Origin of the sequence: Rhodococcus zopfii NBRC 100606 = JCM 9919, from assembly GCF_001895025.1 — a bacterium.
In the GTDB taxonomy this organism is placed as follows: domain Bacteria; phylum Actinomycetota; class Actinomycetes; order Mycobacteriales; family Mycobacteriaceae; genus Rhodococcus; species Rhodococcus zopfii.
In genome coordinates this window covers 1-53,386 of sequence record NZ_BCXI01000044.1, presented here as the reverse complement: position 1 = coordinate 53,386, position 53,386 = coordinate 1, and the positions used below count along the sequence as shown (strand labels likewise).

52 protein-coding genes and 1 pseudogene are annotated in these 53,386 nt (G+C 67.6%); 25 read left to right on the top strand and 28 right to left on the bottom strand.

Annotation, left to right across the window (positions count from 1 at the left end; genetic code table 11):
- The first annotated feature begins 151 nt into the window (after positions 1-151).
- The 4 genes from RZ1_RS24250 to RZ1_RS24235 all read left to right on the top strand — a co-directional run bounded on the left by RZ1_RS24250 (position 152) and on the right by RZ1_RS24235 (position 2,993).
- Positions 152-451 carry a hypothetical protein gene (locus RZ1_RS24250; protein WP_238071854.1) on the top strand — a complete coding sequence of 100 codons (300 nt, stop codon included), beginning with the start codon at positions 152-154 and terminating at the stop codon, positions 449-451.
- On the top strand, positions 448-1,443 hold the full coding sequence (locus tag RZ1_RS24245) for a hypothetical protein (RefSeq protein ID WP_072815061.1): 996 nt from the start codon (positions 448-450) through the stop codon (positions 1,441-1,443). Before RZ1_RS24250 ends, RZ1_RS24245 begins: the two co-directional genes overlap by 4 nt.
- Before the next feature lie 156 nt (positions 1,444-1,599).
- The gene (locus tag RZ1_RS24240; RefSeq protein WP_139281961.1) at positions 1,600-2,436 is read left to right on the top strand and encodes a hypothetical protein; all 837 of its coding nucleotides are present in this window, start codon (positions 1,600-1,602) and stop codon (positions 2,434-2,436) included.
- The gene (locus RZ1_RS24235; protein ID WP_072815059.1) at positions 2,433-2,993 is read left to right on the top strand and encodes an LpqN/LpqT family lipoprotein; all 561 of its coding nucleotides are present in this window, start codon (positions 2,433-2,435) and stop codon (positions 2,991-2,993) included. Before RZ1_RS24240 ends, RZ1_RS24235 begins: the two co-directional genes overlap by 4 nt.
- Before the next feature lie 88 nt (positions 2,994-3,081).
- Here RZ1_RS24235 and RZ1_RS24230 read toward each other — a convergent pair whose 3' ends face one another.
- The 4 genes from RZ1_RS24230 to RZ1_RS24215 all read right to left on the bottom strand — a co-directional run bounded on the left by RZ1_RS24230 (position 3,082) and on the right by RZ1_RS24215 (position 7,791).
- Positions 3,082-3,657, bottom strand: a complete 576-nt coding sequence (locus tag RZ1_RS24230; protein WP_083583890.1) for a GTP pyrophosphokinase — start codon at positions 3,655-3,657, stop codon at positions 3,082-3,084.
- A gap of 134 nt (positions 3,658-3,791) precedes the next feature.
- Positions 3,792-5,114: an MFS transporter gene (locus RZ1_RS24225; RefSeq protein ID WP_072815058.1), complete on the bottom strand. Its 1,323-nt coding sequence runs from the start codon at positions 5,112-5,114 to the stop codon at positions 3,792-3,794.
- 163 nt (positions 5,115-5,277) lie between these two features.
- On the bottom strand, positions 5,278-6,510 hold the full coding sequence (locus tag RZ1_RS24220) for a hypothetical protein (protein ID WP_139281960.1): 1,233 nt from the start codon (positions 6,508-6,510) through the stop codon (positions 5,278-5,280).
- Positions 6,511-6,777: 267 nt separating this feature from the next.
- The gene (locus RZ1_RS24215) at positions 6,778-7,791 is read right to left on the bottom strand and encodes an aldo/keto reductase (protein ID WP_072815057.1); all 1,014 of its coding nucleotides are present in this window, start codon (positions 7,789-7,791) and stop codon (positions 6,778-6,780) included.
- Between the two features lie 141 nt (positions 7,792-7,932).
- Between RZ1_RS24215 and RZ1_RS24210 the strand changes: the two genes are divergently transcribed.
- Complete coding sequence (locus RZ1_RS24210) at positions 7,933-8,505, top strand: TIGR03086 family metal-binding protein (protein ID WP_072815056.1); 573 nt, start codon at positions 7,933-7,935, stop codon at positions 8,503-8,505.
- Positions 8,502-10,202: a dihydroxy-acid dehydratase gene (gene ilvD / locus RZ1_RS24205; RefSeq protein WP_072815055.1), complete on the top strand. Its 1,701-nt coding sequence runs from the start codon at positions 8,502-8,504 to the stop codon at positions 10,200-10,202. The genes RZ1_RS24210 and ilvD overlap by 4 nt, the downstream gene beginning before the upstream one ends.
- A gap of 57 nt (positions 10,203-10,259) precedes the next feature.
- On the opposite strand, the gene RZ1_RS24200 is transcribed toward ilvD, so the two are convergent.
- Positions 10,260-10,925, bottom strand: a complete 666-nt coding sequence (locus tag RZ1_RS24200) for a chymotrypsin family serine protease (RefSeq protein ID WP_072815054.1) — start codon at positions 10,923-10,925, stop codon at positions 10,260-10,262.
- 41 nt (positions 10,926-10,966) lie between these two features.
- The gene (locus tag RZ1_RS24195; protein ID WP_072815069.1) at positions 10,967-11,731 is read right to left on the bottom strand and encodes a DUF6319 family protein; all 765 of its coding nucleotides are present in this window, start codon (positions 11,729-11,731) and stop codon (positions 10,967-10,969) included.
- A 183-nt stretch (positions 11,732-11,914) separates the two neighbouring features.
- Here RZ1_RS24195 and RZ1_RS24190 point away from each other — a divergent pair, with 183 nt between their 5' ends.
- The gene (locus RZ1_RS24190; protein WP_238072053.1) at positions 11,915-12,988 is read left to right on the top strand and encodes an adenylate/guanylate cyclase domain-containing protein; all 1,074 of its coding nucleotides are present in this window, start codon (positions 11,915-11,917) and stop codon (positions 12,986-12,988) included.
- On the opposite strand, the gene RZ1_RS24185 is transcribed toward RZ1_RS24190, so the two are convergent.
- Positions 12,936-13,553, bottom strand: coding sequence for a TetR/AcrR family transcriptional regulator (locus RZ1_RS24185; protein WP_072815068.1), 618 nt, complete (start codon positions 13,551-13,553; stop codon positions 12,936-12,938). The two genes, RZ1_RS24190 and RZ1_RS24185, sit on opposite strands and share 53 nt — an antisense overlap.
- A gap of 305 nt (positions 13,554-13,858) precedes the next feature.
- On the opposite strand from RZ1_RS24185, the gene RZ1_RS24180 reads away from it, so the two are divergent.
- Positions 13,859-15,367 carry an MFS transporter gene (locus tag RZ1_RS24180; RefSeq protein WP_072815066.1) on the top strand — a complete coding sequence of 503 codons (1,509 nt, stop codon included), beginning with the start codon at positions 13,859-13,861 and terminating at the stop codon, positions 15,365-15,367.
- Positions 15,368-15,388: 21 nt separating this feature from the next.
- Here RZ1_RS24180 and RZ1_RS31695 read toward each other — a convergent pair whose 3' ends face one another.
- Entirely contained in the window at positions 15,389-15,520 is a 132-nt protein-coding gene (locus tag RZ1_RS31695; protein ID WP_274595871.1) for a DUF8730 family Cys-rich protein, read from the bottom strand.
- A 155-nt stretch (positions 15,521-15,675) separates the two neighbouring features.
- On the opposite strand from RZ1_RS31695, the gene RZ1_RS24175 reads away from it, so the two are divergent.
- The 4 genes from RZ1_RS24175 (at position 15,676) to RZ1_RS24160 (ending at position 19,441) form a co-directional block, all read left to right on the top strand.
- Positions 15,676-15,945, top strand: coding sequence for a metal-sensitive transcriptional regulator (locus tag RZ1_RS24175; RefSeq protein ID WP_072815053.1), 270 nt, complete (start codon positions 15,676-15,678; stop codon positions 15,943-15,945).
- Positions 15,946-16,093: 148 nt separating this feature from the next.
- A complete protein-coding gene (locus RZ1_RS24170; RefSeq protein ID WP_072815052.1) occupies positions 16,094-17,047 on the top strand; it encodes an AurF N-oxygenase family protein in 954 nt (317 codons plus the stop codon).
- A gap of 232 nt (positions 17,048-17,279) precedes the next feature.
- Complete coding sequence (locus RZ1_RS24165) at positions 17,280-17,795, top strand: OsmC family protein (protein ID WP_072815051.1); 516 nt, start codon at positions 17,280-17,282, stop codon at positions 17,793-17,795.
- Between the two features lie 332 nt (positions 17,796-18,127).
- Positions 18,128-19,441, top strand: a complete 1,314-nt coding sequence (locus RZ1_RS24160) for a bifunctional o-acetylhomoserine/o-acetylserine sulfhydrylase (protein WP_072815050.1) — start codon at positions 18,128-18,130, stop codon at positions 19,439-19,441.
- A 74-nt stretch (positions 19,442-19,515) separates the two neighbouring features.
- On the opposite strand, the gene RZ1_RS24155 is transcribed toward RZ1_RS24160, so the two are convergent.
- The 6 genes from RZ1_RS24155 to RZ1_RS31690 all read right to left on the bottom strand — a co-directional run bounded on the left by RZ1_RS24155 (position 19,516) and on the right by RZ1_RS31690 (position 25,245).
- On the bottom strand, positions 19,516-19,878 hold the full coding sequence (locus tag RZ1_RS24155) for a hypothetical protein (RefSeq protein WP_072815049.1): 363 nt from the start codon (positions 19,876-19,878) through the stop codon (positions 19,516-19,518).
- A 1-nt stretch (position 19,879) separates the two neighbouring features.
- The gene (locus tag RZ1_RS24150; protein WP_072815048.1) at positions 19,880-20,584 is read right to left on the bottom strand and encodes an ABC transporter ATP-binding protein; all 705 of its coding nucleotides are present in this window, start codon (positions 20,582-20,584) and stop codon (positions 19,880-19,882) included.
- Positions 20,581-21,324, bottom strand: coding sequence for an ABC transporter ATP-binding protein (locus RZ1_RS24145; protein WP_072815047.1), 744 nt, complete (start codon positions 21,322-21,324; stop codon positions 20,581-20,583). Before RZ1_RS24145 ends, RZ1_RS24150 begins: the two co-directional genes overlap by 4 nt.
- Entirely contained in the window at positions 21,317-23,584 is a 2,268-nt protein-coding gene (locus RZ1_RS24140; protein WP_072815046.1) for an ABC transporter permease, read from the bottom strand. Before RZ1_RS24140 ends, RZ1_RS24145 begins: the two co-directional genes overlap by 8 nt.
- 62 nt (positions 23,585-23,646) lie before the next feature.
- Positions 23,647-25,065: an ABC transporter substrate-binding protein gene (locus RZ1_RS24135; RefSeq protein WP_072815045.1), complete on the bottom strand. Its 1,419-nt coding sequence runs from the start codon at positions 25,063-25,065 to the stop codon at positions 23,647-23,649.
- Positions 25,066-25,119: 54 nt separating this feature from the next.
- Entirely contained in the window at positions 25,120-25,245 is a 126-nt protein-coding gene (locus tag RZ1_RS31690) for a hypothetical protein (RefSeq protein WP_274595870.1), read from the bottom strand.
- Positions 25,246-25,322: 77 nt separating this feature from the next.
- Here RZ1_RS31690 and casG point away from each other — a divergent pair, with 77 nt between their 5' ends.
- Complete coding sequence (casG, locus tag RZ1_RS24130; RefSeq protein ID WP_072815044.1) at positions 25,323-26,987, top strand: steroid-24-oyl-CoA synthetase; 1,665 nt, start codon at positions 25,323-25,325, stop codon at positions 26,985-26,987.
- 45 nt (positions 26,988-27,032) lie between these two features.
- On the opposite strand, the gene RZ1_RS24125 is transcribed toward casG, so the two are convergent.
- A complete protein-coding gene (locus RZ1_RS24125; RefSeq protein ID WP_083583887.1) occupies positions 27,033-27,848 on the bottom strand; it encodes an IclR family transcriptional regulator in 816 nt (271 codons plus the stop codon).
- Between the two features lie 92 nt (positions 27,849-27,940).
- On the bottom strand, positions 27,941-28,816 hold the full coding sequence (locus RZ1_RS24120) for an amidohydrolase family protein (protein WP_072815042.1): 876 nt from the start codon (positions 28,814-28,816) through the stop codon (positions 27,941-27,943).
- A 221-nt stretch (positions 28,817-29,037) separates the two neighbouring features.
- Between RZ1_RS24120 and RZ1_RS24115 the strand changes: the two genes are divergently transcribed.
- From RZ1_RS24115 to RZ1_RS24100, 4 genes are all read left to right on the top strand, one after another.
- Entirely contained in the window at positions 29,038-30,018 is a 981-nt protein-coding gene (locus tag RZ1_RS24115) for an ABC transporter substrate-binding protein (protein WP_072815041.1), read from the top strand.
- A 98-nt stretch (positions 30,019-30,116) separates the two neighbouring features.
- Positions 30,117-31,085, top strand: a complete 969-nt coding sequence (locus RZ1_RS24110) for an ABC transporter permease (RefSeq protein ID WP_072815040.1) — start codon at positions 30,117-30,119, stop codon at positions 31,083-31,085.
- Positions 31,072-32,085 (top strand): iron chelate uptake ABC transporter family permease subunit, encoded by a 1,014-nt coding sequence (locus tag RZ1_RS24105; protein ID WP_238071861.1) that lies wholly within the window; start codon positions 31,072-31,074, stop codon positions 32,083-32,085. Before RZ1_RS24110 ends, RZ1_RS24105 begins: the two co-directional genes overlap by 14 nt.
- Entirely contained in the window at positions 32,082-32,840 is a 759-nt protein-coding gene (locus RZ1_RS24100) for an iron ABC transporter ATP-binding protein (RefSeq protein ID WP_072815039.1), read from the top strand. The genes RZ1_RS24105 and RZ1_RS24100 overlap by 4 nt, the downstream gene beginning before the upstream one ends.
- A 19-nt stretch (positions 32,841-32,859) precedes the next feature.
- Here the strand turns inward: RZ1_RS24100 and RZ1_RS24095 are convergent, their stop codons facing one another.
- Positions 32,860-33,384: a ribonuclease H family protein gene (locus RZ1_RS24095; protein WP_072815064.1), complete on the bottom strand. Its 525-nt coding sequence runs from the start codon at positions 33,382-33,384 to the stop codon at positions 32,860-32,862.
- A gap of 72 nt (positions 33,385-33,456) precedes the next feature.
- On the opposite strand from RZ1_RS24095, the gene RZ1_RS24090 reads away from it, so the two are divergent.
- Genes RZ1_RS24090 through RZ1_RS24080 form a run of 3 tightly spaced genes read left to right on the top strand, consistent with a single transcriptional unit; the run spans position 33,457 to position 35,487 of the window.
- Entirely contained in the window at positions 33,457-34,392 is a 936-nt protein-coding gene (locus RZ1_RS24090; RefSeq protein WP_072815038.1) for a DNA-3-methyladenine glycosylase family protein, read from the top strand.
- Between the two features lie 39 nt (positions 34,393-34,431).
- Positions 34,432-34,920 carry a MarR family winged helix-turn-helix transcriptional regulator gene (locus RZ1_RS24085; protein WP_072815037.1) on the top strand — a complete coding sequence of 163 codons (489 nt, stop codon included), beginning with the start codon at positions 34,432-34,434 and terminating at the stop codon, positions 34,918-34,920.
- A gap of 57 nt (positions 34,921-34,977) precedes the next feature.
- A complete protein-coding gene (locus RZ1_RS24080; protein WP_072815036.1) occupies positions 34,978-35,487 on the top strand; it encodes an acyl-CoA thioesterase in 510 nt (169 codons plus the stop codon).
- Between the two features lie 55 nt (positions 35,488-35,542).
- Here RZ1_RS24080 and RZ1_RS24075 read toward each other — a convergent pair whose 3' ends face one another.
- From RZ1_RS24075 to RZ1_RS24050, 6 genes are all read right to left on the bottom strand, one after another.
- Entirely contained in the window at positions 35,543-36,694 is a 1,152-nt protein-coding gene (locus RZ1_RS24075; RefSeq protein WP_072815035.1) for an acyl-CoA dehydrogenase family protein, read from the bottom strand.
- Between the two features lie 61 nt (positions 36,695-36,755).
- Positions 36,756-38,273: an acyl-CoA synthetase gene (locus RZ1_RS24070; protein ID WP_072815034.1), complete on the bottom strand. Its 1,518-nt coding sequence runs from the start codon at positions 38,271-38,273 to the stop codon at positions 36,756-36,758.
- Between the two features lie 66 nt (positions 38,274-38,339).
- Positions 38,340-39,125 (bottom strand): enoyl-CoA hydratase, encoded by a 786-nt coding sequence (locus tag RZ1_RS24065; protein WP_072815063.1) that lies wholly within the window; start codon positions 39,123-39,125, stop codon positions 38,340-38,342.
- Between the two features lie 177 nt (positions 39,126-39,302).
- Positions 39,303-40,250, bottom strand: coding sequence for an alpha/beta fold hydrolase (locus RZ1_RS24060; RefSeq protein ID WP_072815033.1), 948 nt, complete (start codon positions 40,248-40,250; stop codon positions 39,303-39,305).
- 77 nt (positions 40,251-40,327) lie between these two features.
- The gene (locus tag RZ1_RS24055) at positions 40,328-40,936 is read right to left on the bottom strand and encodes a pentapeptide repeat-containing protein (RefSeq protein WP_072815032.1); all 609 of its coding nucleotides are present in this window, start codon (positions 40,934-40,936) and stop codon (positions 40,328-40,330) included.
- A 50-nt stretch (positions 40,937-40,986) separates the two neighbouring features.
- On the bottom strand, positions 40,987-41,880 hold the full coding sequence (locus RZ1_RS24050; RefSeq protein WP_072815031.1) for a manganese catalase family protein: 894 nt from the start codon (positions 41,878-41,880) through the stop codon (positions 40,987-40,989).
- Positions 41,881-42,043: 163 nt separating this feature from the next.
- Here RZ1_RS24050 and RZ1_RS24045 point away from each other — a divergent pair.
- Positions 42,044-42,622, top strand: a pseudogene (locus tag RZ1_RS24045) (hemerythrin domain-containing protein).
- Between the two features lie 19 nt (positions 42,623-42,641).
- Here RZ1_RS24045 and RZ1_RS24040 read toward each other — a convergent pair.
- Positions 42,642-43,610: an LLM class F420-dependent oxidoreductase gene (locus tag RZ1_RS24040; RefSeq protein WP_072815030.1), complete on the bottom strand. Its 969-nt coding sequence runs from the start codon at positions 43,608-43,610 to the stop codon at positions 42,642-42,644.
- A gap of 41 nt (positions 43,611-43,651) precedes the next feature.
- Here RZ1_RS24040 and RZ1_RS24035 point away from each other — a divergent pair, with 41 nt between their 5' ends.
- Positions 43,652-44,380 carry an MOSC domain-containing protein gene (locus RZ1_RS24035; RefSeq protein ID WP_072815029.1) on the top strand — a complete coding sequence of 243 codons (729 nt, stop codon included), beginning with the start codon at positions 43,652-43,654 and terminating at the stop codon, positions 44,378-44,380.
- A gap of 54 nt (positions 44,381-44,434) precedes the next feature.
- On the opposite strand, the gene fahA is transcribed toward RZ1_RS24035, so the two are convergent.
- From fahA to RZ1_RS24015, 4 genes are all read right to left on the bottom strand, one after another.
- Positions 44,435-45,616, bottom strand: coding sequence for a fumarylacetoacetase (gene fahA, locus RZ1_RS24030; protein ID WP_072815028.1), 1,182 nt, complete (start codon positions 45,614-45,616; stop codon positions 44,435-44,437).
- Positions 45,613-46,497, bottom strand: coding sequence for a hypothetical protein (locus RZ1_RS24025; RefSeq protein WP_072815027.1), 885 nt, complete (start codon positions 46,495-46,497; stop codon positions 45,613-45,615). The genes fahA and RZ1_RS24025 overlap by 4 nt, the downstream gene beginning before the upstream one ends.
- The gene (locus RZ1_RS24020) at positions 46,494-47,702 is read right to left on the bottom strand and encodes a homogentisate 1,2-dioxygenase (protein WP_072815026.1); all 1,209 of its coding nucleotides are present in this window, start codon (positions 47,700-47,702) and stop codon (positions 46,494-46,496) included. Before RZ1_RS24020 ends, RZ1_RS24025 begins: the two co-directional genes overlap by 4 nt.
- Before the next feature lie 160 nt (positions 47,703-47,862).
- Positions 47,863-48,420 (bottom strand): MarR family winged helix-turn-helix transcriptional regulator, encoded by a 558-nt coding sequence (locus RZ1_RS24015; RefSeq protein ID WP_072815025.1) that lies wholly within the window; start codon positions 48,418-48,420, stop codon positions 47,863-47,865.
- 223 nt (positions 48,421-48,643) lie between these two features.
- Between RZ1_RS24015 and RZ1_RS24010 the strand changes: the two genes are divergently transcribed.
- The 3 genes from RZ1_RS24010 (at position 48,644) to RZ1_RS24000 (ending at position 53,278) form a co-directional block, all read left to right on the top strand.
- Entirely contained in the window at positions 48,644-49,327 is a 684-nt protein-coding gene (locus RZ1_RS24010) for an IclR family transcriptional regulator (protein ID WP_072815024.1), read from the top strand.
- Positions 49,328-49,578: 251 nt separating this feature from the next.
- A complete protein-coding gene (locus RZ1_RS24005) occupies positions 49,579-51,885 on the top strand; it encodes a cytochrome P450/oxidoreductase (protein WP_072815062.1) in 2,307 nt (768 codons plus the stop codon).
- Between the two features lie 73 nt (positions 51,886-51,958).
- Positions 51,959-53,278 (top strand): MFS transporter, encoded by a 1,320-nt coding sequence (locus RZ1_RS24000; protein WP_139281962.1) that lies wholly within the window; start codon positions 51,959-51,961, stop codon positions 53,276-53,278.
- Positions 53,279-53,386: the final 108 nt, after the last annotated feature.

Sequence of the window (53,386 nt, the reverse complement as noted above, 5' to 3'; positions counted from 1 at the left end):
CCGACGCACAAGACAGCCGCGCGCGGCGGTTTGCGCGCGGATATCCACCGTCCGTGCATATTTCACCACCACGGGCTCAGCTGCCGACGGCGACGATGTCGTTTGCTAGGGTTCGGGCAGACACATCGGGGGATTCTGTCCGGGGGGAACAGTGACGTTGAAGGTCGATCCGGAGGCACTGCGCGCGTTTGCTGCATCCGTCACCGCCGCAGCCGAGGCAATGACCGAATGGAACATCGGTGAACCGTTCGAGGGTTCGCAATCAGCGCTTCCCGGAACCGATTTCGGCGACCTGTGCATTCGCGGAAATGTCGCGACCGCCTTCGCGCTGAGCAACCTGCACTCGCGGTTGCTCGAGATCGCCGACCTCGCCGACGGCTCCGCCAACAACTACGAGATCACCGAAGCCGATTTCGTTGCCGCCCTCTCGGCGATGGACCTGCCCCGGTGACACCGACCGTCTCCGCCGTCACCACGTGGAATCCCGACGCACTCCGGGCAACAACCGACTCGCTCGACGGACTCGTCGAGAAACTCGACGGCCGACTGCGAGGTCTCGTCGACGACCAGGATGCGCTCGCCGCACAGTGGAACAGTGCTGCCGCACGTTCCGCGGCCGCACGAATCGTGCACGAACGATCGCTGGGCAGCGCCATCGCCGGAGCCCTCCAACAGGTCGCAGACGCCTATCGCACCGGCGCGGTGATCACCGAAGGCGCGCGCATGCACCTGACAACGGTGGTCAACAGCGCCGAGCAACAGGAGTTCACGGTCCACGACGACGGGACCGTCGACGCGTCGGCCCAGATCGCCCTGCTCCAACTCCTGCTTCCGGAACCGGGAAGCTTCGACCTCGCCCGAGTCCGGCTCGAGCAGGATGCCGCCGCACTCACCGTCACGCTCCTCGAAGCACTCGTCCAGGCCCAAGCCTCCGTCCTCGACGCCTCCACCCGCATCGGCGCCGCCCTGACAGCACTCGAAGATGCGGGGAGGGCCACCACTCCCGGAAAGGTCGTCCGGTCCGAGAACGGGGAATTCTCGTGGCAACCGGACGTGCAGGCCACCGTCGCAGCATCCACCATCGGCGTGATGGCAGACGCAACCGGAACGGGGTTGAAGAACGCGGCGATTGCGTCGGTCGATGACATAGCCCGAAACATCGCACGTGGGCTCGGACCGTTCGCTGCCGCGATCGGCACGGTCCCCGCAATCGCAAACGACATCAAAGGCGGAATGGATCCCACCAAAGCGATAGTGACGGAAGGCGCCGGCTCTGCTGCCGGTTTCGTCGCCGCATTTTATGCCAGCGCCAAGGTCGGCGGGGCCATTGGAACTGGGGTTGCTCCGGGCGTGGGGACTGCCGTCGGCCTGGTCGTGGGCGGGATCGCCGGAGCAGGCATCACGTACCTCACCTCGAAGTCCCTGCAAGCAATTTGGGACTGAACCAATGATCACGCCGAAACACAGGCATCGACGAGGAGTATTGCCATGACGGGACCGAGCCCGGGCTCCGACACACCGCGGAACGATTCCCAGGATCGGGATGAGCCCCCGGCGTGGCCGCAGCCGCTACGCTTCATACCACTTGCATTTGCGTTCATGATATTGGCGGTCGGTACGCTTGCCGTCGCTCTCGCAGTACGAGATCTTCGCCGCGCTCCCTTTTTGCTTGCCCCTGCCGGGTTCGTCGGTGGAGCAGCAGCGCTCGCGCTGTTGTCACTCCTTGGTTTTCAAGAGGCTGGATTTCGACATATCCGCCTGTCGCGCACGGTGCAGACGCGGGAAGATCCCGACTTCGGCACAGGAGTGCGGATTCCCATGAGCCGGACGCTGGCCCCCCTCCTGATTGCAGCTCTCGCCGGTGGGGCCGTATACGGCGCGTCCGCCGCCGCCGCCTGGTATCTCGGCGTCGGAGAGGCGCTACTTCCGTCCGGCCGGGACACCCGTGGAGGCGCGATGGTCATGGCGGGGTGCGCAATCGGCTCGATCGCCGTCATCCTGCTCTTCACTGTGACCCGGTTCGACACCACCGTGAGCATCTATCGCGACGGTGTCGAACGGTACGTTCGTCGACGAATACTGTTCTCCACCCAAGTTTCCAGATTATTCCTTCCTTGGAACGAGATCTCCGCCATCGGCGTCGGCGACATCGGCGTCAGGGGGAACTTCGAACCAGGTAAGCACCCCGCGATCGACCTGTACACCGAGTTTGTTCCGGACTCCGTGCGCACACTGCACGATACCGACCACAGAATCACCCTGATGGCGCACGTGCTGCCCGTCGAACCCAACACCCTGCTTGCACTTCTCCGGAAGCTCCACGCCGAGCCCGAGCAACGCGCGCTCATCACCCGACCCGACGCGGTCGAACTTCTGCGCCCGCCCCCACTATTCGAACGATTCCGGGCAGCGCGAGCACAGAAGACGGCACGATGATTCCTCAATCCCCCGATACGAATACGCTTCGCGGGTATCTCGACGCGCACGAGGTCGCACTGATCCCGGTCCACCCGAACGAAACGCGTCATCCAGGCGTCGCACTCCCCCTTCCCGAGGGTTGGGTCGAGGTTGCACACGGCGTGTTTCCGCAGGCGCACACCGTGATCGTTGCACCGAAGTACACCGTCGACGACTGGACTCCCAACGCGGCCCTGCTGCACGGACGGCTTTCGCGGTGGCGTCCCACCGACGAACTGCTCGACATCGCAGCAACAGAAACGCGCTCTCTCTCCGAGTGGCTCGAATTGCATTCGTCGACAGCCGACTTCCACGGACACCGGTCGGTGTTCGTGCACGGCACGTACCGGGTCGACGACACGGAGTTCGAGGCCGCAACACGCTACGTGGTGATCGACGACGCGTACGACCGATATCTGACCCAACTGACCGTGACCACCCGCGCGCACTCGAGCACCGACCTCGCCGCGAGCGCACTCGCGATCCACACCGGACTTTCCGTGGACACGACACCCGGCTCTGATTTCTCAGGATGACGACGTCGGTTCGTCACCGAGATCCGCCGAGCGAAGAGACAGCCACACGTTCACCCGCGCGGATATCTACTGCCGTGCGGATCTTCGATCAGGGAGTCCCATGGACCCGCTCGTGCAACGACTCCATGCGCAGATCGAGATCGCGCGCGGTGTCGGCCGCGAGACGCAGTTCCTCGCGCAGTTCCCGGGGAACAGCGCGGTCGTGCTTGTAGTAGATCTTGTGCTCGAGACTCGCCCAGAAATCCATCGCGACCGTGCGGATCTGCAGTTCGACGTACACGGATTCGACCCGGTCCGACATGAACACCGGGATCTGGACGATCACGTGCACACTGCGGTAGCCGTTGGGCTTGGGATGCTCGATGTAGTCCTCGATCTCGACCACACCCACGTCGGCCTGCCGGGTGATCATCTCCATGATCCGGTAGACGTCGGAGGTGAAACTGCACGTGATGCGGATACCCGCGATGTCGCGGATGTGCTCGCGAATTGCCTCGACGGTCCGCGGCACACCCTTGCGCCGAGCCTTCACCAGGATCGAATCGAGTGATTTCAGCCGCGATTTGACGTGTTCGATGGGGTTGTAGTCGTGGACGTAGCCGAATTCGTCGCGCAGGATGTTGATCTTCGTCATCATCTCGTCGATGCCGAATTTGTACACCATGAGGAAGCGCTGCAGGTCGCCTCGAAACTCGACAGGCGACAGTTCCGATTCGAGCGGCAGGTGATCCGCCGGGTCGATCGCAGGCCCCTGCAGGGCGGCCGGATCACTGTGATCCGTGCCGTCCACCGTCGCTGTCACTGTTGGTCCTCCTCGAACATGCTTCTGTTCGAGTCTGCCAGCTTTCTGCGGCGGCCGCCGGAACGGTCGAACAACACCTCGCGAAGCGTGCGGGGTGACACCCCCGCGACACGGCGGGCCTTGCCACGCGAGATCAGGATGCCGGTCAGCGCGATCACCCAGATCGGATACTGCGCCAGCCAAGCCACGCGGAACGACTCGAACGTGTACCCGCCGAGCCGTTCGAGCACGATGCCCATGACCTGCACGACGATGAGGGTCGCGAGGAAACCGCCGATGTTCACGATCCCGTTGGCGGTTCCCAGCGCGGCGCTCGGGTTGAAGGCGCGGGCATAGTCGAAGCCGATCATCGAGCCGGGGCCGCCGACGGAGATCACGACGATCAGCAGCACCAGCAGCCACACCGGTGCCGGACCCGGCAGCGCGAGCACCACCGACCACATGGTGACGCTGCCGAGCACGCTGCCGAGCACCAGCCAGGACCGGTGGTTCGGGAACCGCCCCGACAGAACGCCGAGGACCGGTCCGGCGAGGATGGCCGTCGCCACCGACACGGTGAGCAGCGACCCGGCCGCCGCCGCGGACAGACCCTGCGCGGACTGCAGGTACGGGATGCCCCACATCAGCGCGAAGGTGGTGACCGAGAACTGGGTGCCCATGTGGGTGAAGAACCCGAGCCGGGTGCCCGGGCGTTTCCACACGACCGCGATCTGCCCACCGACCGCGCGTAGCCCGGCTGGTTCCGAACGGACCTCGACGCCGGGCGGTGCGTCGCGCACGATCGCGACCACCAGGACGCAGGCGAGCACGCCGAGTGCCGCGGCACTTCCGTATGCGGCGGTCCAGCCGGCGCCGGACAGGATCAGGACGAACGGCACCGCCGAGAGCACCTGCCCCAACTGGCCGAGGATGCCGGTCAGTTGGGACACCAGCGGTACCCGGCGCGGCTCGAACCACACCGGTACCAGCCGCAGCACCGAGATGAACGTCAGCGCGTCACCGGCGCCGACGAATACTCGGGCCGTGTAGGCGAGGGGAAGCGATTCGGTGGTCGCGAGGACAAGTTGCGCGACCGCCATGATCGCGGCGCCGGTCGCGATCATGGCGCGCGAGCCGAACCGGTCGAGCAGCACCCCGGCCGGGATCTGCATGGCCGCGTAGACAACGATCTGCAGGACGACGAACCCGGACAGCACGGCCGGTGAGACGTCGAACCGTTCGGTCGCGGCCAGGCCGGAGACACCGAACGCGGTGCGGTGCAGGACTGCGACGACGTAGGCGAAGACCCCGATGCTCCAGACCAGCCACACGCGCTTCATGATGTCTAGACTTTAACGCGTCCAGATAGGTTACTTTCGGGTACTACTCGCAGCCGAGGGGCGCGCCGCGACCGTGGGGTACGGCGGGCTCTTTCGAATGCCGCAACCACGATGTCCGGCAAGTCGGCTGCCGATGAGGTCGAGCGAGCGCACACTGCCCGCGTCAGGCGGGTGCCGCGGACGCATCCCGTTGCCGGTCCACAACCAGCAGAAGATGGAGCATGTAGAGCAGCACACCACCGTTCGCGGCAAGGACGAGCCCGAGCACCAAGCCGGGGATCAGCCCCGGGAGCAGCATCGCGGCCCCGAAGGCAATGCTGAGCAGGCCCATTGCCAATTGCGCCATGAAGAGGCGGATCAACACGGGTGGTCGCGGGGCCGTCGGTGACTCCTCATCGCGTTTCGTGAACAGCGGTGCCACGTTCCGCACCAGCGTCAGGACGCCGCCCACGATGTTGAGCAAGCCGATGAGCACCGTCAACGTCGGGACCAAGACATAGGGAATGACGGTGGACACGATCCCCAGGGCCGCGAAGACGAGGCCGACGACGATCATCAGCCACGTGCGGGGGAACACCCCGACCGGGGTGCTACCCGAAGCGAGCATCTCGACGGCAAAGATCACCATGAGGAGCCCCAGCTGCGCACTGCCCGAGAACGGCAGCACCCCGAGGTTCACCGGCACCAGCAGCACGCCGAGAAGCACCAGGAAGATGCCGGTCAGGAGCATCAAGGTGTGGTCGGTCACGAGTCCGCCCGCGTCCCCCGCGCGTGCCTGCGCCTGCTGCGGGAACGCGCGATCGACTGCCCAGAGCTGACCCGCGAGGACGAAGAGCGCCACCCCGTAGGTCAGCACCGTCACGGCCACCGCCGCCACGGCCACCGCCGCCACGGCCACCGCTTGCCGGAGCAGCAGGATCAGAGCGACCAGGACGGCGAGAGAGTAGACGACGACACAGGCCAGTGCCAGACGCCGGAGCTCCCGACTGCCCCGCCACCACAGGCGGAACCGTCCCCCGAGGAAGAGGCACAGCAGCTGCGTGGCCCCGCCGAGGCCGAAGCACACCACCAACAGCAGCCGAGGCGCCTCGCCGAGCAGGTCGGGTACGAAGCAGTTCACAATCCCCGCCGCGGCGATCACCGTACCGGCCGCGATCAGGGTCGGCGATCTCCTCACGTCGCCGAACGGCGTCACGCCGAGGAGTACGGCCTGCAACGCGAAGACGAACAGGACGAGTCCGTACAGGCCGTCCTCGTAGTAGGACAACACGCCCTGCGAGATCGGCACCAGCAACACCCCCGTGATGGCGGCGCCCAGCGCGGCGACCCACAGGATCACGATCTCGAGCGGGACATCCGCCGGCTTCCGCCACCGAGGCGCCGACCTCGTCAACACGACCGGGAGTCCTCACCCACACGGAACAACTTCTGTTGCTTCGCAACGACTTCCATGCGTCGTCAGCCTCCGGGCGCAGGATCCTCACGCGGCCGATCACCACATGGTCGCGCGACCTGGTTCCGAGCTTATCCAGCCTGCCCATCGGTTCGGCGGGAACCGTCGAGAAGAGGAGAACCCGTCATCGCACCAACGAGACGGATGCCCGGGGGGGGTCAGCGTCCGGCCACACGAGGCACGGACCCTGACGCGCCCCGGGCGCCGACACTACTCGCGGCCGAGCGACACCCACGTCGGGTCGGCGGCACGCGGGCCGACCACCAGGTCCGCGAGCGTATCCAGGCGACCGACCTGTTCCCGGTCGAGAGTCACGTCCAACGCCCCGACGTTCTCGGTGACGCGCTCGGCGAAGCGGGTGCCCGGGATCGACACCGACGGCAACCCGAACGTGCGGGCCTTGTCGTCGAGCCACGCGAGCGCCACCTGCGCGATGGTCGCGTCGAGCTCGTCGGCGACGGCACGGACCTCACCGCGCACCTTCAGATTCCCCGGCAGCGCGTCCTCCGCGAAGCGCGGGAAGCGGCGACGCAGGTCCTTCTCCTCGACCTGCGTCGCGTCGAACGCGTCGGTCAGCAGACCGCGGCTCACCGGCGAGTACGGCACGAACCCGATGGCGAGTTCCGCGGCGGTCGGCACCACGTGCTTCTCGACGTCGCGCGAGACGATGCTCCACTCGGACTGGATCGCCGCGATCGGATGGACTGCGTGCGCGCGGCGCAGTTCGTCACCGGTCGCCTCCGACAGTCCGATGTTCCGGACCTTGCCGGCGCGGACCAGTTCGGCCAGCGCGCCGACCGTCTCCTCGATCGGAACCTCGGGGTCGACGCGGTGCAGGTAATACAGGTCGACGCTGTCGACACCGAGCCGCTGCAGCGACTCGTCGATCGCCTGCCGAGCGTACTCGGGGCGACCGTTGATCCGGCGGTTGCGCGGACCGGCGGCGTTGCTGCCACCGAGCGCGCCGATGAGCCCGAACTTGGTGGCCAGCTGCACCTCGTCGCGGCGGTCCTTCAGCAGCTTGCCGACCACGGTCTCGCTGAGTCCGTCACCGTAGACGTTGGCGGTGTCGATGAACGTCACGCCCAGGTCGACGGCGTGATGCAGGGTCGCGAGCGCCTCGCCGGGATCGGTGGCGCCGTAGACGGGGGCGACCGACATGGCGCCGTAACCCTGCGCGCTGACGGTCAGACCGGGAGCCAGTTCGACGGTGGGGACGGGCATGAACTCTCCTCGTGATTCCTCGATTCCCGAGCACGCAGCGGCCCGGGCACATTTCCGTCATCCGATCCTTCCCGAAATCCCGCGCGGCGGCAGGACTTGAAATCGCCATGATCCCAACGGGGTCCGACCTACGCTGGATCCATGGCGATCGACTGGCTCGAATTGCAGCGCACGGCCGCACGCGGATTCACCGACCGGCTCACCCGGGTGACCGACTGGTCGGCGCCCACACCCGACACGGAGTGGGACGTCGCCCAACTGGTCGAGCACATGGTCGACGAGCAGCGGTGGATTCCCCCGTTGTTGTCGGGTATGACCGTCGCCGACGCCGAGGCCGGCCTCGCTCCGATCGGTGACGACCTGCGCGCCGAATGGTCCCGCTACGCCGAGTCCGCGGGCACCGCGTGGGCGGCCACCGACCCGGACGCTCCCGTGCACCTGTCCTACGGTGTCGTGCGCTGCCGCGACTATCTCAGACAGCAGGTCGCCGACATCGCGATCCACACCTGGGATCTCGCCCGAGGCGTCGGCGGCGACGACCGTCTCGACCCGGACCTGGTCGCGGCGGTCTGGGCGGACATCGAACCCCAGCGCGACATGCTCGCGGCGAGCGGTCTGTTCGCAGATCCGGTCCCGGTCCCCGACGACGCGCCGCTGCAGGACCGGTTGCTGGCCCTGACCGGCCGCGACCCCCGACGAGGAGACACGTCATGAGCACAGGTGACCCCGACGTCAAACCCCGCAGCCGCGACGTCACCGACGGTCTCGAGAAGGCCGCCTCCCGCGGCATGCTCCGCGCGGTCGGCATGGGCGACGACGACTGGGGTAAACCGCAGATCGGGGTCGCGTCGTCGTGGAACGAGATCACTCCGTGCAACCTGTCCCTGGACCGGCTGGCCCGGGCCGTCAAGGACGGGGTGCACGCGGCCGGCGGGTATCCGCTCGAATTCGGGACCATCTCCGTCTCCGACGGCATCTCCATGGGGCACGAGGGCATGCACTTCTCCCTGGTGTCGCGCGAGGTGATCGCCGACAGCGTCGAGACGGTGATGCAGGCCGAGCGCCTCGACGGATCGGTGCTGCTCGCCGGGTGCGACAAATCGCTGCCCGGGATGCTCATGGCCGCGGCGCGGCTGAACCTGGCCGGGGTGTTCCTCTACGCCGGATCGATCCTGCCCGGCACCGCGAAACTGTCCGACGGCACCGAACGCGACGTGACGATCATCGACGCGTTCGAAGCGGTCGGCGCGTGCGCACGGGGGTTGATGTCCCGCGACGATCTCGACGCCATCGAGCGGGCGATCTGCCCGGGCGAAGGGGCGTGCGGGGGGATGTACACCGCGAACACAATGGCCAGCGCCGCCGAAGCACTCGGCATGTCACTGCCGGGAAGCGCGTCGCCGCCGGCCACCGACCGGCGGCGCGACGGCTACGCGCGCCGCAGCGGGCAGGCCGTCGTCGAGTTGCTGCGCCGCGGCATCACCACCGCCGACATCCTCACCAAGGAGGCATTCGAGAACGCCATCGCGGTCGTGATGGCGTTCGGAGGTTCGACCAACGCGGTGCTGCATCTGCTGGCGATCGCGCACGAAGCCGACGTGGAACTGAACCTCGACGATTTCGTCCGGGTCGGTGCGCGGGTCCCGCACCTCGCCGACGTCAAACCGTTCGGGGCGCACGTCATGAAGGACGTCGACCACATCGGTGGGGTGCCGGTGGTGATGAAGGCCTTGCTGGACGCCGGTCTGCTGCACGGCGACTGCCTGACCGTCACCGGCCGCACCGTCGCGGAGAACCTCGCCGACATCGAGCCCCCCGACCCGGACGGCAAGGTGCTGCGTGCCCTCGGCAACCCGATCCATCCCACCGGCGGCATCACGATCCTGCGTGGCACGCTCGCCCCGGAGGGCGCGGTGGTCAAGTCCGCAGGATTCGACGAGTCGGTGTTCGAGGGCACCGCACGCGTCTTCGAACGTGAACGGGCCGCGATGGACGCCCTCGAGGACGGCACCATCACCGCCGGTGACGTGGTGGTCATCCGCTACGAAGGACCCAAGGGCGGGCCGGGGATGCGGGAGATGCTCGCCATCACCGGGGCCATCAAGGGAGCCGGCCTCGGCAAGGACGTCCTGCTGCTCACCGACGGCCGGTTCTCCGGCGGCACCACCGGCCTGTGCGTCGGGCACGTCGCCCCGGAAGCCGTCGACGCCGGCCCGATCGCGTTCGTCCGCGACGGCGACCGGATCCGGCTCGACGTTGTGAACGGCACCCTCGACGTTCTCGTCGACGAGGCGGAACTCGAGCAGCGCCGCACCGGCTGGGAGCCGCTGCCGCCCAGGTACACCCGGGGGGTCCTCGCGAAGTACACGAAGCTGGTCGGGTCCGCCTCTACCGGCGCCGTCTGCGGCTGACCCCTCGTGCGTGGTTTCGGCAGCGGGAGCTACCGAAACCACGCACGAGCACGGGAATCAGATGGGACGGAAGCCGCTGCCGACACCGCCGCCCGCGTTCACGTCGGCCATGATCGTGGTGAAGTTGGTGCCGACCTCCGGGCCGATGCACGGCGCAGCGAGATAGGCGTTGACCATCGCGACGAGGGTCGTGCCGATGACGAGCGGCGCCCCGGAGTCGCCCTCGACGACGCAGACCTGGGTCCACGTCTCCTGCGACCCGAACACATCACCCCACACGACACCGCACGTGTTGCCGGTGGTGCGGCCCTCCTTGCAGGCAAGATTCGGGAACTGGGGCGGCGCACCGACTCCGGTGATCGTCACGTTCCCCACCCGATTCACCGCGTCGACCCTGCCCGGATCGAACTGGATCACCGCGTAGTCGAGCGCCTCGTCGCCAGCCACGATGCGGCCCAACACCCCAGCGCCGACATTGGCTTCGGCCTTCACCGTCGCACCCGGACCACCACAGTGAGCCGCGGTGAATCCGACCAGACGGCCGGCAGCGTCGTAGCCGATCGTGGTCAGCGTGCAGTCGAAGATATCGGTGGTGCCGTCACCGATCGTGATGCCGGATCCGCCACCCAGAGGAACCCCACCGGGCACCGCTGTCGCGACGCCGGCACCGCCCCCGGCCAGCGCAATCGTCGCCGCGAACGCCATCGCCCATTTCTTGAACATCCCGCCCCTCCCGCCCGGCCACGGAAGGCCGCGTCAGCGCATCAGCCTATCTGTCCGCCGGTCGCCCCGAGGCTCTCCAACGCTTTTTTGGCTTCCTCCAATTGAGCGCTGAGCTGCGCAACCCGCTCCTCCGCGGCCTGTCGCGCCTCGTCGATCACCGACTGCACGGCCTCGAGCGCGGACTCGTCGCCCAGTTCCCGCACGGCCCGCTCGACCGCGTCGGGACCGACCGGAGTGGGCTTGCCGACCCGTCGGGTGCCGTGCGTGACCGCGACCGTCCATTCGGTGTCCGGATCGATCGTGATCGTGATGCTGACGCCGGGCTGCTTCTTCGGCCTGCGGGCCGCGGGCTTCGGCTTCGAAGCCGGCTCGACGGACTGAGAGGGGGGTGTGGACACGGCGGTCTCCTTCGTCGCGGGCTTCGCCACCGGTGAGGTCGAGGCGGCAGGCTTCGCCACCGGTGAGGTCGAGGCGGCAGGCTTCGGCGCGGGCGCCGGTTTCGCGACCGGCCGGGGCGCGGCCGGTGCCGCCTCGGCGGGGCGGGTTCTCGGGGCTACAGCCGGCCGGGTCATGCGCAGTTCGTCGAATTCGAAGGGCAGCTCGTCGTTGACGCCCTTGGGCCGAACCATGACCGTGCGACCGTCGACTGCGATGACCTTCGCCGATGCCCCCGGCTCGATGCCCAGACTCGGAATACCCTCGATGAGATAGACGGTCGCGCGCCGGTCCTCAGCAAGCGCGGTGGTCAGCTCGGCAAGCTGCTCGTCGCTGAGGTGGTCTGCTCCGGCTCGTCTGCGGGGCGGCATGCCACGTCCTTCCTGGATTCGGGTGAATCGGTCCCGGGGTGGGTGGATCGCGAACACTGTCGCACACAGGTACGACACGCCGATGTGCGACTCTTCGAAGGTCGGGTCGTGTTCGCGGCGCGGATGGTGGGTGTTCGTCGAGCGAGCCGTCGGGCGGGCCCGGCGGCGGTGAGGAGGACAGGCGTGGAGGCTTCGGAGCGACAGGCCGACGACCCCGGACCGGCGGTGCCGGAGACGACGCCGTCGCTCGGCCCGGAATCGCTGGCGGGGGTACAGCGTGCGTTCGAACGTTCCGTGCTCGGCGGCGACCGCCGCTACACCCAGCAACAAGCCGCGGAACTCGCCGGGGTGGCGACCGAGCGCGCCCAACGTCTCTGGCAGGCCTTGGGTTTCGCCATCGACCCGGATCCGGATGCGGTGATGTTCACCGACGGGGACGTGCAGGCACTGCGGAACATCTCGGCGCTCGTCTCCAGCGGTGCGGTCGCCGCCGACATGGAGATGCCGGCCGCGCGATCACTCGGCCAGTCGATGTCCCGCCTCGCCGAATGGCAGGTCTCGCTGCTCAACACCCACATCCTCGACCGGCTCGACACCGCCTATGCGGGAACCGCCCCGACCGAGGCGGAGATCGACGATTTCGTCGGTTCGCTGCTGCGCGACGTCCTGCAGCTCGTCGAGCAGACCCAGATGTTCGTGTGGCGCCGGCACCTGGTCGCGACGACCGAGCGCAACATCGTCAGCGCCCGGGGGGAATCGACGAGCCGCGATCTCGTCGTGGGTTTCGCCGACATGGTCGGTTACACGCGCCTGACACGTCGCATCGAGGCCGACGAACTCAGCGACCTGCTCGAGGAGTTCGAGTCCGCGGTCGCCACGATCATTGCGCAGGGGCGCGGCTGGGTGATCAAGACCGTCGGTGACGAGGTGATGTTCGCGGCGGAGGATCCCGTCGACGGGGCCCGGATCGCGCTGGCGCTGCAGGAGTCGTTCGGGGCCCGGGAGGACGCCCCGGATCTGCGGGTGGGGCTGGCGTGGGGGCCGGCCCTGGCACGGTTCGGCGACCTGTTCGGTTCGGTCGTCAACATCGCGGCCCGATTGACGGGCGTGGCGCGTCCCGGCACGATCCTCGTCGATTCGGCGCTGGCCGACCGGCTCGAATCGTCCGGCGAGTTCGAGGTGCGTTCGATCCGGAATCTGCGCGTCAAGGACTTTCATCGGTTGCGGCCGTCGGTACTGCGTTCGGCCCGTTCCTGACCGGCCGCCATCCGCGGGCGGCCAGGAAGTCGTCGACGACGCGCTCGCACGCCGCACGGTCGAGTGACGGCAGTGTCGCGAGTTTGGTGAACACGACGGGCCCGAGCAGTTGTGCGAGCGCGAGGTCGTAGTCGAGATCACCGAGCAGTTCCCGCGCGGTGGGGGTATCGAAGACCCGGTCGAAGGCCTCGCGATACCGCTCGACGAGACGCTCGCGCAACGAGAGCAGTTCCGGGCGTTCGTTGCTCAGCGCCTCGGCGCTCGAGTAGTCGCCGAGTCCAGGCCCGAGCCCCATCCAGCACATCGCCGTCAACGGGATGGGAATCTCGTCGAGGATCCGTGCCTGCGCGACGACCAGCGCCACCAGCTGATCGCGCAGGTCACCGTCCGGGACGGGCGGGATCGGGGGCAGCATCCGCGCGAAGGCCGCTGCGACGAGTTCCTCGCCGCCGGCGAAATGCCGGTAGAGGGTGGCCCGCGCGACGCGTGCCAGACCGGTCACTGCATCGATGGTCACGGCTTCGGCTCCGCCCTTCGCGAGCAGCGCGGTCGCGGCATCGAGCAGCCGCGCCCGTGACCGCGCCTTGCGGGGATCTTCGTCGTCGTGGTGCCGGCCGGCACCTACGGACGGGTCGCGATCGGGGCCGTCGGCGGCGGCGCCCGGCAGGGGCTGGGTACTCACGTCCACAGTTGTATCCGTTCGCCCTCGCCCTTGCCTGTGATACCGACCGTTCAGCTACGATACCGATAGTCTCGTTTCTCGGTGACCCCGCTCCGGAAGGCCGGCTCGTGTCCGAAACGTCAGAGAAGAGCACGACCCGCGCCACTGCAACTCCGGAAGCACCGTCAACGCCGGAAACACCGGCCCGCCTGACGCGTGCGCAGTGGTGGCTGTTGGTCGTCGCCTGCGCGGCGGTCGCTCTCGTCGTCGCCGCGATGGCGTCCCTGAACATGGCGTTGCCCGACATCGCCGTCGACGTCGGCGCGACCCAGAGCCAGCTGACCTGGATCGTGGACAGCTACACGCTCGTGCTCGCGGCGTTCCTGCTCCCGGCGGGTGCACTCGGCGACCGCTACGGCCGCCGCGGCGTGCTCGTCGCAGGCCTGGCGATCGTCGGTGTGGCGTCGGCGCTGCCGCTCGTACTCGACAGCCCCACGTGGATCATCGTCGCGCGCGGGCTGGCGGGCCTGGGAGCGGCGCTGGTCATGCCGGCAACCCTGTCGGTGATCACCGCCGGCTTCCCCGAGGAACGCCGCGCGCGGGCGGTCGGCATCTGGGCCGGAACCGCGGGGGCAGGCTGCATCGCAGGCATGCTCGTTTCCGGGGTGATTCTCGAATACAGCTCGTGGCTAATGATTTTCGTGTGTTTCGCGGTGGCCGCTGCGGTGCTGCTCACGGCGTCCCTGACGATCGCGTCCTCGCGAGCCCAGGAGCAGTGGCCGCCGGACCTGCTCGGCAGCGCGCTGTCGATTCTCGCGGTCGGATTGTTCGTGTTCGGACTCATGGAGGGTCCGCACCGCGGCTGGGCCGACGCCTCGGTGCTCGCCTGCATCATCCTGGGTCTCGCTGCGGCAACGGGTTTCGTGCTCGCCGAACTGCACACTCCCGATCCCCTGCTCGACGTCCGGTTGTTCACCGATCGCGCATTCGGCTCCGGGGCGCTGACGTTGCTGTTCCAATTCGTCGCGATGTTCGGCGTGTTCTTCATCGTCGTGCAGTACCTGCAGCTCGTGCTCGGCTACTCGCCGCTCGATTCGTCGATCCAGCTGATCCCGCTCATCCTGCTGGTGATGACGGTGTCGGTCCTGATCCCGCCGATCGTGCCACGGGTCGGACTCCGCTTTCTCTTCGCCGGCGGCCTCGCCCTCCTCACGGGTGCATTCGTGCTGATCGGGGAACTCGATCCGCAGTCGTCGACCGTCCTGATCAACGCCGCCCTGTTGCTGCCGGGCATCGGCATGGGCATGGTCTCGGCGCCGGCGACACACGCGATCGTGTCGAGCACGCCCGACGACAAGCAGGGCGTGGCGTCCGCGGTCAACGACGCCACCCGCGAGCTCGGCGCGGCGATCGGTGTCGCGGTCGCGGGCAGCATGCTCGCCGCGATGTACGGCCGGGGGATCGAACCGGTCGCCGAAATGATCCCGGACCCCACCGCCCGCAGCGCCGTGTCGGATTCGTTGGCGTCGGCGCTGAAGGTCGCGGAGGCCGCGGGACCGCGCGGAGACGAACTCGCGGATCTGGCCCGTTCGGCGTTCCTCGAGGGGATGCAGCAGGCATCGTGGACGATCGCGGTGATCCTTGCGGTCGGGGCCGTCGTCGCGGCGTTTCTCTCGCCGGGCCGGCCCCGGATCACGAAGGGCCGAGAACCGGCCTGATCCCGGTTCGCGGCCCCTGCGTCAGCGCCCGGCCTTTCCGGCGCAGGTGCACCGCTCGGCGACGGGGACGTCGCGCATCACGTCGTCGACGTGCTGGCCGCATCCTTCCCAGCCGGTCTTGCCGCACACGGGACAGGTGACGGGATAACACATGGTGATGTACCTCCAAATACTTCGGCTGTGTCGATTGTGCATGCGGGTCGGCGGGCCGGGCCTGGCGGGCGGGTCTCGCCGCGTGGTCGCCGGCCCGCGGCCTCGATACTCCCCGGGGCACAATGGACGGATCTCCGCTAGGAAAGGAACGGACCATGGTCGGCGACGAAGAAAGCATCACCGCGGTACTGAATCGGTTGAAGCGCGCGCAGGGACAGCTGGCCGGGGTGATCTCCATGATCGAGCAGGGCCGCGACTGCAAGGACGTGGTCACCCAGCTTGCCGCCGTGTCCCGCGCCCTGGACCGGGCCGGTTTCAAGATCGTTGCAAGCGGGCTGCGCGAATGCCTCACGCGCGACACCGCCGACGGGTCGGAACCGATGAGCGAGGCGGAGCTGGAGAAACTGTTTCTCGCCCTCGCCTGACCGGCGATATAACCGAATCGACGAGCGCCCCCGGCCTGCATCTTCACGGGCCGGGGGCGCTCGTCTGCGCGGGCACCCGTTGTGCCGTGACGCCACTCACTGTAATCTCGGATTAACAGTTACCGTCCGTCACACTAAAGGTGGAGACATGACCGCATCGCTCACGCGCCCCCAGGATGTTGCCGATACCGCCACCACCAGGGGATTCGTGCCGAAGGTGGCCCTGTCGGACCGCGAGGACACGGCCCGACGGCTGCTCGCGTCGGTCGCCCGCAAGTCGTACGACCCGATGATCGAGGTCGACTGGGAGGCGCCGATCCCCGACAACAAGTACGGCATGACGCCCGAATGGAGCACGCTGTACGGCACGGCCCTGTGGGACGAGATGACCGAAGAGCAGCGCATCGAACTGACCAAGCACGAGGCCGCGAGCGTCTCCAGCGTCGGCCTCTGGTTCGAGATCCTGCTCATGCAGATGCTGCTGCGCGACGTCTACAACCGCAACAAGCACTCCCGCCACGTGCAGTTCGCCCTCACCGAGGTCGCCGACGAGTGCCGCCACTCGGTGATGTTCGCGCGCGCCGGCGAACGCCTCGGCATGCCCGGCTACGGACCGGCCCCGTACATCCACCGCCTCGGCCGACTGTGGGGCGGCTTCTTCCGCGGCGCCAACGCCTACGCCAGCGTCATGGCCGCCGAGGAGATCCTCGACATGATGCAACGCGACTTCATGCGCGACGAGCGCGTGCAACCGGTCACCCGTACGGTCAGCAAGATCCACGTCCTCGAAGAGGCCCGGCACATCCGATTCGCCCGCGAGGAGGTCGCGCGGCGACTGACCGGCGCGAGCAACCTGCGCCTGCAGTTCGAGCGGATCAATACGGCCGTCACGGTGTACTTCGTGGTCAAGAGCATGATCCGCGAGGAGGTCTACGCCAACGCGGGCCTGGACCGCGATCGCGCGGTCGCCGAGGCGAAGGCCAACACGCACTACCACGACCGCGTCCGCAAGTCCGGCGCGAAGCTCATGACGTTCCTCGACAGCGTCGGATTGGTCGGCGGCCCGTCGAAGATCCTGTACAAGAAGGTCCACCTGCTCTGACCCCCGAGCGGGCTCACTACGAAAAACTTTGCCGCACAAGAATATTCGAGGTCGCATAGAGCCTGCGCCGAGCGTCGATCCAGCGCGCTCGGCGCGAGGTGCGTGGGCCGACGAGGCTCGTCCGGGCGGACGCCGCAGCGCAAAATTCGTCCGCGCAATTACCTAGCATATTGGTCGGAAATATGGTTCCGTCGCGATGCTCCAACCGACATCGCGCATCGAAGGACCACCCATGACCACAGCACCCGTCTCCCCTCTGCAGGCCGTCGTCACGGCCAACCACGACGCCATCAGTGACGATCCGGCGAAGGCCGCGGTCGTGTTCCGCGCCGAGGCCCGAGCCCATTCCGCGGTCGCGAGCACCGTGGCCCTCGGCCGGTTCGAGATCGAGGTCGACGAACCGCCGGCACTCGGCGGCGAGAACACCGCCCCCAACCCCGTCGAGTACTACCTCGCCTCACTGCTGTCCTGCCAGGTCGTGACGTACCGGGTATGGGCCGACAAGCTGGGCATCGCAGTCGACGGGATCACCGCCCGCGCCGAGGGCGATCTGGACGTGCGTGGCTTCTTCGGCTTCGACGACGCCGTCCGTGCGGGGTTCGGCGAGGTCCGCGTCGTCGTGACGCTCACCGGTCCGGAATCGCGGGAACGGTACCTGGAACTGCAGGAAGCGGTCGACGCACATTGCCCGGTACTCGACCTGACCCGCAACGCGACGCCGGTGCGCACAGTCGTCGAAACACCCTGATCGACGCGCACCGCGCCGACGCGACGCGCCCCCGAACACTGGTCGGGATCGCACTCACGGGTTATTGTCGGGTCCGTGAGCAACACGCGAGTACGCCTGACGGGTCGTCCGTCGGTGCGCCGCCGTGCGCATTACATGTGTATCTGCGGGTGTTCGGGTCGCTGAGCGATCCCACCCGATCATCCCCCAGTGTGGTGTCCGCACCGGCCCGGTGCCGGTCGCAGTCCCAGTGTCGGTCGCAGTCGTTTGCAGCAGCACGGCCGTGTGCCGGTAGACCACCGAAGAACCTTCCCGAGATCCCCGGAAATATCGAGTAGTACGGAGCAACACCCATGAGCGAGACCACCCCCGACGCCGTCGATCCCACGGCGAGCTGGAGTTTCGAAACCAAGCAGATCCATGTGGGTCAGCCGGCCGGCGGCGACACCAAGGCCCGCGCCCTGCCGATCTACCAGACCACCAGCTACACCTTCGACAGCACCGATCACGCTGCCGCACTGTTCGGTCTCGCCGAGCCCGGCAATATCTACACGCGGATCATGAACCCCACCCAGGACGCGGTCGAGCAGCGCATCGCCGCGCTCGAAGGTGGCGTCGCGGCGCTGCTGCTGTCGTCCGGTCAGGCCGCCGAGACCTTTGCGATCCTCAACCTCGCCGAGGCCGGCGACCACATCGTCGCCAGCCCCTACCTGTACGGCGGCACCTACAACCTGCTGCACTACACGCTGCGCAAGCTGGGCATCGAGGTCACCTTCGTCGAGAACCCCGACGACCTCGACGAGTGGGCCGCGGCGATCCGCCCCAACACCAAGGCGTTCTACGGCGAGACGATCGCGAACCCCAAGAACCACATCCTCGACATCCCGGGCGTCTCCGGCGTCGCGCACGCCAACGGCCTGCCGCTGATCGTCGACAACACGGTCGCCACCCCCTACCTGCTGCGTCCGCTCGAGCACGGCGCCGACATCGTCGTGCACTCGGCCACCAAGTACCTCGGCGGCCACGGCACCGCGATCGCCGGTGTGATCGTCGACGGCGGCACCTTCGACTGGACGCAGGGACGCCACACCAACTTCACCACGCCCGATCCGAGCTACCACGGCGTCGTCTTCGCCGACCTCGGTGCGCCGGCCTACGCACTCAAGGCCCGCGTCCAGCTGCTGCGCGACCTCGGTTCCGCGGTCGCACCGTTCAACGCGTTCCTCATCGCCCAGGGGCTGGAGACCCTGTCGCTGCGTGTTGAGCGGCACGTCGCCAACGCCCAGCGGGTCGCCGAGTTCCTCGAGGCCCGGCCGGAGGTCCAGTCGGTGTCGTACGCCGGCCTGGCGTCCTCCCCGTGGTACGAACGCGGCAAGGAGCTCGCGCCGCGCGGCACCGGCGCGATCGTCGTGTTCGAACTCGCGGGCGGTGTCGACGCCGGCAAGAAGTTCGTCGACGCCCTGACGCTGCACAGCCATGTCGCCAACATCGGCGACGTGCGTTCGCTGGTCATCCACCCCGCGTCGACGACGCACTCCCAGCTCACCGCCGAGGAGCAGCTCGCCGCGGGTGTCACGCCGGGCCTGGTGCGTCTCGCCGTCGGCATCGAGCACATCGACGACATCCTCGCCGACATCACCAACGGTCTCGTCGCAGCGGGCAACTGACCCGCTGCCCGACAACGGAAGGCCTGCCCCCGCAGTCGAGGGCAGGCCTTCCGTGTTCTGTCGGGGACGAACGCTCAGAGGTTGCTCCGCGACAGCGCCTCCGCGATCCTCTCGGTCTGGGCGTTTCCCTCGAGCAATTGCCGCACCAGCCACAGGCTCAGCACCCGCGACACCACGGCCGCGATGTACACCGCCGCGCCGATCAGGGTGATCGCGACGAATCCGAGACTCAGCAACTGGTACGACGCGAGGTCGCGCAGGTCCGACAGCGTCAGCGAGGCGACATAGACGACGAACGCCGCCGTCGCACCGAGGATCATCAACGTGAGGCCTGCGATCCGGCCCTTCCCATGGAAGCCGGGCTTCCCGGTGTCCAATCCCAGTGCGGCCACGTCCTTCTTGAATTGTTCGCGTCGTTCGTCGACCGCAGTGGTCATCTCATCCTCCTAGATAGCTGGTTGACAGTTCTTCTTCGATTTCCGCCGGGTTACCCGTGCGCACCACTCGTCCCTGCAGCATCAATGCAGCGCTGGTGGCGATGGGAAGGACTGCCCGCGCGAACTGCTCGGCGACGAGGATCGACAGCCCCTCGGCCGCCAATTCGCCCACGATGTCGTAGATCTGGGAGACGATCCGGGGAGCCAGTCCCATCGACAGTTCGTCGAGCAGAAGCACGGTGGGCCGAGTTCCCAGCGCACGCGACAGGGCGAGCATCTGCTGTTCGCCGCCGGACATGGATCCCGCAAGCTGGGTTCGCCGCTGCCCGAGGATCGGGAACCGCGTGTACGCCACCTCTTCGAGTTCGGCGAGCGAGGCACCCGTTCCCGTGGCGATCCACAGGTTCTCCCGCACCGTCAGGTTGGGGAAGACGCCGCGGCCTTCCGGAATCGAGCAGACCCCGAGGCGAGCAAGGTCCGCCGCGGACACGCCGTTCACGGCCCGCCCGGCGAGCCGGAACTCCCCCGACGTCGCCTGCTGGATTCCGGCGCACACCTTCAACGTCGTGGTCTTACCGCCCCCGTTGGGGCCGAGCAGAGCGACCACGGCACCGGGATCGAGCACAAGATCGACGCCGTGGAGAACCTCGATGGGCCCGTATCCCGCACGGATACCTGCCAGTTCGAGCAACGGTCCCGGATTCATACGGCCTCCTCCTCGGTGCCGATGTAGGCGGCGATCACGGCGGGGTCGTTCTTGATCTCGTCCGGTGGCCCGCTCGCGAGCAGCGCCCCGTAGTCGAGAACGTGAATCGTCGAGCAGATCTTCATCACCAGCGGGATGTCGTGTTCGACCAGGCAGATCGCCAGCCCTTCGGCGGCGAGCTCACCGAGCAGCTCGGCGAACTGTTCGGTTTCCTGTTCGGTCTGTCCGGAGGCCGGTTCGTCCAGCAGCAGGATCCTCGGCGCCGTCATCAGCGCTCGTGCCACCTCCACGACCCGGGCGCGTCCGGTGGGGATGTCCGAGACATCGCGGTCCGCAATGTCTTCCAACCCGGTCAGCGCCAGGAGTCGGTCGGTCTCGGATTCGATATCGATTCGGTGTCCGCCGTTGGCGTTGTGGATGTCGCCGGCGACGCGCAGGTTGTCCCGCACCGACAACGACACGAACAGTTCGAGGCGCTGGAAGGTCCGCGCCAACCCCATCTGTGCCCTCTTGTAGGGCGCCGACGAGGTGACATCGACGCCGTCGAGGAACACCCTGCCCGACGTGGGCCGCTGCAATCCGGTGATCGTGTTGAACAACGTCGTCTTGCCGGCACCGTTCGGTCCTATCAGTCCGGTGACCGTTCCGCGGGTGATACCCATGCTCACGTCCTTGACTGCGACGTGCCCACCGAAACGGACTGTGATACCGCGGGTTTCGAGAAGCGGTGCGTCAGCCATGAGTGATCAGCTCCTGTTCCCGTCGATCCGAAGGCGAAAGGCACCCGGCGATTCCGAGTTCCCGGTCGATCTCCTCACGTACTTCCGGTCCGTACGGCTCGTCGATGCCGACCCGCTCGGGGTTCAGGGGTCGGCGGCGCTGCGATTCCTCCGCGCCGAGCACGGCCTCCGGCATCAGCAGTTGCCCGGCGACCGGAAGCAAGAACACCGTCGCGATCGTGATGGACGCGAACCACCAGTTGTCGAGCGCCCCGATCAGGGCGAGCACGTAGGACACCAGCACCACGGCCACCCCGCCCGCGAGAACGGGTTTCGCGTTCGCCAACGTGCGGTATCCCTCGACCACCTGATGGACACTGCCGCTGGGGTTGGCCGCGACACCGATACCGATCAGCGCCGGGCTCACCGCCGCGACGTGACCCAGAAACGTCCACAGGCCCGACAGTTCCGGTTGTGCCGATGCCAGGTTCGAGAAGGACACCATGATGACGGCGAATCCGATCCCGGACATCAGGCCACCGAACAGCGCTCCCGAAACGTAGCCGATTCCGGCCACCACCGTCAGCATGAGCAGTGACAGGCTCACCATGATCGAGAAGCTCTCGCTGGACACCGATCCCATCGCGCCGGCCATGAACAGGCCGCCGAGACCGGCGATGGCGGACGAGAGGGTGAACACGCCGAGCTTGAGTCGCACGAGGCTCTGTCCCAGCATGGCCGACGCCGCGGGACTGTCCTTCATTGCGGCCAGACGCCGCCCGTATCCGCTGTTGCGCAACGCGATCAGCGCCACGCCGAGCGCCGCGAAGATCACGGTCACCGACATGAGGAACACCGTGTCGTTGCCGAGATCGAGCGGACCCACCCGAAGCGGAGGAATCGCGATGTTGCCGTCGGTGAACAACGAGAATTCGACGCCGAACAGTTCGTGACGGGTCGTGTCGCGCAGGATCATGTTGGACAGGAACACCCCGAACGCCATGGTTGCCAGCGCCAGGTACAGCCCGCGCAGCCGCAACGCGGGAAGTGCGATGAGACCACCGACGAGCGCCGTGACCGCGACGCCGAGCACCACCCCCCACAGGTTCAGGTGGGCCGCGAGGCCCGTACCGGAGATCCCGAAGTGGTACGCGACGATCGTGGCGATCGCACCGAACGAGACCGGGGCCAGATTCAACTCTCCGGCATAGCCGGTCAGCAGGGTCAGCGACAGGGCGATGATCGCGAACGACATGCCGATCGTGAGTGTGGTGATCGCCGAGGTCACCATCAGCAACCGGATCGCGTACACGATCACGACGAGCGCCACCGCCCAGATCACCGCCTTGCGCACCGTCGGCACGTGGTACCGCTCGCGGGTGCGGGTCACGGCGCCCCGGAGCCGGTCCTGCGGAAGCACGATGAGCACCACGAACAGCGCGATCATCGGCAGCGACACCCGCAGATTGGATGTCCACGTCCACGCGGTGGGGAAGTATGCGAGCACATACGTTGCGGACAGACCGAGGAACAGTGCACCGGCGAAGGTCCGCGGAATGCTGCGCAGCCGACCGAACATCGCAGCGGCGAACGCGTCGATGACCAACAGCGTCAACATGTTCGCTTCGAGCGTCCCACCGTTGATCGGTGTGACCAGAATGCCGGCCAGGACCGCCAGTGTGGAGCCCATCGCCCACGACAGTGCCGCCAGCCGGTCGGGGTCGTGTCCGTTGAGCCGCAAGAGGTCCGGGTCGTCCACCACCGCGCGCATCGCGACCCCCGCCCGCGTGCGGGTGAACATGATCCGCAGCCCGACCGCGACGAGCACAGCCACAGCGATACAGATCAATTCGTGGTAGCGGATGGCGACGCCGAACAGTTCGATTCTGCTGCGATCGCCGAAGAACATCGACATCGTGCGTGCGGTCTCGGGGTGCCAGAACCAGTGCGACACCGCCAGCATGCCGAGCAGGATCGACACCGTGACAACGATCTTGGTGACCTCGGCGGTGTCCCGCATGCCACGCATGATCACGACGTAGAGCAGCAGACCCATCACTGGCCCGAGAACGCCGAGGGCGGCGACGAGCGCGACCGGGGTGGGCAGTCCCCAGCCGTAACGCAGCTGCCAGTAGGCGAATGCCCCCAGCATCGCCTGCGCGCCGTGCGCGAAGTTGAAGATGCCCGACGTGTTGTAGGTGAGAACGAGGCCCGAGGCGGCGATCGCGTAGACCGATCCGAGAACCAACGCCACGATGGTGAAGGTCAGGAAGGTGTTCATGGAGTACCCCTAGTCGAGGACTCCGACGATGCGACACGCACCGTCGGAGTCGGTCGATCGGATCAGGAGGTCGGCCTGATGATGTTCGGATTCAGGTATTTCGTCGAGATGCGGTCGGGACCCAGATCGGTGCTCCAGGTGCTGCGGTCGGTCGCGACGAGGTAGCGGCCGTCGCACTCGAAGGTGCCGGTCTCCGCGGGGAACGCCTGCGCGTAGTCCGCACCCGACAGCGTCACGACCAGACCGCAGGTGGCCGGCATGTTGGAGCCCGGATCCGTGACCGCGTGCAGCCCGCCGCCGTCCCACTCGTGGATCTGCGACAGTTCGTTGATCATGCACTGGCGGGTGAGGTCGGAGCCGCATTCCTTCGCGGCGGTCGCCCACAGTAGGAAGGACGAGGTGGCCTGCATGCCGAGCAGCGCGGTCTTGCCGCCCTTCTCCGTGACGAGCTCCACGTACTTCTTCACCGCGGGTACGGAATCCGCGTTCTCCAGCATCTGGAAGGTCATGCCGGAGTGCAGATTGTCGAGCAGACCGGATTCCTTGTTCCAGCTGCGCACGGCGTCGCCGTACCACGTGGCTTCACCCATGAAGATCGGATCGATGCCGACCTGGTCGAGTGCCTTGATGAAGTTGAACTCCCCGGGCACGGGGGATCGCGACGTCCACAGCCCTTCGACGCCGCACTCCTTGAACTTCTCGGCGAACGGGACGTAGCTGGATTCGCCCTCGTAGTTGAGGGTGACGCCGCAGTTCTTCAATTTGAAGCCGGCGGCCGCGGCCACGGAGCGGACCTTCGTGTTCGCGGAGATGATGGTCGGCATCGTGCTGTCCACGATGTCGAACTTGTCGATCAGCTCCGGGTGCATCTCGGCGAGCTGGAACCACTGCGATCCGTTCGCGAAGTCCACCGGGAACGGGACACCCTGGTAGGTCATGGGTCCGTTCGCGGCATCCGGCGAGACCGTGAAGCCGGGAACCGCGGCGAGGTTGCAGGCCACGCGGGTCTGCTCGGCGGTCTGGTCCATGGCGAATCCGTGGCCGACGAGCATGAATTCGGAGGCGCATGCGTTCTGCATGACCGTGTTCGCCTGGGTCATCGCAGCGTCGTAGTCGGTGCCGACGATCTGCCGCCCGTTGATGCCGCCCTGCGCGTTGCACCAGTCGATCATGGCGCCGACGGCGTCGCTCATCTCCTTGTTCAGACCCGGACTCTTGACGTAACCGCGGTCGTCGCCGTAGCCGATGCGGATCTCCGTGTCGCTGACACCCTGATCGGTGGCACCAGTTGCATCCCCTTCGCCACAAGGTGATTCGAGCGTTCCGAACATCGCGTCGGATGCCGGGGCCGCCTCCCCCGCGGCGCTGGGCGACCCGGCGGACACGACGGCGTCACCCTCCCGGTCGGAGGCACAGGCGGACGTCACCACCAGGACGGCGGCCAGTCCTGCCACCAGTTTCGAAGCAGTGCTGTGTTTCACGTTGAGGGACTCCTTTGTCTCAACCGATCCCCGACAGGGGTGAGGGCCGAGACATCACATCGGCATGTCGGGTGCCGCGAAGGTAGCCAGCGTGACGCCGGCCACCCCGGCCATTCCCGATGAGCGGGACCGGCGCGTGATGCCGGCCACACACCGCTCCCGGTCAGTGGTATCGCTCACTTCCGACCGTGGCCGGCATGCAATGTTGTGGCAGAAGTGTGGGCAGGAGATCTCAGCGGAAACGGAAAGGCGCCTCCATGACAGCACCATCAGACCTCCAACAGATGCTGCAGCAGGTCGTTTCGAAGCTCACCGGGCCCGGCGGCCGCTTCGAGTTGATCGAGGACGATGTGCGCGGAAACCGTATTCCGGTGGTGCGCAACCGCGACCGCCGGGTCGGTGATCTGGTCGCCGCATCGAGGGCGTGGGGCGACCGCGACTATCTCGTCACCGCGAACCGTCGGCTGACCTTCGCCGAACATGCCGACGCGGTCGCCGCCGTGGCGACCGCCCTGCGCGACGACCACGGTGTCGGCAAGGGCGACCGGGTCGCGATCCTCGCCGCCAACTCGCCCGAATGGATCGTCACGTTCTGGGCGGCACAGTGCCTGGGCGCGATCGCCGTCGGCCTCAACTCGTGGTGGACACCGAAGGAGATCGAGCACGGCGTGAATCTGGTGCGGCCGACGGTGATCGTCGCCGACGCCAAACGTGCTGCATCACTCGCGAATGCGGAAGCATCCGGATTCGCAGTGCTCACCGTCGAGGAAGATCTGCCGCGCATCGTCGCCGACCGCGCCGGCGCGGACCTGCCCACGGCCGACGTGGACGAGGACGACCCCGCGGTCATCCTGTTCACCAGCGGCACGAGCGGACGACCCAAGGGCGCGGTGCATTCGCAGCGGAACCTGCTCGCCGTCGTCGACTACCACCGCTTCTCCGATGCACTGGTCGCGCAGATGTACGGCCGCACCTACGACGACTCCGTGCCGAGTGAGAGCCGCTACCTGCTCACCTCGCCGTTGTTCCACATCGCAAGCCTGCACAATCTCACGGTCCCGCGGCTGGCGACGGGCAGCGCCGTGGTCATGACCGAGGGCGGCTTCGACGTGGACAAGGTCTTCGGTCTGATCGAACGCGAGCGGGTCACCAACTGGGGTGCCGTTCCGACGATGGCCGCGCGCATGCTCGAGCACCCGGACACCGACCGCTACGACCTGTCGTCGCTGACCGCGTTCGCGCTGGCGTCGGCGCCGTCGTCCCCGGAATTCAAGCAGCGGCTGCGAGCCAAGTTCCCGTTCGCGCAGCAGGCCCTGGTGGACAGCTACGGTCTCACCGAGTGCAGCACCGCCGTCGCGGTCGCCACCGCCCCCGAACTGGAGGCGTTCCCGGGCACGCTCGGACGCCCGATCCTCACCGTCGCGCTCGAGATTCGCGATCCCTTCGGGGAAGTGGTGCCCGACGGTGCCGAGGGTGAGGTCTGTGTTCGCAGCCCGTTCGTGATGCTCGGATACTGGGAGGACGAGCCGGCGACCGCCGCCGCCCTCACGTCGGACGGGTGGCTGCGCACCGGCGACTACGGGGTCGTCGAGAACGGTCGACTGCGGTTGACGGGCCGGCGCTCGGATCTGATCCTGCGGGGCGGAGAGAACGTGTATCCCACCGAGGTCGAACAGTGCCTCGAGGAGCATCCCGCGGTGCACGAATGCGCGGTGATCGGTGTCGATCACGCGGATCTGGGCCAGGAGGTCGCCGCCGTCGTGGTGCTGCGGGCCGGTCACGATGCGAGCGAGGACGAACTGCGCGAGTTCTGCCGCGACCGCATCTCCTACTACAAGGTCCCGTCGCAGTGGAAGATCACCCGCGACCTGTTGCCCCGCAACGCAACCGGAAAGGTCTTGCGTCGCGACGTGGCGGTGTGAACCGAACCGATCCCCGCCTCCCGTGCGTGTTTTTGGTAGCGCCGGCTACCGGAAACGCGCACGAGGGGCGGGGGCGCCGGACGCCGGCGACAGCGCCCGCGTGACCTCCCGCGCCGCCGCGGCGACCAGTGGACCGAGCCGGTCCGGGTCGACGGTCCGCTCGGCGCCGCACAGCGAGATGCCCGCGGCCGGACCGTCGGTGCCGAGCACCGCGGCGCCGACGCACGCGACGCCCGGCACCGACTCGCCGCTCTCGAACGCCAGTCCGTGCCGCCCGCGGATGCGGCCGAGCTCGCGATGCAGGGCGTCCAGGTCGGCGATCGTGCGGTCCGTGCAGATTCGGAGCCCCGCCCCGACCAGGTTGTCCACGGATTCGGCCGGCAGCCACGCGAGCATCGCCTTGCCGCCCGCGTTGACGTGGGCCGGCCGACGGCCGCCGACGCGGGTCGGGAGCGCGGCGGCGAGCCTGCCGCCGACCTTGTCGAGGTAGACGCTGTCGCATCCGTCGAGGATCGTCAGGTGCGCGACGTGGCCGGTCTGCAGCGCCAGCCGGTGCAACACCGGTGCCGCCGCCGCACGGATCCGATCGTGTCCGGGTACGCCGTCGGCGCTCCGGCTCCGACGGCCGAGCCGGTAGCCGAGGGATGCCCGATCGACCCATTCGAGCCGGATGAGCTGGTCGAGGATGCGGTGGACCGTCGATCGCGGCAGTCCGGTGCGCAATTCCAGGTCTTCGAGGGTCAGCTGCGCGTTCCGGCCGTCGAACGCGTCGAGGATGCACGTCATACGCGCGATCATCGACTGGGATTCGTCTCGCTTCGGCGCTGTCGACGACCCGACGGGCCGGTCCACGACGGTCACACCCACCTCCGCACCTTGTGTTCCCCACCACACTGAAATTGATTCTTGCACGGTAGCGGGTGCGGCGGCGAAAGTGAATAGACCGGTTCCGGCTACTCGACTCCGAACAGGGCGGCGGCGTTGTCGTGACACACCGCGCGCAGCCACCCGGAATCCGGAGCCACCCGCTCGAGGGACTCGAGCTGATGCACGTAGCCGTATGGAATGTTGGGAAAGTCGCTGCCCAGCAGGATCTTCGAACGCAACTCGTCGAGCCGCGGCACTTGACCCGCAGGGAACGGGGCATCCTCCTCGGCAAAATCGGTGAACGCCATGGTCGTATCCAGATACACCCGCGGATATCGCTCCGCGAGGTCGAGGAACTCGACGTATTCGGGCATCCCCATGTGCGCAATGATCAGCGGAAGGTCGGGAAAACGCTGCAACAGAGACACAATCGGCTGCGGTCCGGTGTAGGTCCCCGGCGCCGGACCGGATCCGCAGTGGATCACCGTCGGCACGCCCGAGTCGGTGAGCAACTCCCACACCGGGTCGAGCAGGGGGTCGTTCGGCTCGTAGTCGCCGACCTGGATGTGCGCTTTGAACACCCGGACGCCGTCGCCGAGCGCGGCGGCCACGTAGTCCGCGACACCCGGCTCGGGGTAGAACGTGGCCGTGTGCAGGCAGTCGGGGGTGCGGGCGGCGAACTGCGCGGACCATGCGTTGAGCCACGCCGCCATCTCCGGACGATGCGGATACAGCATCGAGGTGAACCGGGCGACGCCGAACGACCGCAGCGTCGCCACCCGCTCGTCCTCGTCGTGCCGGTAGGTGATCGGCCAGGGACGACCCACCAGGGGTCCGGCCGCGTCGAAGTACTTCCACACCTTGTCCAGCACATTCGCGGGCATGAAGTGGGTGTGCACGTCGATGAGGGAGTCGAGTCCGTGCTCGCGCCGGAATCGACCGATCCGTTCCGCTTCGTCCATCCCCCGACCGTACCGACTCACCCCCCCGCCGGCCGATCACCCCCGCGCCCGGGCGGTCAGCGGAATTTAACATAGTCGAAGTTTCAATCTCTCGAGAGATTTGTCACACCTGCGGCAACACGAAAGAGGATTGCCTAACCAATATTATTTGACCGTTGCATTACCTTACTGCGGTCCTGCACTTCGCGTCCGCACGCCACAGATCCATCGGAGCGATACCCGTGAAACTGAACCTCGAGTCGAGCATTCTCGTCGCCCCGGCACTTGCCGGTGCCCTGCTTCTGTCCGCCTGCTCCGGGAGCGCCGGCGACGACACCACGACATCCGGCCCGACGGTCATCATCGCGACCGTCAACGGCGAGATGGAGGTTCCGGTCGCCCCCGAGCGCGTCGTCGCGCTCGACAACAAGTCCTTCGAGACCCTGCGGGATTGGGGCATCACCCCGGTCGCGGTCCCCAAGACCCTGCTCCCCAACGAAGGCTTCGACGACTGGCGCAACGACGAGTCGATCCTCGACGTCGGCACGCACCGCGAACCGAAGCTCGAGCTCGTCAGCGAGGCCGAGCCGGACCTGATCATCGGCGGTTCACGCTTCGTCGAGTTCACCGATGACCTGAACGACATCGCTCCCGTCGTCGACGTCTCCGCGCAGGACGACGCCCCCGACGGCTACGTCGAGGCGCTGAAGACCCAGACCGAGACGCTCGGCCGGATCTTCGGCAAGGAGGCCGAGGCCGAGGCCCTGGTCGCCGAACTCGAGGCCGCCGAGGCCGCCGCGGCCGCCGCCACCAGCGGGGAAACCGTGTTCCTCGCGAACGTGTCGGGCGGCAAGATCGACAACGGCGCGCAGCGCATCGGCCGGCTGCTCGAACCGCTCGCCCTCACCGATGTGTTCGCCGGTCAAGCCGGGGACATCCACGGCGACTCGGGCCTGGCGCCGGAAACCATCGCGCAGGCCAACCCCGACTGGGTGATCGTCCTCGACCGTGACGCCGCCACCGCTACCGACGGTCAGGACGTCCAGCCCGCCGCGGCCGTCTTCGCCGCGCAGGAAGCGTTCGCGAACACGACCTTCACCAAGAACGGCCAGGTCATCTACCTGGACGAGAATTTCTACAAGCGCGAGGGCATCGAGTCCTACACCGAGGCGTTCGAGCAGATCGACGCCGCGTTCGACGCCGCACCCGAACCGGCACAGTAAACCCGCCTTGTTCCACACCTGATGCAGCCTGCCCCGCCCGGACACTCCGGCCGGTGCAGGCTGCGCGCGTAGGTGCCCCTCACGAGATCCGGTTCCCCATGACGAAGAACAAAGCGCTGCTGCCGCTGATCACGGTGGTGGTCCTCGCCCTGACCGTGGCGTCACTGATGGTCGGCGAGTACGACATCACCCTCGGGACGCTGATCGACGATCCCGCCGCCCGGGAGATGTTCCTCATCTCCCGGGTGCCCCGCACACTCGCACTGATCTTCGCCGCGGTCGCAATGAGCGTCGCAGGCGTGATCATGCAGCTCATCACGCAGAACAAGTTCGTCGAACCCACCACCGCGGGCACCGCCCAGTGGGCGGGTCTCGGGCTGTTGTTCACGCTGATCCTGATCCCGAACGCCGCGCCCCTGACGAAGATGGTCGTCTCGGTGGTCTTCGCGTTCGCGGGGACGATGGTGTTCATCGTCGTGCTGCGCCGGATCGCGATCAGGTCGTCGATCATCGTGCCTCTCGTGGGCATCATGCTCGGCGCGGTCGTCGGGTCGATCACCACGTTCATCGCCGGAAACTTCGACCTGCTCCAGTCCATGTCGGCCTGGCGATCGGGCGGGTTCAGCAGTGTCGTCCGCGGCTTCTACGAACCCCTGTGGGCCGTCGTCGTCGTCGCGGTGCTCGCGTACGTCCTGGCCGACCGGTTCACGATCGCCGGTCTCGGCAAGGACCTCGCCACGAACGTCGGACTGAAGTACGAGCAGGTCGTCTTCCTCGGCGTCACCCTCGTCGCCGTCGCGACCGGCGTCACCAGCGTGGTCGTCGGCTTCATCCCGTTCCTCGGGCTGATCGTGCCCAATCTCGTGTCGATGATGCTCGGCGACGACATGCACAAGAACCTGCCGTGGGTGGCGGTCATCGGTTCGGGCCTGCTGCTCGCGTGCGATCTTGTCGGCCGGACCGTCGTCGCGCCGATGGAGATCCCCGCGTCCGTGATCCTCGGTGCTGTCGGTGCCGCGATCTTCATCTCTCTCGTCGTGAGGCAGCGTCGCCATGTCAGTGCTTGAGTCCCGCAGATCCGGCCTCGGCGACAGCACCACCGGTCCGGTCCGGTCGAAGCTCACCCCCGGGGTGCGGCTCGCGATCGTCGCCGTCCTCACCGCGGTCGCCGTCGCCTGCTACCTGCTCCTGTTCATCCGCGGATCGTTCGACTTCGCGTTTCCGCGCCGGTTGACGGTGCTGGGCGCGATGATCGTCGCCGCGTTCGCCCACGGCATGGGCACCGTCGTGTTCCACACCGTCACCGACAACCGCATCCTCACGCCGTCGATCATCGGTTTCGATTCGCTCTACACGCTGATGCAGACGCTGACGGTGTTCTTCTTCGGCGCGACCGCGATCGCCAGCACCGAGGGCATCCCGAAGCTCATCGCGCAGACGACGCTGATGGTCCTGCTCGCGACGCTCCTGTACCGATGGCTCTTCTCCGGCCGGTTCGGAAGCCTGTTCCTGATGCTGCTCGTCGGCGTCGTCCTGGGCATGGCCTTCGACAGCCTGTCGACGTTCGTACAGCGCATGCTCTCCCCCACCGAGTACGACATGCTCTCGGTCGAACTGTTCGGACGACTGAGTTCCGTCGACTCCGACTACCTGCCGCTCGCCTTCGGCGTCTGCCTCGTGGTCGGCGTGATCCTGTGGCGGCGGCGCTACCGTCTCGACGCCCTGCTGCTGGGCCGCGAAACCTCGACGAACATCGGCATCGAGTACAAGCGCGAGCTGACGCTCATGCTGGTCCTCATCGCGCTGCTCGTCGCGTTCGCCACCGCGCTCGCCGGACCGATGACGTTCTTCGGGTTCCTCGTCGCGACGCTCGCGTATCAGATCACCGGAACCTACAAGCACCAGTACGTGATGCCGATGGCGTTCCTGCTCGGCGTGTTCACCCTCGCCGCCGGCCAGTTCGTCATGCAGCACCTGTTCTACGCGGGTGGATTCCTCACCGTCATCATCGAATTCGTCGGCGGCATCCTCTTCCTGTTCATGCTTCTCCGAAAGGGCACGCTGTGATCGAGTTCGTCGACGTCTCCATGTGCTATCAGGACAGGCGTGTCCTCGGTCCCGTCACCGGCACCATCCGCGAAGGCGGCATCACGTCGCTGATCGGGCCGAACGGCGCCGGGAAGTCGACCCTCATGACGATCATCGGGCGCCTGGTGGAGCCGACGACCGGCACGGTCACCGTCGGCGGTCTGGACGTGCGCACCACCAAGTCGCAGGAACTCGCGAAACACGTGTCGATCCTGCGCCAGGAGAACCACATCACCGCGCGCCTCACGGTCCGCGAACTGGTCGGGTTCGGCCGCTTCCCGCACTGCCGCGGACGTCTGACCCCGGACGACGTGCGCCACGTCGACGAGGCGATGGATTTCCTCAACCTCGGTCCCCTCGCCGACCGCTATCTCGATCAGCTCTCCGGCGGACAACGCCAACGCGCGTTCGTCGCGATGGTGCTCGCTCAGGACACCAAGTACGTTCTGCTCGACGAGCCGCTCAACAACCTGGACATGAAACACGCGGTGCTCATGATGCGGCAGTTACGCCGCGCCGCAGACGAGCTCGGCAAGACGATCGTCCTTGTCATCCACGACGTGAACATCGCTGCCGCGTATTCCGACGACATCGTCGCGCTGCGCGACGGACTGATCGTCACCGGTGGCAGCGCCGACGAAATCATGCGCGACGAGGTCCTCACCGACGTGTTCGACACCCCCGTGACCGTTCATTCGATCCACGGGCAGCCGACCGCCGTGTACGCGCGCTGACCGGGGCGGGCGTTCGGGTTCAGAACAGGGTCAGTTCCGTGTCGTCCGGACCGCGCAGGGCGGCGGCCTTGACGGTGAGCGAGACCGACTCGAACACCTCGATCGGCCCCGGACGGGCGGCGGCCTCGCGCGCGGCTGCACCGGCGAGCGTGTCGGCAACCTCGTTGAAGTGATTGCCGACGTGGCCGCGCACCCAGCGGAACCGAACCGGACCGGAACGTTCCGCGATCTCCCGGTCGATGGCCCGCACGAGCTCGACGTTCTTCACCTGCGACCCGGTGGACGTCTTCCAGCCTTTGCGCTTCCAACCGGCAAGCCACTCCGAGGCGCACTTGATGGCGTACTGCGAATCGGATTCGATGATCATCGGCTCGGAACCGGGATGGGCACGCAGCGCCTCGAGCAACGCGCGCAGTTCGGCGATCTGGTTGGTCCCCGAACGCTCGCCCCCCGACGCGCTGGGTCCCTCGTGGTTGACCCACGCCCACCCGATGGCGCCACCGGGATTCCGCAGGCAGGACCCGTCGGTGCTCACGATGATCATGTTGCAGACCATAGCCTTTCCGTCCGACACGGTGGAAACCGATGCGGTCGCTGTGCGAGGTACGGTGATTCGGTGACCGCATCCGTCGGTGAAGCCACACCCTTCGACACCCGGGTCGTGCTGCCGTGGCCGGCCGACGTCGCACAAACCCTACGCCCGTTGCAGCGCGGACCGTACGACCCCTGCCACCGGCGCGACGGCGATGTCGTCTGGCGCACCTCCCGGATGGGGTCCGGACCCGTCACCTACCGGATCCGGCAGGACGGCCCGTCCGGCGCCCGGTGCCTCGCGTGGGGTCCCGGCGCCGAGGAGTTTGCGACCGGGCTGCCCGCGCTGCTCGGGGCCGGCGACGACGACTCCGGGTTCGCACCGGAACATCCGCTGCTGGCCGAGGCGCACCGGCGTCTGCCGGGGCTGCGCATCACCCGTACCGGCCGGGTGTTCGAGGCGCTCGTGCCGGCGATCCTCGAGCAGCGCGTGCACGGCGTCGCGGCGTTCGCATCGTGGCGCCGCCTCGTGACCCGGTTCGGCGACCCGGCGCCCGGACCGGCACCGCGCGGCATGGCGGTGCCCCCGTCCGCCGACACGTGGCGGCGGGTGCCGTCGTGGGAGTTTCACCGGGCGAACGTCGACCCCGGTCGCGCCCGCACCATCGTGCGCTGCGCACAACTCGGCGACACCCTCGAACGCCTCACCGCCGAATCGCCGCAGCGGGCGCAACACCGGCTGCGGTCGTTGCCCGGCGTCGGCGTCTGGACGGCAGCGGAGGTCGCACAGCGCGCGTTCGGCGACGCCGATGCGCTCTCGGTCGGCGACTACCATCTCGCGTCCGTGGTCGGATGGTCGCTGCTGGGCGGGCCGCTCGACGACGCGGGCATGGTCGACCTCCTGGAACCGCTACGGCCACACCGCTATCGGGTAATCCGGCTGCTCACCGAAACCGGCGGATACGGGCGGGTGCCCCGGCGCGGCCCCCGCACCGCGATCACCGACCACCGCCACCGCTGAGCCTTCGTTGGCGAGACCAACGGAATGTAGACTGCGCGCATGTCCGACCCCGACAGCTATCCCGTGCCGACCCGGCTCGACCACCTTCCGAGCTTCCTCCTGTCCCAGGCCGCACGGCACGTGCACCGCGTGGTGTTCGATCGCCTCGACGCCGCCGACGCCCGCGGTCACCACTACCGCATGCTGGCCGCCCTCGGCGAGTTCGGGCCGGCCAGCCAGGTCGAACTCGGCCGCCGGTGCGGACTCGACCGCAGCGACGTCGCCGCGGTGGTAGACGCCCTCTCCGACCGCCGCTTCGTCGAGCGCACCCCCGACCCGAAGGACCGCAGGCGCAACATCATCAGCCTCACCCGGAAGGGTCGCCACCGCCTGGCGGAGCTCGACGACGTCCTCACCGCCGTGCAGGACGAGGCGTTCGCGCCGCTCGACGCCGCCGAGCGAGCACAGCTGACCGTCATGCTCACCAAGATCATCGACCACCACATCCGGGTCGATCGGGACCGGCAGGCGAGCGCGCACGAGCCGTAGGCTGGAAGGTGTGGTTCGGCGGAGATCCCGCCGGCCCCAGCCGTCGAAAGGACCATCGTGCAGGCCAAACCGTGCCGCGACTCCCGAGTTGTCAAGACCAGCAGGGTCTTTCCCAACGACGTGAACGACCACAACACGTTGTTCGGCGGAAAGCTCATGAGCGACATCGACATGACCGCATCGATCTCCGCGACACGGCACAGCCGCGCCTCGGTGGTCACGGCGTCGACGGACTCTGTGGCGTTCCTCGCATCTGTCCGCCCCTCGGATTCGGTGTGCCTCGAATCGTTCGTCACCTGGACCGGCCGCACTTCGATGGAAGTGTTCGTGAAGGTCACCGCGGAGGATCTGCGCAGCGGCGACCGTCGCATCGCCGCGACCGCGTTCCTCACGTTCGTCGCGGTCGACGACGCGGGACTGCCCACCGAGGTGCCCCCGGTGCTGCCCGAGTCCGAGGAGGAACGCCGGCTCAACGACAGCGGCGACGAACGCGCCGAGCATCGCCGCGCACATCGCCGCCAGAGTCAGGAAATGGCCGCGTATCTCACCACCAGCCGCCCCTGGTGACACCGCCCCTCCGGGTGATGGGAACCAAAGTTCCCATCACCCTGGGGCCCGGGCGCTACAGCGACCGCGCGATGAGCACCTTCATCACTTCGTTTGCACCGGCGTAGATCCGCTGAACCCGCGCGTCCTCGTACATCCGCGCGATCAGGTACTCACGCATGTACCCGTAGCCGCCGTGCAACTGGACGCAGCGGTCGACGACCTCGCACTGCTTGTCGGTCAGCCAGTACTTGACCATCGCGGCATCCGACGGGTCGAGCTGACCCTTCAGGTGCTGTTCGATGCAGTGGTCCAGGAAGATCCGGCTCGTACGCGCGATCGTCTGGCATTCGGCGAGTTCGAAGGCGGTGTTCTGGAAGTCGAACAGCGTCTGCCCGAACGCCTGTCGCGCCTTGGTGTAGCGCACCGTCTCGTCGACGGCCCGCTGCATCGCGCCCGCCGCCTGCGCACCGATGATCAGGCGTTCCTGCACGAGCTGCGCCATCAACTGCGCGAAACCCTGTCCCTCGCTCTCGCCCAGCAGGTTCGAGACCGGAACCCGCACATCGGTGAACGACAGTTCGGAGGTGTCCGCACCGTGCTGGCCGACCTTGTCGAGCACCCGGCCGACCGCGAAGCCCGGGCAGTCACGCAGGTCGACGATGAGCAGCGAGATGCCCTTCGCACCGGCCTTCGCATCGGTCTTGGCGACCAGCACGATCACATCCGCCGACGACCCGTTGGTGATGAACGTCTTCGAGCCGTTGATCACGTACTCGTCGCCGTCGCGGATCGCGGTGGTCTTGATCGCCTTCAGGTCCGATCCGGCGCCCGGCTCGGTCATGCCGATGGCACCGAGGATCTCACCGGTGGCCATGCCCGGCAACCAGGTTCGCTTCTGTTCCTCGGTGCCGTATTCGAGGATGTAGTGCGCGACGATCCCGCTGTGCACGGAGATGCCGAGCGCGAGGTCACCCGCATAGCCCTGCGCCTCGAAGACCGCGAGGTCGTGCGCGAACGTTCCTCCGCCGCCGCCGTATTCCTCCGGAATCGAGCACAGCAACAGGCCGAGCTTGCCCGCCTCGAGCCACACCTGGCGGTCGATGCGGTGCTGCGCGTCCCACTTCTCGACGTGCGCCATCACCTCGCGTTCGAAGAAGTCGCCGGCCAGTTCCGACAGTGCCCGAACTTCGTCGTCGTGCCAGGACGGCACGTGCTTGCTCCCCATGGGTTCCCTTTGCTTTTCGACGGCCGTCACCGGCCGCGCATTCCGACCGAATGAACTGTGTTCAGACCGAACGCAGTTCGCGCTTGAGCAGCTTGCCGCTCTGGTTGCGCGGGAGCGTGTCGACGAAGTGGACGATCTTCGGCACCTTGAACGGAGCGAGCCGTTCCTTGACGTGCACGATGAGCTCGGCCTCGGCGACCTCGTGGCCGTCCTTGAGGACGACGACGGCGGTGACCGCCTCGATCCACTTCTCGTCGGGCGTGCCGATCACCGCGACCTCCGCGACCGCCGGGTGCGTGTATAGCGCGTCCTCGACTTCGCGGGATGCGACGAGGATCCCACCGGTGTTGATGACGTCCTTGATGCGGTCGACAACGGTGATGTAGCCCTGCGCGTCGCGGGTGACGAGGTCTCCCGAGTGGAACCAGCCGTCGCGGAACGCTTCCGCGGTGGCTTCCGGGTTGTCCCAGTAGCCCAGGCACAGCTGCGGCGACCGGTACAGGATCTCGCCGGGCTCACCGTCGGGCACGTCGTTGCCGTCGGCGTCGACGACCCGGGTCTCGACGAACAGCACAGCCCGGCCGCACGAGGACGGACGGTCGGCGTGTTCGTCGGGGCCGAGCACGCATGCGAGCGGGCCGATCTCGGACTGCCCGAAGCAGTTGTAGAACCCGAGGTCCGGGTAGCGTTCGCGCAGTCGGTTCAGCACCGTCACCGGCATGATCGACGCCCCGTACTGCGCCTTGCGCAGCGACGACAGGTCGCGGGTGTCGAGGTCGGGATGGTTCGCGAGCGGCACCCAGACGGTGGGCGCGAGGAACAACGCGCCGATGCGATCGGATTCGACCAGCCGCAGGATCTCCGGGATGTCCGGCGACGGCAGCAGCGTGATCGTCGCGCCGACCGCGAGGTACGGCATGAGGAACACGTGCATGGCCGCCGAGTGGTACAGCGGCATGCAGATCAGCGGGTTGTCGTCGGCGGCGAGGTCGAGCGCGACGATCGACGATGTGTATTCGTGGACGAGCGCGCTGTGGGTCATCATGGCGCCCTTGGGCTTCGACGTGGTGCCCGACGTGTAGAGCAGCTGTGCCAGGTCGGCGCCGGATGCGCCGCCGTCGATGTCGGGCACCTCGCCTGCGGATGCGACGGCGAGCAGCGAGTCGTCGGCATCGCGCAGCGGCACCACGTGCCCGGCGGGGACGTCGGCGAGGACGGCGTCGAGGTTGGCGCGCAGCGGCGGGTCGACGAGCACGGCCTTCGCCCCCGACTGCCCGAGCAGGTAGCTCAGCTCCTCGCCGCGCAGCGCGTAGTTGATCGGCACGTGCACGAGCCCGGCGCGCGCGGCGCCGAGGTAGCCGAGCACGTAGGCATCCGAGTTGGTGCCGTACCCGGCGACGCGGTCGCCCTGCTCGAGCCCGAGGGATCGCAGGTGGGCGGCGGCGCGGGTGACCGCCGCGTCGAGTTCGCGGTAGGTGAAGGTTCGGTCCGCGAAGCGCAGCGCGACACGGTCGGGGAAGCGGGCGGCCGAGCGGTGCAGCACACCGTCGACGGTGTTCGAGCGTGGGTCGAGACTCATGGAGGTCAGGTTATAGGACGTCCAACCATTGGTCGAGACCCCACGGGTGCAAGCCCGCGACCTGGGTCAACGCCCCTGCCAGACCGGCGACCGCTTCTCGACGAACGCCGACATGCCCTCCTGCGCGTCGCAGATCATCGCGTTCGCGGCCATCGTCTCGGCCATCGCGTCGTACGCCTCGTCCTGCGGCAGATCGATCTGCCGGTAGAACGCTTCCTTGCCGATCCGCACGGTCGCCGACGACGCCGACACGATCTTGGCCGCCAGATCCGCCGTCCGGATCTCCAGTTCCTCGGGCGGCACCACGAAGTTCACCAACCCCCAGTCCGCGGCCGTCTCGGCGTCGATCGTGTCGCCGGTCAGCAGCATCTGCAGCGCACGCTTGCGGCCGACGGCGCGGCTGACCGCGACCATCGGTGTCGAACAGAACAGGCCGATGCGCACCCCGGGCGTCCCGAACACGGCGTCGGTGGCCGCGACCGCGAGATCGCACGACGCGACGAGCTGGCATCCGGCCGCGACCGCCGGGCCCTGCACCGATGCGATGACCGGCTGCGGAATCGACTGCACCGTGCGCATCATCTCGTTGCACACGTCGAAGATCGCGCGTTCCTCCTCCAACGTGCGCCCGATCATCTCCCGCAGGTCGTGTCCGGCCGAGAACACCGGTCCGTCCGCCCGGATCACGATCACCCGGCTGTCCGCGGCCAGCGCCCGCAGGCCGGAGATCACCTCGCGCATCGTGTCCACGGACAGCGGGTTGCGCTGACGCGGACGGTTGAGCGTGAGCACGCCGATTCCGCTGGCGTCGTCGACGGCGATGAGCACGGGCGCGGTACTGGTCTCGGTCATGGCCCACAGCCTGCCCCACCGGTCGCGTCGGCACCACCACAGCACGGGGATCGAAGGGTCGGGCAGTGGCAATTCCGCCCGGTCGCCCGGCTGGCGCCCGGTGCTGGGCGACGCGATCGCGCTCGACCGGGCACGATTCGACGTGGGTCAGGACTCGCCGAGCGAGGACCGATCCGGTCAGCCCGCGCTGCGCTGCAGCGACCCGTCGAACACGCGGAGGGAGCCCAGCAGCCGGCCCAGCGCGGACGCCACCTGGTCGGGGTATTCGGCGAGGATCCGATGCCCGGCGCCCACGATCCGCACGAGCTCGGCGTGCGGCAGGAGAGCGACGATCGACTCCGAATGCTCGATGGGCACGTACCGGTCCGCGGTCCCGGCCGCGACGACGACGGGCACGCCCGCGAGGGCGACCAGCGCCGCCGATTCGTCGAGCACCGCGAATGCCGCGAGCAGACGCGACCACGCCACCACCGAGGTGGTGCTCGACAACACCAGTCCGGCCGTCCGCAGCCACGAGTCGTCGTCCCGGCCGCGGGCCAGCAGTGAACAGACCCGTCCGCCGGCGCGTTTCGACACCTCCATCGCGCGCGGCGCTCGGGTCACCGCCCGATGCAGCATCGCCGTGGCCGGGTGTCGCAGGTAGCGGCCCACCCCGTGCTCGGCGAGCCCGGACGCGGCGGTCGCGATGAGCACCACCCCGACGATGCGGGCGCCGATCGCGTCCGGGTACAGCCGCGCGTACGCCATCGCCACCATGCCGCCCATCGAATACCCGGCGAGCACGACCGGACCCGTGGGCACCAGCGCCCGCAGCACCGCGGCGAGGTCGCCGGCGAGACCGTCGAGGGTCAAGGAGGAAATCTCACCCGAACCCGAACGTCCATGTCCCCGTTGGTCGTAACGCACGATGCGTACATCGGAGCGGGCCACGCGGATGCACACGTCCTCCCAGCTGTCGGCTTCCTGGCAGTGGCCGTGCACCAGGACGACGGTGAGTGCGGCGCGCGGTGGTCCCTCGATCGTCGCGGCCAGCGGCACCCCGTCGTCGGCGACGACGGTGACACGCGAGATCCCGTTGCGGGCGGGTCCTCTCGACACCCCGGATCCCCTCGACACCTCGGACATGGGCACTCCTGCGATGCGGTCTGCCCGAGTAGTCGTCCGACGGCCGGATGCCGTTAGCCACCGTCACCGAATCGTGATCACGCCTCGACGATCAGCCCGTGCGCGGCGGCCATCGCGACCGCCTGAGTGAGGTCGATCTTCGCGCCCTCGAGTTTCGCCGTCGTCCACAGGGTCGCTCCGACCTGTGCGCCGCGCAGGTCCGCACCGTCGAGTCGAAGACCCGTCGTGCGGGCACCCGACAGGTCGACGCCCCGCAACGTGGCGGTGCGCAGATCCGCCTCGACGAGATTCGTCTCCCGCAGCCGGCAGCCGGTGAAGTCGACCCCGCGCAGATCGGCCCGGCCCAGCGAGGCCAGGGTCAGATCCACCTCGTCGAGCACCACCGGCCGCAGCCGGCACTGCTCGAACGTCGACCCTAGCAGGCTGGAACCCCGGAACTCAGTGTGCCACAGGGATGTTCGGGTGAACGTGCAGGACCGGAAGGCGGTGGCGGTATGCCGGGATCCGGACAGGTCGGCGCCGGTGAAATCGCAGTCGGTGAACACCACGTGATTGGTGCTCAGGCCACTGAGATCCGCATCGCGGAAGGTACAGGCGGTGTAGGCGCGGTTCGTCCACTCCCGGCGGTCGAGCCGCGCGTCCGAGAAGTCCTCGCCGACGATCTCCACCGTGCCCTGTGTGCCCATGCCTCCGATCCTGCCCGACGACCGGGGCGGCACCGGCTCCGGCTCCCCCGTCAGTTGGTGGCCGTGTGGTGCTCGTGGGTGAAGGGTTTCGTTCCACGCACCTCGGGCTCGCCCTGCGGGTTGGTGTCCACACCGTGGTTCTCCCGGCTATCGGTGCCGAGCCACTGCTCCGTCGGCGCTTCGACGTACTTCCACTCCATGCCCTGCGGCCACGGTCCCTGGCCTTCGTTCCAGGGTCCCCGCACCGACCCCGCGCCGTTGGACATGTTGAACGCCAGGTTCTGGAATCGGTCGTCGCCGGCGAGAGCACCGGGCGGGAAGTTCACCGGCAGTTCGTTCAGAGCCGCGGTGAACTGCTGGTAGTGCGCCACTTCGCGGGTCATCAGGAAGGTGAGCGTCTCCTGCACGCCGGGGTCGTCGGTGAACTGTTTGAGGTATTCGTAGACGATCTTCGCCCGGGTTTCCGCGCCGAGATTGCTGCGCAGATCGACCGTCGGATCGCCGTTGGCGTTGACGTATGCACCCGACCAGGGAGTCCCGGCCGAGTTCCCCACATCGGGGCCGCCGCCGGACAGCGCCAGGAACAGCGGATTGACGGCAACCTGGTGAACGGCCTGCTCCTTGCCGTCGGCCGTGGCCACCAGCGGCATCCAGTCGCACCGTTCGTTCGCCATCTTCAGGTCGTCGTTGAGACCGTCCAGCAGCATGGTGATCATGGACCCGACCATCTCGAGGTGACTCAGCTCCTCCGTGGCGATGTCCATGAACAGGTCGTACATCTTCGGGTTCTTGCGGCGCAGCACGAACGCCTGCGTGAAGTACTGCATCGCGGCCTTCAGTTCGCCGTTGGCGCCGCCGAACTGCTCCTGAAGCAACGTGGCGAATCGCGGATCGGGTCGGTCGACGCGCACCTCGAACTGCAGGTCCTTGTTGTGGATGAACATGTCGCTCCCTTGTCTGTGTGTGCAGAGGGTCGCGAGGCGGGTACCCGGGCCGTACCGATGAAAACTGTTCCTCCACGGCAACACCGAAGAGCGACACCGTTTGCCACCCGCCGGGGTCGGGTATCACGTCCCGACCACCACCGGACCGGAGGCGATGACAATGGTGGACGCGTTCACATTCCTCAGAAGCGACCACGAAAGTGTGCTGGGCATGTTCGAGGTTCTCGACGGTGCCCCTCAGGGTTAAGGCGCCCAGCTCAGCGGATTGCGCACCATGGTGACCGATCTCGTCGTCGCGGAGTCCAGACACGAAGCGATCGAACAACATTTCTTCTGGCCCTTGGTGCGGGAACGACTCGAGGACGGCGACCGTCTCGCCGATGATGCGATAGCACAGGAGAACTCGGGAAAACGCCTGCTTCAGAAGCTCGAGAACGGCCACCCCGGGGAGCCCGAATATCACGGTGCGCTGGCCGCCTTCATCGAAGCGGGCCGCAAGCACATCGCGTACGAACAGAACGTTGTGTGGCCGCGCATGGCCGCCGCACCGAGCGAATCCGAACTTCAGGATCTGGGCGCGACCCTGGCCCGCACCAAGCAGAAGGCTCCCACGCGCCCGCATCCGGACACGCCGTCCGGACCGGGCGCGCAGAAGACGATGGGTGCGGCCGCCGCCGAACTCGACAAACTGCGCGATGCGGTGACCGGGCGGAGCGGTCCGCCCGATCCCCCGACTTCCTGAGCGCTAGGGTGTGGCGCGATCAGCGCGGTGCCAGCGCGCGGATCGCCTCCGCCGGGTCGCCGGAGGTCACCAGCGCGATCACCGGCGTCGTCACGCCCGACTCTGCATAGCGCTCGACGTGTTCGCGGCACGCGTCCGGATGGCCGTGCACCACAAGGGCGTCGACGACGCTGTCCGGAATCGCGTCCAGCGCGCCCTTGCGGTCGCCCTCCGCCCACAGCCGCCACATGGCGGCGAACTCGTCCGTCCGTCCGAGGAACTCGTGGAACGCCCGGTAGACGGGGACATTCATGTAGGACGCGATCATGCGACGGCCGATCGCGCGGGCCGTGTCGGTGTCGAAGCCGTGCAGCACGAAGATCCGCGCGACGATCTCCTTGCCGTCGCCCCCCTCGTGCACGTAGGGCGCGACGGTGCGTGCGTCGCCGGCGGACAGCCAGTTCACGATCGCCCCGTCCGCTTCGCGGCCGGCGAGTCGCAGCATGCCCGGGCGCAGCGCGGCGAGCAGCACCGGCGGCACGGGATCCGCGACGAGCCCGGGACGGAACCCGTCTATCGCGAACGTGTCGTACTCGTGGCTCACCTTCTCCCCGGCGAGCGCGGACTTCAGGAACCGGAGGGTGTCGCGGGCACGTTTGAACGGTTCGTCGAAAGCGATGCCGTTCCACTTCTCGACGATCACGTCGGACGAGGTGCCCACGCCCAGCACGAACCGGCCCGGCGCCGCGGTCGCGAGGGTCGCGGCGGACATGGCGAGGGTCGCGGGGCCGCGCGTGTAGACGGGAACGATCGCGGTTCCCAGACGCAGGGTGGGCGCCCACACGCTCGCGAGCGCGAGCGGGGTGAACGCGTCGGCGACGCTCGACTCCGACGACCACACGTCCGTGTAGCCGAGATCCGGCAGTTCCTCGATCAGTCGCCGCTGGTCCGGGAGCGAGATTCCCTCGAGGGGAATGGTGAGGCCCCAACGTCGTGTGGTGTGCGTCATGGCCGCCACCCTAGCGTCCGGCCCCCGTATGCTGACGCCCCGTGCTGATCAGAGAGTTGTGGCGGTATCCGGTCAAGTCGTTCGGTGGTGAACCGGTCCGGTCCGCGACGATCGAAGCGGACGGTCTGCGCGGCGACCACCTGTGGGCCGTCGTCGACGCCGAGACAGGCGCGGTGGCCGGCGCGAAGAAGTCCCGCCGATTCGGCGTGCTCCTGACCTGCCGGGCACGGCTGATCGACGACACCGACGTCCGTGATCGCGCCGCCCTCGAACTGACGCTTCCCGACGGCACCGCCGTCCGCGGCGACGACAGCAGCGTCGACTCGCTGCTGTCGGACCTGACCGGGCGGGAGGTGCGGCTCGAGGCCCGTCGCCGCACCTACGACGAGGCTCACCTGCACCTGCTCTCGACCTCGGCGGTCGAAACCCTCGAGACGGGCGACCCCGTCGATGTGGCGCTGCGGCGTTTCCGGCCGCAGATCGTGCTGGACGCGCCCGGTTCACACGGATTCGTCGAGGACAGCTGGCTCGGCCGGAGCGTCGCGCTAGGCACCGCGACGATCGCCCCGACCACACGCACCGCCCGGTGCGTGATGGTCACCCTCGCGCATCAGGAGGTCCCCGCCCGGCGCGAGATGCTGCGGACGGTCACCGCCCGCAACCTCGTCCCGAACCTGCCGGGCGCCAAGCCCGCGCCGTGCGTCGGCATCTACGCGAGCGTGCGCGCGTGCGGGGACGTCACCGTCGGCGACACCGTCACCGTGCGCTGACGCGCCGCTGTGTACTTCGGCCGCCCTGGCCGCCCGAAGTACACACCAGGCGACTCACCGTCCAGCAGGCAGGATCCGGGTGCGGACCTCGCCGAAACCGATACGGGTGCCGTTCGGTCCGGGCGCGGTCGCCGAGATCGCGATCTCATCGCCGTCCTCGAGGAACGTACGGGTCTCGTCACCGACCTGGACGGGTTCGGCTCCGCCCCAGGTGAGTTCGATGAACGCGCCGCGCTGGTCCTTCTCCGGCCCAGAGATCGTGCCGGAGCCGAACAGGTCGCCGGTGCGAGTCGCGGCGCCGTTCACCGACGTGTGTGCAAGCATCTGCGCCGGAGACCAGTACATCTGCGCGTACGGCGGCCGGCTGACGACGTGACCGTTCCATTCGACCTCGAGATCGATGTCCAGACCCCACTTCTCGTCGCCCTGCAGATAGGGCAGCGGTTCCGGGTCCTGCACCGGGGTGTCGATCCGGGCGGATTCGAGCGCGGCGAGCGGCACGACCCACGGGGAGATCGACGTAGCGAACGACTTGCCGAGGTTCGGGCCGAGCGGCACGTACTCCCAGGCCTGGATGTCGCGGGCGGACCAGTCGTTGAGGATGACCGCGCCGAAGCAGTGATCGGCGAATTCGTCGGGGGTGATCTGCGTGCCCATCGGGGAGCCGACGCCGACGATGAAGCCCATCTCGGCTTCGATGTCGAGGCGGATCGACGGTCCGAAGACCGGCGCCGGATCGTTCGGTCCCTTGCGCTGGCCGCACGGCCGGACGATGTCGACACCCGAGGTGACCACCGTCGACGAACGACCGTGGTAGCCGACAGGCAGGTGCTTCCAGTTCGGCATCAGCGGATCGGGGTTCTGCGGGCGGAACAACCGCCCGAGGTTGGAGGCATGGTTCTCCGACGCATAGAAGTCGACGTAGTCGGCGACCTCGATCGGCAGGTGCAGCGTCACGTCCGCGATCGGGAACACCGCATCGTCGGCAACTTCCCTGGACACGAGTTCCTTGATTGCGGAACGCACTTCGTCCCAGCGACGGCGGCCCTGAGCCATGAACGCGTTGAGCGACGGCTCGGCGAACACGACGTCGTCCTCGAAGACCCGGCTCAGGTCGAGCACCGTGTCGCCGACGCGGACGCCCACGCGGGGTTCGGTGTCCTCGGTGGAGAAGATGCCGTAGGGAAGGTTGTCGAGGCCGAAGAGCGAGCCCTCGGGAATGTCGATGACGGTCATGCGGGTGATCCTTCGGTAATCGGAAGAACGGATGCGTGCACCAGGCCGAGGTCGATCAGGTCGACGAGCGGTTCGACGATGCTGCAGGTGCCGAACGAACGGAAACAGCTGCGCACCTCGGCGATACGCGCCGGGGACAACACGGACAGCCGGGCGGCGACGGAAGCACCGTCGCGGTCGGCGAGCACCGTCGCGATGGTGGGCACGTCCGCTCCGTCGAGTGCGGCATCGACCGCGGCGAGCACGTTGAGGAAGCCGTGCTGCTCGAAACCGGTGTGCGGGTCCGTGTTCCGGATCGCATGGTGCAGGCCCGCGGTCGCCTTGAACGGCACCCCGGCACCGACCGCAGACCGGATAGCCTCGGCCAGTTCCGTCTCGTCCGGGTACGCCTCGGTGACAACTCCACCGGTGCGGAACTTGGCCGCACTCGGCGTCCCGGCGAGCCCGGCCAGGAGGGCGGCACGACGGTCGTCGCGGGGCACCTCGACGAACAGTGCGACGCCGGGGAGTTCGGCGGCGACAACGTCGAGCGCAGCGAGGAATTCGTCGGTACTGCTGTCGGCGGGAACCGCGATCTCCACCGCCTCGACGGTCACGCCGTCGAGTTCACGGAGCCGAGCGACCGCCGCGGACACGGTCGCGGGTCCACCCGGAGCCGTGACGCTCAGGGCGAGTTCGCCGCCGAGCGGACGGGATTCGAGCGACTCGACCAACTCCGGGATACGCGGAGCGGGAAAGACGAACAGCCCCACCAGACCTTCGTAGTCCGAGACGCGGTGGCCGGCGTGCGCCGGCAGCGCCTGCTCCAGAGGGGCGTTACCCGGCGGGAACAGGGCCGCGTCGTCGCACAGGCCGGCGAGCAGCGGTCCGAGAGTCGTCACTTGCCTGCACCTCGATTGCGGTTCCAGCTACCGGCGTACGTGGTGTCCTCGCAGGCGAACGCGCCCTCGCCGAGTTCGAGCGGGCGGAACGTGTCGACCATGACGGCGAGTTCGTCGAAGAACTCGATGCCGATGCTGCGTTCGTACGCGCCCGGCTGCGGGCCGTGAGCGTGTCCGCCCGGGTGGACCGAGACGGAGCCCTGGGCGATGCCGGATCCCTTGCGGGCCTCGTAATCTCCGCCGCAGTAGAACATGATCTCGTCGGAGTCGACGTTCGAGTGGTAGTACGGCACCGGGACGGCGAGCGGATGGTAGTCCACCTTGCGCGGCACGAAGTTGCAGATGACGAAGTTGTTGCCCTCGAACGCCTGGTGCGCCGGCGGCGGCTGGTGCACCCGGCCGGTGATGGGCTCGTAGTCGTGGATGGAGAACGTGTACGGGTAGAGGCAGCCGTCCCAGCCGACCACGTCGAACGGGTGCGTGGGCACGACGTAGCGGGTGCCGACGATGCCGTGCGAAGTGCGGTGCTTGACGAGCACCTCGACGTCGGCCTCGAGGTGCTCGACCTCGACGAGGCCGGACGGGCCGTGGAGGTCGCGCTCGCAGAAGGGGGCATTCTCGAGGAACTGACCGAACCGCGACAGGTAACGCTTGGGCGGCACGATGTGGCTGTTGGCCTCGATGACATAGGCGCGCAACGGCTCGTCCCCGGTGGGGATCCAGCGGTGCGTCGTCGCCATCGGCAGCAGCACGTAGTCGCCGGACTTGGCTTCGAGCGTGCCGAAGACGGTCTCGATGGTGGCCGTGCCGGATTCGACGTAGACCATTTCATCGCCGACGACGTTGCGGTACAGCGGCGATTCCTTCTTCGACACCACGTACGAGAGCCGCACGTCGGCGTTCCCGAGGATCAGGCGCCGGCCGGTGACGACATCGGTGTCCGCCCACACGTCCTCAGGGAACAGTTCGGGCAGTTTCAGGTGCCGCGGCTGGAGCGGGTGGTTCGGCGTGGTGGTCTGGTCGGGCAGCTCCCACACGGTCGCGTCGACGATCGCCGACGGAATGTACCGGTGATACAGCAGCGACGAGTCGGACGAGAAGCCCTCCTCGCCCATCAGCTCCTCGTAGTAGAGGTTGCCGTTCTCGTCGCGGTGCTGGGTGTGACGCTTCGGCGGGATGACGCCGAGCTGTCGGTAGAACGCCATGGGGTTCAGCTCCTCGCAGGTTCCTCAGGCCGATCGAGGCAGTCACGCCCCGGTATTAGTAAATACATTAACTAGTTTCTGGGGGTGAAGGCAACCACAGAACGGTCACGAGGTCATGACGATCGGCAAACCGTTCGCCCCGAGAGCGGGGATGCGACGCTCAGGTGCGTCCGCGCACGTCGAACTGGCTGCGGTTCGTGATCAGTTTGTTCAGCAGCATGACGAGGATCTGCTGTTCAGCGTCGGTGAGCACGTCGACCCACGCCGCCTCGCGCTCGTTCTGCTCCCGGAACGCCTCGGAGATCTCGGTCTCCCCCGCCTCGGTGAGCGACAACCGGACCGAGCGGCCGTCGTGACTCGCCGGGGTGCGCTCCAGCAGGCCCGCTTCGACCAGCGGTTTCGCGAGATTCGACACCGCCGCCCGGCTCATGCCGGTCAGCCGCGCGGCGCCTTTCGGCTCGATCGGCCCGGCCAGCCACACGACGAACAGCAGGCGGTAGGCGGACCACGACCGCCCATTGGGCCGGTGCACGGTGGATTCGAGGTCGTAGGTCACGACATCCGAGGCCCTATTCAGGGTGAGCAGCACCTCGGTGGCGTTGCGGTGATAGTCGCCGTACCTGCTGCCCAGGCGGCTTTTCGCGAGTTCGACGAACGACCAGTAATCGAGCGAGTCCGGTGCCGCCGGCTCCCCCGCCTCGTTCCACCCGTCGCCCATGCGCCCAACACTATCGCGACCGGTGGTAGAGACATCCGACGCCGACGGTCCCCGATGATTCACCCGGATAGTATATCTATTGATTACTTATTCGGCCTACTACCTGCAGGAAGTTCGCACGCGCGCACCGCTACGACCAGCGCACCGCGGCAGTTACCGCTACGCGCGGAAAAGTCTGTACAAAGGATTCGACAGACTGCCCCGAACGGCCCAAAGGACCCACATGAGCACCCTGCAGACGCTCGATCGTGGGCTGCGCGCACTCGACATCGTGTCGCAGTCGCCGTCCGGGATCTCGGTGGCGGACCTGTCCCGGGAACTCGATGTCCATCGGGCCATCTGCTATCGAATCGTCGCCACGCTCGAGGAACACTCGCTGGTCACTCGCACCGCAGACGGCCGGGTACGCCTGGGCGTCGCTGCGGCAGTGCTCGCCTCGAGATTCGAACCCCAGTTCGCGGCCGACGTCCGACCTGTACTCCACGCGCTGGCCGACAAAACCCGCGCGACGGCCTTCGTGTCCGTCGCGCAGGGGCAGCACTGCGTCGTCATCATGGTCGCCGAACCGGAAGGCACCCTGCTGCGGGTCGGATATCGCGTCGGTAGCAGTCATCCGATCGAGCGCGGCGCCGCCGGCATCGCGATCCTTGCACTGCGGCCCGAATCGCCGGGCGACTCCGACGCCGTACGTCGAGCCCGTGCCGACGGCTACAGCCTCACCCGCGGACAGATCGAGCACGGCGCCGTCGGTATCGCGTCCGGCATCGCACTGCCGCAGGGAGTCGGGCCGAGCACCGGCCTCGAACGCAGCGTCGGCGTCGTCGCACTCGACGGCCTCGATACCGATCGCGCCGCGGATGCGGTGATGAGCACCGCCCGCGAGATCGAGCGTCTCATCAGCGTCTGATCTCGCCGCAGACGCACTTCCGCTCACGCGTCCGCGCACTCGTCGCGACACCCCACATCGACAGCCCCGACATGGGCACCCCACGCTCTCCCGCCGGTCGGCCGTGCCGCCGACAGCCCAGTTACCCGGACCGCACTTGACCGCGAATGTGACCGCACTTACTCTGTGCAAAGTTCGCTCACCGATACACGATGTGCGTTATTAGTAAACTCCCAGTTCAGCGCGAGTTCGAAACAATGGAGATGCAAGCCATGAGCGCGTGCCCCATCGATCACACGGCCCTGCAGACCACGGACTGCCCGATTTCCGCGAATGCCGTCGCCTTCGATCCCTTCACCGGCCCGTACCAGGTGGACCCGGCGGGGTCGCTGAGCTGGTCACGCGACGAGGAGCCGGTGTTCTACAGCCCCGATCTCGGGTACTGGGTCGTGACGCGGTACGAAGACGTCAAGGCCGTCTTCCGGGACAACATCCTGTTCTCGCCGTCGATCGCCCTGGAGAAGATCACCCCGGTCTCGGACGAGGCGACCGCGACGCTCGCGAAGTACGGCTACGCGATGGCTCGCACCCTCGTCAACGAGGACGAACCCGCGCACATGCCACGCCGGCGCGTGCTGATGGATCCGTTCACGCCCAAAGAACTCGTCCATCACGAGCCGATGGTTCGCCGACTCACCCGCGAGTACGTCGACCGCTTCATCGAGTCCGGCAAGGCCGACCTCGTCGACGAGATGCTGTGGGAGGTCCCGCTCACCGTGGCCCTGCACTTCCTCGGCGTGCCCGAAGAGGACATGGACACGATGCGCAAGTACTCGATCGCGCACACCGTGAATACCTGGGGGCGACCGGCGCCCGAGCAGCAGGTCGCGGTCGCGGAGGCCGTCGGCAAGTTCTGGCAGTACGCCGGACAGGTGCTCGAGAAGATGCGCAAGGACCCGTCCGGCCACGGCTGGATGCCGTTCGGCATCCGAGTCCAGCAGGAACAACCCGACATCGTCACCGACTCCTACCTGCACTCGATGATGATGGCGGGAATCGTTGCGGCACACGAGACCACAGCGAACGCGTCGGCCAACGCCTTCCGCCTGCTGCTCGAGAACCGCAGTGTATGGGAGGAGATCTGCGACGATCCGGGCCTGATCCCCAATGCCGTCGAGGAGTGCCTGCGCCACTCGGGTTCGGTCGCCGCGTGGCGCCGCCTCGTCACCGCCGACACCACGATCGGCGGCATCGACATTCCCGAAGGCTCGAAGCTGCTGATCGTCACGTCGTCCGCGAACCACGACGAGCGCCACTTCGACCATGCCGACGACTTCGACATCCGCCGCGAGAACTCGAGCGATCACCTGACGTTCGGGTACGGCAGTCACCAGTGCCTGGGAAAGAACCTGGCCCGCATGGAGATGCAGATCTTCCTCGAGGAGTTCACCAAGCGTCTCCCCCACCTGGAACTCGTCCCCGATCAGGAGTTCACCTACCTGCCGAACACGTCGTTCCGCGGCCCGGATCACGTGTGGGTGCAGTGGGATCCGGAAAAGAACCCCGAGCGCGCCGACCCGTCGATCCTCGATGACCGCCGGCCGGTGAAGATCGGGGAGCCGTCGAGGACCAGCATCTCGCGCACCGTCTCGGTCGACGCCATCGTCCCCGCCGCAGACGGCGTGGTGCGCGTGCGGCTGTCCGATCCCTCGGGCAAGCCGCTGCCCAAGTGGACGCCGGGCTCGCACGTCGACGTCGAACTCGGTGACCTGTCCCGGCAGTACTCTCTGTGCAGCGACCCGAACGACCTGTCGCACTATGAGATCGCCGTGTTCGAGGAGCCGGGGAGCCGCGGTGGCTCACGCTACGTGCACCGCACCCTGAAGACCGGCGACACCCTGAAGATGCGCGGTCCGCGCAACCACTTCAAGCTCGATCCGGATGCCCAGCGCTACATCTTCGTGGCGGGCGGCATCGGTGTCACCCCGATCGTCACGATGGCCGACCACGCGAAGGCCACCGGCAAGGATTACGAAATCCACTACTGCGGACGCGATGTCGCGACTATGGCACTACTCGACCGGCTTACGGCCGAGCACGGCGACAAGATCGAGGTGCACTCGAGCGCAGCGGGCAACCGCCTCGACATCCCGGCTCTGCTCGCGACGCCGGTCGAGGGCACCCAGATCTACTCCTGCGGCCCGGAGCGTCTGCTCACCGCACTCGACGACGCGACCGCGCACTGGCCCGAGGACACGCTGCACGTCGAGCACTTCACGTCGAATCTGGCCACGCTCGACCCGGCCGACGAGCACGGGTTCGAGGTCGAACTGCGCGATTCCGGCCTGACCGTCCAGGTGGCGGCCGACCAGACCGTGCTCGACGCCCTGCGCGCGTCGAACATCGATATCCAGAGCGACTGCGAGGAGGGGCTGTGCGGATCGTGCGAAGCCCCCGTCCTCGACGGTGACGTCGATCACCGCGACATGGTACTCACCAAAAGCGAACGGGCTCAGAATAAGTCGATGATGACGTGCTGCTCACGCGCGTGCGGCACGAAGATCACCCTCGCGCTCTGACGCACCTGCCCTCCAGAATCTCCAGCACCCGAAAGGATCCGTCATGGGATCACCCACCGTCACCGGGGCCGATATGCCGCCGGGCTCGACAGTCACCGACCAGCCCCCCAAGTCCGGCTTCAAGCGCGTCCTCACCGGCAGCATGGCCGGTGCCGTGCTCGAGTGGTACGACTTCGCGATCTACGGCATCCTCGCCGCGACTGTCCTCGGTCCGTTGTTCTTCCCCGGTGACAGCGGGGTCGCCAAGCTGCTGCTGGCACTGGCCACTCAGGGCCTCGGCTTCGTCGCCCGCCCTTTGGGTGGCATCGTCTTCGGACATCTCGGTGACAAGTTCGGCCGCAAACCGATGCTGGTCATCACGTTCCTCATGCTGGGCACAGCGACCGCGGCGATCGGACTTCTGCCCACCTACGACCGGATCGGGATCTGGGCAACGGTCCTGCTGGTGGTGCTGCGCATGATCCAGGGCTTCGCCCTCGGCGGTGAGTTCGGAGCCGCGGTGCTGCTGGTCAGCGAGTACGGCGAGCCGAAGCGGCGCGGCTTCTGGGCGTCCTGGCCGCAGGCAGGTGCCCCGATGGGCACCGTCCTGGCCACCCTCGTGGTGTCGGTGATCGGATTCACGCTCTCCGAACAGGCCTTCGACCAGTGGGGCTGGCGCATCGCCTTCCTCTTCGCGATCCCGCTGCTGATCATCGGCTTCTGGGTGCGCCGCGGTGTCGAGGAGTCGCCCGTCTTCAAGGCCGCGCAGGAACAGGCTGCGAAGGATCCGGTGGCACAGGAACGTTCGTCGATCCTCGAGGCACTGTCACGTCCGCGTGCGGTCCTGACCGGCCTGGGCATGCGCCTCGGCGAGAACATCGCGTTCTACGTGTACACGGTCTTCGTCATCGCGTACGCCACCACGTACTTCGACTTCCATCGCGGCGAGGTCATCATGGCCGTGACGTTCGCATCGCTGTTCCAGTTCGTCGGCATGATCGGCGGCGGCGCGTGGTCCGACCGGGTGGGTCGCAAGACCGCGATGCTCGTGCCCGCGATCGTCCTCGTCGTCTGGGCACCCGTGTTCTTCTGGCTGGTCCAGCTCGAGAGCCTGCCGATGCTGTGGGTCGGTGTGTGCGTGGGTGCGTTCTTCCACGGCATGCTCGCCGGCCCGGAGGCCGCGTGGATCACCGAGTTGTTCCCGACGCGCTATCGCTATGCCGGTTCGTCGCTGGTCTTCCAGGGCTCGTCGATCATCGCCGGCGCCCCGGCCCCGTTCATCGCGGTGTGGCTGATCCAGAACTTCGGGGTCGGCATGGTCGTCGGCTACCTGGTGGTCACGATGACGATCACGGTGATCGCCCTGTCGCTGAGCCGGGAGACCAGGGGCGTCGGTCTCGACCGCATCGCATAGCCGTCGAACCCTTCGACGAACTGCTCCGCCCGGAGGACGGACCGAGAGATTCGGTTCCGTCCTCCGGGAGGAGTTTTCGCCTGTGCCGTCGGCTCGGGCGCTAACGGC

Coding starts and splice junctions, on each gene's coding strand:
- RZ1_RS24200 (WP_072815054.1), bottom strand. CDS start 10,925: ATGTTCAAGAAATGGGCGATGGCGTTCGCGGCGACGATTGCGCTGGCC.
- RZ1_RS24175 (WP_072815053.1), top strand. CDS start 15,676: ATGGTCGGCGACGAAGAAAGCATCACCGCGGTACTGAATCGGTTGAAG.
- RZ1_RS24085 (WP_072815037.1), top strand. CDS start 34,432: ATGTCCGACCCCGACAGCTATCCCGTGCCGACCCGGCTCGACCACCTT.
- RZ1_RS24165 (WP_072815051.1), top strand. CDS start 17,280: ATGACCACAGCACCCGTCTCCCCTCTGCAGGCCGTCGTCACGGCCAAC.
- RZ1_RS24000 (WP_139281962.1), top strand. CDS start 51,959: ATGCCGCCGGGCTCGACAGTCACCGACCAGCCCCCCAAGTCCGGCTTC.
- RZ1_RS24170 (WP_072815052.1), top strand. CDS start 16,094: ATGACCGCATCGCTCACGCGCCCCCAGGATGTTGCCGATACCGCCACC.
- RZ1_RS24095 (WP_072815064.1), bottom strand. CDS start 33,384: ATGATCATCGTGAGCACCGACGGGTCCTGCCTGCGGAATCCCGGTGGC.
- RZ1_RS24210 (WP_072815056.1), top strand. CDS start 7,933: ATGGCGATCGACTGGCTCGAATTGCAGCGCACGGCCGCACGCGGATTC.
- RZ1_RS31695 (WP_274595871.1), bottom strand. CDS start 15,520: ATGTGTTATCCCGTCACCTGTCCCGTGTGCGGCAAGACCGGCTGGGAA.
- RZ1_RS24065 (WP_072815063.1), bottom strand. CDS start 39,125: ATGACCGAGACCAGTACCGCGCCCGTGCTCATCGCCGTCGACGACGCC.
- RZ1_RS24005 (WP_072815062.1), top strand. CDS start 49,579: ATGAGCGCGTGCCCCATCGATCACACGGCCCTGCAGACCACGGACTGC.
- RZ1_RS24050 (WP_072815031.1), bottom strand. CDS start 41,880: ATGTTCATCCACAACAAGGACCTGCAGTTCGAGGTGCGCGTCGACCGA.
- RZ1_RS24215 (WP_072815057.1), bottom strand. CDS start 7,791: ATGCCCGTCCCCACCGTCGAACTGGCTCCCGGTCTGACCGTCAGCGCG.
- RZ1_RS24040 (WP_072815030.1), bottom strand. CDS start 43,610: ATGACGCACACCACACGACGTTGGGGCCTCACCATTCCCCTCGAGGGA.
- ilvD (WP_072815055.1), top strand. CDS start 8,502: ATGAGCACAGGTGACCCCGACGTCAAACCCCGCAGCCGCGACGTCACC.
- RZ1_RS24140 (WP_072815046.1), bottom strand. CDS start 23,584: ATGAACACCTTCCTGACCTTCACCATCGTGGCGTTGGTTCTCGGATCG.
- RZ1_RS24195 (WP_072815069.1), bottom strand. CDS start 11,731: ATGCCGCCCCGCAGACGAGCCGGAGCAGACCACCTCAGCGACGAGCAG.
- RZ1_RS24155 (WP_072815049.1), bottom strand. CDS start 19,878: ATGACCACTGCGGTCGACGAACGACGCGAACAATTCAAGAAGGACGTG.
- RZ1_RS24145 (WP_072815047.1), bottom strand. CDS start 21,324: ATGGCTGACGCACCGCTTCTCGAAACCCGCGGTATCACAGTCCGTTTC.
- RZ1_RS24055 (WP_072815032.1), bottom strand. CDS start 40,936: ATGGGCACACAGGGCACGGTGGAGATCGTCGGCGAGGACTTCTCGGAC.
- RZ1_RS24150 (WP_072815048.1), bottom strand. CDS start 20,584: ATGAATCCGGGACCGTTGCTCGAACTGGCAGGTATCCGTGCGGGATAC.
- RZ1_RS24225 (WP_072815058.1), bottom strand. CDS start 5,114: ATGAAGCGCGTGTGGCTGGTCTGGAGCATCGGGGTCTTCGCCTACGTC.
- RZ1_RS24070 (WP_072815034.1), bottom strand. CDS start 38,273: ATGAGTCTCGACCCACGCTCGAACACCGTCGACGGTGTGCTGCACCGC.
- RZ1_RS24230 (WP_083583890.1), bottom strand. CDS start 3,657: ATGGTGTACAAATTCGGCATCGACGAGATGATGACGAAGATCAACATC.
- RZ1_RS24020 (WP_072815026.1), bottom strand. CDS start 47,702: ATGGCGTTCTACCGACAGCTCGGCGTCATCCCGCCGAAGCGTCACACC.
- RZ1_RS24015 (WP_072815025.1), bottom strand. CDS start 48,420: ATGGGCGACGGGTGGAACGAGGCGGGGGAGCCGGCGGCACCGGACTCG.
- RZ1_RS24240 (WP_139281961.1), top strand. CDS start 1,600: ATGATATTGGCGGTCGGTACGCTTGCCGTCGCTCTCGCAGTACGAGAT.
- RZ1_RS24110 (WP_072815040.1), top strand. CDS start 30,117: ATGACGAAGAACAAAGCGCTGCTGCCGCTGATCACGGTGGTGGTCCTC.
- RZ1_RS24060 (WP_072815033.1), bottom strand. CDS start 40,250: ATGTCCGAGGTGTCGAGGGGATCCGGGGTGTCGAGAGGACCCGCCCGC.
- RZ1_RS24010 (WP_072815024.1), top strand. CDS start 48,644: ATGAGCACCCTGCAGACGCTCGATCGTGGGCTGCGCGCACTCGACATC.
- casG (WP_072815044.1), top strand. CDS start 25,323: ATGACAGCACCATCAGACCTCCAACAGATGCTGCAGCAGGTCGTTTCG.
- RZ1_RS24075 (WP_072815035.1), bottom strand. CDS start 36,694: ATGGGGAGCAAGCACGTGCCGTCCTGGCACGACGACGAAGTTCGGGCA.
- RZ1_RS24105 (WP_238071861.1), top strand. CDS start 31,072: ATGTCAGTGCTTGAGTCCCGCAGATCCGGCCTCGGCGACAGCACCACC.
- RZ1_RS24235 (WP_072815059.1), top strand. CDS start 2,433: ATGATTCCTCAATCCCCCGATACGAATACGCTTCGCGGGTATCTCGAC.
- RZ1_RS24160 (WP_072815050.1), top strand. CDS start 18,128: ATGAGCGAGACCACCCCCGACGCCGTCGATCCCACGGCGAGCTGGAGT.
- fahA (WP_072815028.1), bottom strand. CDS start 45,616: ATGACCGTCATCGACATTCCCGAGGGCTCGCTCTTCGGCCTCGACAAC.
- RZ1_RS24120 (WP_072815042.1), bottom strand. CDS start 28,816: ATGGACGAAGCGGAACGGATCGGTCGATTCCGGCGCGAGCACGGACTC.